This is a genomic window from Candidatus Cardinium sp. TP, from assembly GCF_025215055.1.
In the GTDB taxonomy this organism is placed as follows: Bacteria; Bacteroidota; Bacteroidia; order Cytophagales; family Amoebophilaceae; genus Cardinium.
On record NZ_JANAVR010000004.1, the window covers coordinates 1 to 57671 of the forward strand.

At 41.8% G+C, this 57671-nt stretch carries 40 protein-coding genes and 5 tRNA genes (1 of these 45 running past the window's edge); 12 read left to right on the top strand and 33 right to left on the bottom strand.

From position 1 onward, the window contains the following. Positions 1-167 precede the first annotated feature (167 nt). Both NLX65_RS01090 and NLX65_RS01095 read right to left on the bottom strand, forming a co-directional pair. Positions 168-515, bottom strand: coding sequence for a hypothetical protein (locus NLX65_RS01090; protein WP_260536258.1), 348 nt, complete (start codon positions 513-515; stop codon positions 168-170). Positions 516-687: 172 nt separating this feature from the next. Continuing rightward, positions 688-999: a hypothetical protein gene (locus NLX65_RS01095; protein WP_260536260.1), complete on the bottom strand. Its 312-nt coding sequence runs from the start codon at positions 997-999 to the stop codon at positions 688-690. 316 nt (positions 1000-1315) lie between these two features. On the opposite strand from NLX65_RS01095, the gene mtaB reads away from it, so the two are divergent. Further along, positions 1316-2620, top strand: coding sequence for a tRNA (N(6)-L-threonylcarbamoyladenosine(37)-C(2))-methylthiotransferase MtaB (mtaB, locus tag NLX65_RS01100; RefSeq protein ID WP_260536264.1), 1305 nt, complete (start codon positions 1316-1318; stop codon positions 2618-2620). Positions 2621-3025: 405 nt separating this feature from the next. On the opposite strand, the gene rsmG is transcribed toward mtaB, so the two are convergent. Then, a complete protein-coding gene (rsmG, locus tag NLX65_RS01105) occupies positions 3026-3658 on the bottom strand; it encodes a 16S rRNA (guanine(527)-N(7))-methyltransferase RsmG (RefSeq protein ID WP_260536266.1) in 633 nt (210 codons plus the stop codon). Between the two features lie 498 nt (positions 3659-4156). Further along, complete coding sequence (locus tag NLX65_RS01110; protein ID WP_260536268.1) at positions 4157-5377, bottom strand: dihydrolipoamide acetyltransferase family protein; 1221 nt, start codon at positions 5375-5377, stop codon at positions 4157-4159. Between the two features lie 209 nt (positions 5378-5586). Between NLX65_RS01110 and tilS the strand changes: the two genes are divergently transcribed. Next, positions 5587-6903, top strand: a complete 1317-nt coding sequence (gene tilS, locus NLX65_RS01115) for a tRNA lysidine(34) synthetase TilS (RefSeq protein WP_260536270.1) — start codon at positions 5587-5589, stop codon at positions 6901-6903. 57 nt (positions 6904-6960) lie between these two features. Here tilS and NLX65_RS01120 read toward each other — a convergent pair whose 3' ends face one another. From NLX65_RS01120 to NLX65_RS01160, 9 genes are all read right to left on the bottom strand, one after another. Beyond that, on the bottom strand, positions 6961-8811 hold the full coding sequence (locus NLX65_RS01120; protein WP_260536272.1) for an ABC transporter ATP-binding protein: 1851 nt from the start codon (positions 8809-8811) through the stop codon (positions 6961-6963). A 69-nt stretch (positions 8812-8880) separates the two neighbouring features. After that, positions 8881-9207, bottom strand: coding sequence for a thioredoxin (trxA, locus tag NLX65_RS01125; protein WP_260536274.1), 327 nt, complete (start codon positions 9205-9207; stop codon positions 8881-8883). Between the two features lie 323 nt (positions 9208-9530). Further along, on the bottom strand, positions 9531-12143 hold the full coding sequence (gene alaS, locus NLX65_RS01130; RefSeq protein ID WP_260536277.1) for an alanine--tRNA ligase: 2613 nt from the start codon (positions 12141-12143) through the stop codon (positions 9531-9533). After that, positions 12125-13276 (bottom strand): hypothetical protein, encoded by a 1152-nt coding sequence (locus NLX65_RS01135; protein ID WP_260536280.1) that lies wholly within the window; start codon positions 13274-13276, stop codon positions 12125-12127. The genes alaS and NLX65_RS01135 overlap by 19 nt, the downstream gene beginning before the upstream one ends. Positions 13277-13480: 204 nt before the next feature. Then, complete coding sequence (locus NLX65_RS01140; protein ID WP_260536282.1) at positions 13481-15655, bottom strand: hypothetical protein; 2175 nt, start codon at positions 15653-15655, stop codon at positions 13481-13483. Positions 15656-15880: 225 nt separating this feature from the next. After that, on the bottom strand, positions 15881-18679 hold the full coding sequence (gene uvrA, locus NLX65_RS01145; protein ID WP_260536284.1) for an excinuclease ABC subunit UvrA: 2799 nt from the start codon (positions 18677-18679) through the stop codon (positions 15881-15883). A gap of 15 nt (positions 18680-18694) precedes the next feature. Further along, positions 18695-19054 carry a large conductance mechanosensitive channel protein MscL gene (gene mscL, locus NLX65_RS01150; protein ID WP_260536286.1) on the bottom strand — a complete coding sequence of 120 codons (360 nt, stop codon included), beginning with the start codon at positions 19052-19054 and terminating at the stop codon, positions 18695-18697. 923 nt (positions 19055-19977) lie between these two features. After that, a complete protein-coding gene (gene ruvX / locus NLX65_RS01155; RefSeq protein WP_312025853.1) occupies positions 19978-20424 on the bottom strand; it encodes a Holliday junction resolvase RuvX in 447 nt (148 codons plus the stop codon). Beyond that, complete coding sequence (locus NLX65_RS01160; protein WP_260536288.1) at positions 20421-21614, bottom strand: lipid-A-disaccharide synthase; 1194 nt, start codon at positions 21612-21614, stop codon at positions 20421-20423. Before NLX65_RS01160 ends, ruvX begins: the two co-directional genes overlap by 4 nt. A 91-nt stretch (positions 21615-21705) precedes the next feature. Here NLX65_RS01160 and NLX65_RS01165 point away from each other — a divergent pair, with 91 nt between their 5' ends. The 5 genes from NLX65_RS01165 (at position 21706) to gltX (ending at position 29601) form a co-directional block, all read left to right on the top strand. Beyond that, on the top strand, positions 21706-22644 hold the full coding sequence (locus tag NLX65_RS01165) for a hypothetical protein (RefSeq protein ID WP_260536290.1): 939 nt from the start codon (positions 21706-21708) through the stop codon (positions 22642-22644). Beyond that, positions 22619-25330, top strand: coding sequence for a DNA polymerase I (gene polA, locus NLX65_RS01170; RefSeq protein ID WP_260536292.1), 2712 nt, complete (start codon positions 22619-22621; stop codon positions 25328-25330). The genes NLX65_RS01165 and polA overlap by 26 nt, the downstream gene beginning before the upstream one ends. A gap of 401 nt (positions 25331-25731) precedes the next feature. Next, positions 25732-26568 carry a phosphatidate cytidylyltransferase gene (locus NLX65_RS01175; protein ID WP_260536294.1) on the top strand — a complete coding sequence of 279 codons (837 nt, stop codon included), beginning with the start codon at positions 25732-25734 and terminating at the stop codon, positions 26566-26568. Positions 26569-26812: 244 nt separating this feature from the next. Continuing rightward, positions 26813-27469, top strand: a complete 657-nt coding sequence (locus tag NLX65_RS01180) for a phosphatidylserine decarboxylase family protein (protein WP_260536297.1) — start codon at positions 26813-26815, stop codon at positions 27467-27469. Between the two features lie 629 nt (positions 27470-28098). Beyond that, complete coding sequence (gene gltX / locus NLX65_RS01185; protein WP_260536299.1) at positions 28099-29601, top strand: glutamate--tRNA ligase; 1503 nt, start codon at positions 28099-28101, stop codon at positions 29599-29601. A 342-nt stretch (positions 29602-29943) separates the two neighbouring features. On the opposite strand, the gene NLX65_RS01190 is transcribed toward gltX, so the two are convergent. Next, positions 29944-30567, bottom strand: a complete 624-nt coding sequence (locus tag NLX65_RS01190) for an ankyrin repeat domain-containing protein (RefSeq protein WP_260536302.1) — start codon at positions 30565-30567, stop codon at positions 29944-29946. A 157-nt stretch (positions 30568-30724) separates the two neighbouring features. Further along, on the bottom strand, positions 30725-34309 hold the full coding sequence (locus NLX65_RS01195) for a sodium:solute symporter family transporter (RefSeq protein WP_260536305.1): 3585 nt from the start codon (positions 34307-34309) through the stop codon (positions 30725-30727). A gap of 457 nt (positions 34310-34766) precedes the next feature. On the opposite strand from NLX65_RS01195, the gene NLX65_RS01200 reads away from it, so the two are divergent. The 3 genes from NLX65_RS01200 to NLX65_RS01210 are packed head-to-tail and all read left to right on the top strand — an operon-like array spanning position 34767 to position 36996. After that, on the top strand, positions 34767-35546 hold the full coding sequence (locus NLX65_RS01200) for an FAD-binding oxidoreductase (RefSeq protein ID WP_260536308.1): 780 nt from the start codon (positions 34767-34769) through the stop codon (positions 35544-35546). Between the two features lie 54 nt (positions 35547-35600). Then, the gene (locus NLX65_RS01205) at positions 35601-36227 is read left to right on the top strand and encodes a metalloprotease (RefSeq protein WP_260536310.1); all 627 of its coding nucleotides are present in this window, start codon (positions 35601-35603) and stop codon (positions 36225-36227) included. Between the two features lie 4 nt (positions 36228-36231). After that, positions 36232-36996, top strand: a complete 765-nt coding sequence (locus NLX65_RS01210) for a hypothetical protein (RefSeq protein ID WP_260536313.1) — start codon at positions 36232-36234, stop codon at positions 36994-36996. Between the two features lie 579 nt (positions 36997-37575). Here NLX65_RS01210 and NLX65_RS01215 read toward each other — a convergent pair. Further along, positions 37576-39774 (bottom strand): ankyrin repeat domain-containing protein, encoded by a 2199-nt coding sequence (locus NLX65_RS01215; protein ID WP_260536315.1) that lies wholly within the window; start codon positions 39772-39774, stop codon positions 37576-37578. A 429-nt stretch (positions 39775-40203) separates the two neighbouring features. On the opposite strand from NLX65_RS01215, the gene NLX65_RS01220 reads away from it, so the two are divergent. Further along, positions 40204-40401, top strand: coding sequence for a histone H1 (locus tag NLX65_RS01220; protein ID WP_260536317.1), 198 nt, complete (start codon positions 40204-40206; stop codon positions 40399-40401). 455 nt (positions 40402-40856) lie between these two features. Here the strand turns inward: NLX65_RS01220 and NLX65_RS04070 are convergent, their stop codons facing one another. The 16 genes from NLX65_RS04070 to NLX65_RS01295 all read right to left on the bottom strand — a co-directional run bounded on the left by NLX65_RS04070 (position 40857) and on the right by NLX65_RS01295 (position 56416). Beyond that, positions 40857-41060 carry a DUF2278 family protein gene (locus NLX65_RS04070; RefSeq protein ID WP_445083368.1) on the bottom strand — a complete coding sequence of 68 codons (204 nt, stop codon included), beginning with the start codon at positions 41058-41060 and terminating at the stop codon, positions 40857-40859. Positions 41061-41232: 172 nt separating this feature from the next. After that, a complete protein-coding gene (locus NLX65_RS01225; RefSeq protein ID WP_260536318.1) occupies positions 41233-41523 on the bottom strand; it encodes a DUF2278 family protein in 291 nt (96 codons plus the stop codon). A gap of 450 nt (positions 41524-41973) precedes the next feature. Further along, on the bottom strand, positions 41974-46269 hold the full coding sequence (gene rpoC, locus NLX65_RS01230; protein ID WP_260536320.1) for a DNA-directed RNA polymerase subunit beta': 4296 nt from the start codon (positions 46267-46269) through the stop codon (positions 41974-41976). Positions 46270-46314: 45 nt separating this feature from the next. Next, a complete protein-coding gene (gene rpoB, locus NLX65_RS01235) occupies positions 46315-50154 on the bottom strand; it encodes a DNA-directed RNA polymerase subunit beta (protein ID WP_260536344.1) in 3840 nt (1279 codons plus the stop codon). A 53-nt stretch (positions 50155-50207) separates the two neighbouring features. Beyond that, positions 50208-50585 (bottom strand): 50S ribosomal protein L7/L12, encoded by a 378-nt coding sequence (gene rplL / locus NLX65_RS01240; RefSeq protein ID WP_260536321.1) that lies wholly within the window; start codon positions 50583-50585, stop codon positions 50208-50210. A 190-nt stretch (positions 50586-50775) separates the two neighbouring features. Next, on the bottom strand, positions 50776-51318 hold the full coding sequence (rplJ, locus tag NLX65_RS01245) for a 50S ribosomal protein L10 (RefSeq protein ID WP_260536322.1): 543 nt from the start codon (positions 51316-51318) through the stop codon (positions 50776-50778). Positions 51319-51322: 4 nt separating this feature from the next. Next, on the bottom strand, positions 51323-52009 hold the full coding sequence (gene rplA / locus NLX65_RS01250) for a 50S ribosomal protein L1 (RefSeq protein ID WP_260536323.1): 687 nt from the start codon (positions 52007-52009) through the stop codon (positions 51323-51325). A gap of 11 nt (positions 52010-52020) precedes the next feature. Beyond that, positions 52021-52464, bottom strand: coding sequence for a 50S ribosomal protein L11 (gene rplK, locus NLX65_RS01255; protein ID WP_260536326.1), 444 nt, complete (start codon positions 52462-52464; stop codon positions 52021-52023). A 194-nt stretch (positions 52465-52658) separates the two neighbouring features. Then, positions 52659-53213 (bottom strand): transcription termination/antitermination protein NusG, encoded by a 555-nt coding sequence (gene nusG / locus NLX65_RS01260; protein WP_260536327.1) that lies wholly within the window; start codon positions 53211-53213, stop codon positions 52659-52661. Between the two features lie 161 nt (positions 53214-53374). Beyond that, a complete protein-coding gene (gene secE, locus NLX65_RS01265) occupies positions 53375-53566 on the bottom strand; it encodes a preprotein translocase subunit SecE (RefSeq protein ID WP_114910404.1) in 192 nt (63 codons plus the stop codon). An 11-nt stretch (positions 53567-53577) separates the two neighbouring features. Further along, a tRNA-Trp gene (locus NLX65_RS01270) sits at positions 53578-53650 on the bottom strand. 82 nt (positions 53651-53732) lie between these two features. Continuing rightward, complete coding sequence (gene tuf / locus NLX65_RS01275; RefSeq protein ID WP_260536328.1) at positions 53733-54920, bottom strand: elongation factor Tu; 1188 nt, start codon at positions 54918-54920, stop codon at positions 53733-53735. A gap of 95 nt (positions 54921-55015) precedes the next feature. Continuing rightward, positions 55016-55090: transfer RNA gene (locus tag NLX65_RS01280), tRNA-Thr, on the bottom strand. Between the two features lie 16 nt (positions 55091-55106). After that, positions 55107-55179, bottom strand: a tRNA-Gly gene (locus tag NLX65_RS01285). 34 nt (positions 55180-55213) lie between these two features. After that, positions 55214-55294 (bottom strand) — tRNA-Tyr (locus tag NLX65_RS01290). Positions 55295-55594: 300 nt separating this feature from the next. Then, on the bottom strand, positions 55595-56416 hold the full coding sequence (locus NLX65_RS01295; protein ID WP_260536329.1) for a hypothetical protein: 822 nt from the start codon (positions 56414-56416) through the stop codon (positions 55595-55597). Between the two features lie 132 nt (positions 56417-56548). Here NLX65_RS01295 and NLX65_RS01300 point away from each other — a divergent pair. Next, positions 56549-56622 (top strand) — tRNA-Arg (locus NLX65_RS01300). A 106-nt stretch (positions 56623-56728) separates the two neighbouring features. Here the strand turns inward: NLX65_RS01300 and NLX65_RS01305 are convergent. Continuing rightward, positions 56729-57671, bottom strand: partial view of a DNA primase gene (locus NLX65_RS01305; RefSeq protein WP_260536331.1) — the final stretch only. It continues 1118 nt past the right edge of the window; the window shows 943 of its 2061 coding nt (coding positions 1119-2061); its start codon lies off the right edge, out of view; its stop codon occupies positions 56729-56731.

Here is a 57671-nt window from a genome sequence, read left to right on the forward strand (position 1 = left end):
AAATTAGTCTTTGAAAAAAATAATCAAATCGCTTATCTTAACAACCTAACTGACACATTTAACTTAACGGACAACTTTAATACTTAAATTTTTACTGCCTGTCAGATTAAATCTTGACTACTACACCGGATGTAAAGTTATTATTTGTTTTTTTACCCTTCTTTTTGTTATACTACTGAGTTGGACCCTTCTTCTGATGGTACCACTAGGTTGGATCCTCCTTCTCTCGACCCGAGTATCCTACGGATGCTTGCTCGGATGCTTTTTTGTCCTTGTTTGCCTCGTATAATCTGACGCGTTTCTTCCATCGAAAGAATGTTGCCCTTACATTCTAGGACATCTCCCAAAATTTTAAAACGATCATACGAGAGTTTACCTCGATTGTATAATACAACCAGTCCACCTTCAACCTTTTTCCAAAAATCTCCTTTGATTTTATTATTATTTTTTTCCCAATTTCCTTGTAGGAGTTCTGAAACTTTACTATTTACGAAACTCAAAAGAGACTGAAACATATGACAACTCTCTTTATTCAGCTTACTATGATACACAAAACCTTTCAAAGGTCCTGTGAAAGAACTAAATTTTCGATCCACACACGCAGCATCAAATACACTAAACCCATTTCCATCTTTTTCAAACAGATGGGCAATAACGTCCTCCAGATTTTTTATTTTTAATGTTGCATTAAGTTATTTCTTCCATCGGACTAAAGAGCTTATAATACCCAATTATATGCAATATATCCTGTTTTTGGTCATTCGTCTCTTGTAATGAATCCCATGACGGAGACTTCTTGAAGTCCTCTGCTATTGCAAGGCAATTTTTACTTTTATTTTTATTTTTATTACTTTCAGCTAATTTCATCATCGCAGAACATACTCCACTCTTTTGGCCCATACTGCAGCCAGTTAATTGTGCGGCAAACGGAAAGGCTAAGGCAGTAATCCCTTTTACCAAAAAACTAGATGATTTCGTTTTGACAGTATAGTCTTTCATATATATTATTGTTTTGTAATTGATTGTTCATTATATTATTCGCTTCCTCCTTAAGGGGATGGAAGCTTCGTTTAGTCTTTTGCAGAGATAGACAATTGTTTTTCAAAAACACTAGATTCTACGTCATATTGTACAATTCTAACCTAGCATAGGGCTTATACATTGGTATTTTAAGACATCTAGAAAATACCAGTAATGGCTAGATTGCCAATAAAATGATTAACTTAGCGCTTGTGTTGCTGGCTCTATGCTCCATACAAACGCGCCTTGGAAGGGATGGGCAAGCAGCATATAGATGCCTTATCTTAGAAATTGAATGAAAAAAGTTGCTTTTCATACCTTAGGTTGCAAATTGAATTTTTCTGAAACTTCGGCGATTGGTCGTTTGTTTACGGAGGCAGGGTTTGTAACGGTAACATTGGCACAACGGCCGCATGTGTTTGTCCTAAATACTTGCTCGGTAACGGAAAATGCAGACCATAAATGTGCTAAAATGGTTAGGGAAGCGCTAAGGGCTGCGCCAGCAGCTTTTGTGATCGTAATCGGCTGCTATGCTCAACTCAAGCCGAAAGAGATTGCGGCTATACCGGGCGTGGATGCGGTATTTGGTGCACATGAAAAGTTTAAACTGCTGGAGTGGATTACGGATTGGCATAAAAAACAACCAAACGAATCGGCAACGATACGGGTGAGCCCTATCCAAGAAAAGTTGACCTTCTCCCCTGCTTACTCAATAGGTGACCGCACCAGAACTTTTCTTAAAGTACAGGATGGCTGTAGCTATGCTTGCGCTTTCTGTACGATACCGCTGGCTAGAGGCCCGAGCAGAAGTGCTACAATTGAAGCAGTGGTCGAACAAGCTAAAGCGATCCAAGATGTAAAAGAAATCGTGCTGACTGGCGTAAATCTAGGGGATTTTGGTATCATAGATGCGCAACGACAAACTAATTTTTTTGCACTGATTCAAGCCTTAGATGAGGTAACAAGCATTGAACGCTTTCGCATCTCGTCTATTGAACCGAATCTGCTGAGCAAGGAGATTATAGATTTTGTAGCTACCTCTAAACGTTTTGTGCCGCACTTTCATATACCTCTACAATCTGGTTGCGATAAGATCTTAAAGCTGATGCGCCGGCGCTACTTAACGGGGCTCTATGCAGAACGTATCACACATATAAAAGCACAAATGCCGACTTGCTGCATAGGGGTAGATGTACTGGTGGGCTTTCCAGGGGAAACAGAAGCGGACTTCTTAACAACCTACCATTTTTTAAATGAATTGGCAATCGCTTATATCCATGTGTTTCCTTACTCAGAACGCGCAAACACAAAAGCAGCAGAGATGGCGGGGGTAGTACCGCAGCAAGAACGGGTCAAACGGGCTAGAATGCTGCGCATCCTTTCAGAAAAAAAGCTAAACGACTTTTATCGGCAACACTTGGGCCAAACGGCTACGGTTTTATTTGAATATGGCGCAGATGATGGCGTGATAGAGGGGTTTACAGAAAATTATATTCGTGTCCAACTGCCTTACCAAGCGGGACTGGCAAATAAACTCTATAAGGTGCGTCTCAAGGAGGTCAATCCGGAGGGAATGGTGGTGCCGGAGTTGTCTAGCTAAAATAATTGTATCTATTCAGCACTGTGGCAGAAATTTAATTTTCGGCCTGCTTTAGGCCTGCTTTTAAGACAATTTTTTGGTATGTGTTCAGCACAATGGCATCATATTAAGTTATATATTTTATTGATTTTCAAATAAAAATATCTATTCTCGCCATTGGTTCATAATGAGTTTTATCCCAGTTTTTTCTTGATAAAAAAGTGGACAAAAAAATCAAGCCCTCGGTAAAAAGCCATTGAAAGCGTCATCATACAGATGGAAAAACAGAAAGCGCCCCCTTTGGGGGCTTCCAAGGAAACTGTTTTTCCAAATCATCTGTATGATGCCACTTTCTACACCACGGCTTTTTACCGAGGCTTTGTTCTTTTTACATAAAAACCAGTGACTAGAACAGATACAAATGACTTATACCGAATAGGCATGGACTAGATATTTTTCTTTAAAAAAAGGCTGGGTAAAATAACGCTGAAGGGGATATAGATCCACAACTAAAGGCAAAGGCTCAAATGGGGCACCTTTTAAATAGAGTATGCCATTATGTAACTTGTTTTTTCTTGCTTCTGCTATTTTGTCTTTTACCCAACTATACAACAAGAGTAAGTTGGCCACACCCCTGCCGACTATAAAATCATACTGCCCTGTTAGGGCTTCTGCGCGTGCCCAGTCTACCGAAACATTCTTCAGGCCAAGGGCAGCGACAATGGCGACTACGGCTTCTATCTTTTTTGCGGTCGCATCGACTAAATGAAAATGGACTTCTGGAAAAAGAATAGCCAAAGGAATGCCAGGGAAACCGCCTCCGGTGCCTACATCTAAGATTTTAGTATGGGCTACAAAGATAGTAACCTGCGCAATGGCTAAGGAGTGCAGGATATGATGGAGGTAGAGATGGGCGATATCTTTACGCGAGATAAGGTTGAGCTTGCTATTCCAATGGGTATAGATGTCACCCAGACGACAAAAAAGTGTGATTTGGGCAGGTGATAACTCAGGGAAATAATGGGATACCACTGTATCCAGTTTTTGGAGTTGATCCATATTTGTATATTTTTTTCACGACAATCGTCAATAATGAACTTTTATCCTACTTGTATCTGTTGAAGTAACTGGTTCATAATGAATTTTAGTATCTGTTCACATTACTGATTAATAATGAATTTTATTCCACTTTTTTCTTGATAAAAAAGTGGGCAAAAAATCAAGCCCTCGGCAAAAAGGCACTGAAAGTGGCAGCTTACAGATGGAAAAACAGAAAGCGCCCCCTTTGGGGGCTTCAAAGGAAACTGTTTTTCCTAACATCTGCATGATGACACTTGCTACACCGCGCCTTTTTACAGGGGCGTTGTTCTTTTAATGCAAACAACCAGTGACTGAAACAGATACATGGGTATCCTTCAGCTGTATGGTCACGTTAGAACCAAAACACGAAAAAAGTGGAATAAAATTCATTATGAACCGTATCGTGAACTGAATACATACCCATACTTTAAGCTTATCACATCAGACTGTTTTTGAAAAGCTCATAACGTTACAAAATCATAGCAATAGAGGCAATGGTTTTTCCAATAAAGCTTTCAAGGTGGACAAAAACAAGGCCCCTACGGCGCCATCTACAACGCGATGGTCGCAAGACAAGGTAACCTGCAACATATGTGCAGGCACAACCTGATGGTCTTGCACAATAGGTAGCTGCTGTACCGCACCCACTGCCAAAGTACAAGCGGCTGGTGGATTGATAATGGCTGAAAAGGATTCGATGCCTAACATACCTAAATTGGAAATGGTAAAGGTAGCCCCTGTCGTGTCTTGAACAGCTAGTTTTTTCTCTTGTGCCTGCTTACTGAATAGCTTGACCTCTTTACTAATGGTGACGAGTGGCTTTTGATCTGCAAAAGAGACAACGGGCACGACTAAACCGTCTTCAACGGCTACGGCTACACCTATATGGGCATGGGCATAGGTTCTAATCTTATCGGTGAACCAGGCGGCATTTACTTTTGGGTGCTGAACCAGCGCTAAGGCAGTGGCTTTAATGATCAGGTCATTCATAGAGATTTTTGTAGCTGCATGGTGATTGAGCTCTGCACGCAACGCCATGACTGGATCCATATGGATGCGGACCGTTAAGTAGAAATGGGGGATATGGCTTTTGCTTTCTGTCAGGACCTTAGCTATGGTCTGACGCATAGCAGAAACCGGTAGGTCTTGATAGGCGGGCTGCGTGGAATGGCCCCCCATCCAAACTGGGCGTGAACGATCGGGAATAAATTGGACTACATCCTTTTTCACTACCCGCCCTGCCGTACCAGAACCCTGGATTTGTGTGAGGTCATACCCTTTCTCTTGGGCTAGCTTTTTAGCCAAGGGCGAAGCCAATAAACGATCGGAAGGCAACGCAGACTGCACATCACCAGCAGGCGGTGCCACCAGGCAGGCTACCACTGGATCAGAAGACGACACTACGCCGACAGCAGTCGCCCCCTCTGTAGCAACAGTAGCGGCCAGCAACGCATGAATATCTTCTCCAGGTTCCCCTATAATGGCAATAATAGTATTGACCTCTGCCACAGATTTTTCAGCTATATACAATAAGATACCATCGTCATAGGACTCCAACTCCATAGTAGCTTTATCGGTCTCTACCTCAGCCAATATATCACCCGCTGCTACCTTATCCCCTACCTGCTTGATCCAACGGCTGATGGTGCCTTGTTGCATGGTATCACTCATCTTAGGCATCCTAATGCACTGTGCCATATGCTTCGAATTAAAATAATTTAATACGCCCTAAAAAAGAAGGGGTAGGCTTACTTTTTGCTTGATAAAAAAGTCGCCTACCGATTCTTTTTTCCCTAACTTTAAATTTACATATAATTTAGCAACTATATTGCTTGATTGATCGCTTTCTTTAGCTTACAGGAGGCAACAACCTATGGTTAATTGGTTAGGTATTCAATTTTACATCTATGTTGGCAACTTTTTTAGACTTTCTACAACGCGAACAGTTGATGGGGTCTACGCTTGTAGCGGTCAGTGGGGGGGTGGATTCTGTCGTGCTTGCGCACTTGTTTAAACAGGCTAACCTGCCTTTTGCTATAGCCCATTGCAATTTTAACTTACGTGGCGCAGAGGCAGCGACTGAAACGGCCTTTGTACAAGCGTTAGCTGAATCGTATCAGGTGCCTTTTTATAGCACACAATTTGATACCACTACTTTTGCACGCGACCACAAGGTTTCGATACAAATGGCGGCTAGAAGCTTACGTTACAGATTTTTTCACCAGTTGCGGCAGCAGCATAGCTGGCATCAACTCGCTACGGCACACCACTGGGATGATGCGGTGGAAACCATCTTATTAAACTTTATCAAAGGGACAGGTATCAAGGGGCTGTATGGTATGCAGCCTATAGATGGCGCCATCATACGCCCTCTGCTTTTTGCTAGAAAACAGGAAATCATAGCTTACGCAAAAGCAGCAAAACTCCATTGGCACGAAGATAGCTCGAATAGCAGCAATTACTATCAAAGGAATTTTATCCGCAATAAAGTGATTCCTCTTTTGCACAAGTTGAATCCAAATTTTGAGGCAACCATGCAAGCAACTGCTAGCAAGCTACGGGATATAGGCAACTGCTTTGACGACCATCTGATGCAAATTAAAAAAGAGATCAGTACCTATAAATCGGGCATCTATTACCTAGCCATAGACTCAATCATCCATCAGCCATGGGCAGCTACGGTGGCATTCGAGCTATTGCGCCCTTACGGTTTTACCTTCACCCAAATCAAAAAGCTGATCACTGGTCGCATGACCAGTGGCAAACGGATCGATGCAACGGACTATACGCTATATGTAGATAGAAAAGAATGGTTGATAACGAAAAAAAAACCATTGTTACTACAACAAGCAGCAATTGCTGATGCTACAGATGCCATAGCCTATGGCGGTTATAGGTTACACTGTCAAGTCTACGCCAACGCCGACTATATGCTTAAAAAAACAGCCACTATTGCCGCATTGGACTACCATAAGTTGCAATTTCCTCTAATGGTACGCCCATGGCAAGCGGGAGATTGGTTCTATCCCCTTGGTATGCAAGGCGGTAAAAAGGTAAGTGATCTATTGATTGACCTTAAAATCCCTATGGTGATCAAAGCGCAGGTCTTGGTGATCACCAGCAGTGAGCAGATTGTATGGGTAGTGGGTCATCGCATAGATGAACGCTTTAAAGTACAACGGGATACAAAAATGGTATTTGAAATAATAGTGGCTGAAATGTAAGTGCAAATGGATTGTATCCCACATTTTTCTTGATAAAACATCAAAAACAAAAATCGCTTACTGCAGCGAATGCATGCCTTCCAACTGTAGCCTACACATATTGGCATAGATGGCATTGGTTCTTAAAAGCGTTTCATGGGATCCATTGGCAATGATGTTGCCATTATTAAATACCAACACCCGATCCATTGCGGCCAAAACCGTTAACCTATGGGCAATCACAATCGTGGTTTTTCCTGCCATAACCGTAGTTAGGTTTTGTTGGATTTCGGTTTCAGTAACGGCATCTAGTGCAGAGGTAGCCTCATCTAATATTAAAATGGGAGCATCTTTTAATATGGCGCGCGCAATAGCGATGCGTTGACGCTGACCACCTGAAAGCTTGGAACCTCTCTCACCGACCAATGTGTCGTATCCTTCTGAAAGGCTCATAATAAAATGATGGCATTTTGCTTTTTCAGCAGCAGCGATGACTTCCTCATCGGTTGCTTCCTTGCGCCCATAGCGAATATTTTCTAAAATGCTATCATGAAAAAGCGTCGTATCTTGCGGTATCAGCGCAATAGCCGCACGCAAAGATTCTTGCGTAACGGTGGATATATCTTGCCCATCAATGGTAATGACTCCTTTATTCAAATCAAAAAATCTAAGCAACAGGTTAATAAAAGTGGTTTTACCGCTACCAGATAAGCCCACCAAGCCTACTTTTTCACCTGCTGCGATAGCAATGTTTTGATGTTCAAATATAGGCTTACCAGGCACATAAGCAAAAGAGACATCCTTAAAGGCAATAGCAGCGGATGTACAGGTCAACACAGTAGCATCTGGTGCATCTAGTACGGTATGTTCTTTTTGTAATAACTTTAAGGCTTGCTTACAATAACCCATTTCTTCAAAAAAATCAGGAAACTCAGCTACAGAAACCCAAACCAAATTACAAATGTTATTCCCTGCGTAAAAAATATAGGTGACTTCAGAAATAGACAGCTTACCCAGCTGCCAATAATAGATCATATAAGCCAGCATGCCCACGCCCATAAAGCCAATGGAAAGGCCACTAATGATCAGATGGAGCTGCATAATAAGCTTCAAAGCCTTTTCATGTGCGCATTTTTCTGTGGCTTGTGGCGCCAACAAATGGGTGGTGGCTTGATTGTTGCGCGCAAAAAGCTTAATGCTTAAGATATTGGTAAACCCATCTACAATGCTGCCGGATAAACGGCTGCCTTTCTCTGCATGTAGCGCTACACTATGCCCACACTTTTTGGAATAAAAAAGATAGGTGGCGGTATGTAACACCAGCCAAGCCATCAACAGGGCACCAAAGGTGGGCTGGATATAGGCAAAAGAAAAGACCCCTGCCAACATGGTGCAAAAGGTGGGCAAAAAGGATGAAATCACAATCATCATCAGTTGGCTGATGCCATCTGTTAAATCGTTGACGCGCTTTACCAAGTCACCAGAAAAATGCTCGGTAAAAAATTGATAGGAATGGCCCTGTAAATAGCGTACAATCCAGATGCGTATCTTGGCCTCAAAAGCAGGAATGGTCCTGATCTTCATATAGTCAAATAGACGAAATAAAACCTCTATAAGGACGATAACACCTAGTAAAGACATGAGCGGAACGCCGAGCTTGATCCAAGCACCTGCTCTATTAGGGGCTATTTCTGTTAGACGGGTGACGAGTACCTTAAAGACATAGGGAACGACTAAATTATCCAGTACAAAACACATCCGGAAACAAGCCATGGCCATAAAATGCCATTTGTATTGACTTACAAAGTGTAAAATAAAAGTTTTTAGACTTTTGGTAATGGGTTGCATGCGTGGAAAGGTGTAAAAAGGAATACTACTCCTGCTTGTTTCTTGATAAGCAAATAGAAAAATAGGTAAACCTGAGGCCAAAAGTTGCCCAAAAACTACCCTTTAAGAGGGTAGGCAAATCGGTTGTATAAGGCGATAGCATCTTGCCCATTAAGGCAAATATTTATCTAATGCTTCCTGAATTTGAGCAATCGGTAGATTCCCAACCAAACGGTCTACTTGTTGACCTTGGTAAAAAAACAACATAGTAGGTATGGTGCTAATAGCATACCTAGAAGGGGTTTTGCTATTTTCACTGATATTAAGTTTGGTAATATACGCCTTCCCTATATACATAGCAGCGACCTCTTTTAACACAGGCGCCAGCTTTAAACAAGGTCCACACCAAGGCGCCCAAAAATCTACTAAAACAAGTTTATGTTGGCTAATAACCTCATCAAACTGCGCATCTGTAATTTCTAGAATATTTTGGTCCATAAGTTAAAATAGTTTTATAACGGAGACTGCTCGAATATTTTACCTAAAAGAAGAAGTTAAACAATTCCGGCTCAGTATACAAAGATATAAAAGATCTAGCAGGCATTTTTATTTTTACTTTTTTCTTGATAAGAAAGTAAACAAAAAATCAAGCCCTCGGTAAAAAGGCGCTGAAAGTGGCATTTTACAGGGGCGTTATTCTTTTAATGTAAAAACCAGTGACTGGAACAGATACGAATTGTTGTGTCTATTCACGACACTATTTTAGTAAGGCAATTTTATCCCACTTTTTTCTTGATAAAAAAGTGGGATAAAATTCATTATTAATCAGTAATATGAGCAGATACACATAGACGCCTTATGGCTTGTAAGGCATCGGGTATGCCTGCGGGGTTATCGCCTCTAGCGGTGGCCAAAAGGGGTTGCCCGCCGCCTTTACCGCCAATAAGGGGAGCGATGGATTGCATAAGCGTATGGGCATTATAGGATGGCGCTAATGCTTCTGATACCACCATCATCAGGTGTGCCTGCTGGTCAAAGGTAGCGGCTAAAAGGACAACCGATTTTTTATATTGGTTTGCATAGCGCGAGGCTAGCTGCTGCAAGGCATCGGGATGGGGTAGTTGCACAGCTTGCAACAAGAGGTAGACCGCACCAATTTGTTCGAATGACAGCTGTATTTGTTGTACCGTTTGGGTTTGGTAGGCGGTCAACTGTTTCTGAAGTTGTTTTTTTTCACGGAGGAGTTTTTCTACTGTCTGCACCAACGCTTTAGGGTGTTTGAGCAGCGCTGCTATAGCGTTTAACGTAGCCGCTTGTTGGGTAACAAACTCCTGGGCTTTACAAGCAGTTAGGGCTTCTATTCTGCGTATACCGCTTGCTACAGCAGTTTCACGGATGATTTTAAAAAACCCAATTTGGCTTGTATAAGGCAGATGGGTACCGCCACAAAGCTCTATAGAATAGGCGGGGTCAAAAGCAATCACACGTACCTCGGCGCCATATTTTTCACCAAATAGCGCTTGCACACCCATAGCCTTAGCGGTTTCAAGAGGCACAGCGCGTTGCTCGACACAAGCGATATTCGCCCTAATCTTTTGGTTGACCATCGCTTCTATCGCTTCTATTTGCGCACCAGACAACTTAGTAGAATGGGCAAAATCAAACCGCAAGAGCGCAGGCGTTACTAAAGAGCCTTTTTGGACCACATGGTCCCCTACTACTGCTTTTAACGCCGCCTGTAACAAATGGGTGGCAGTATGGTTACCAGCCACTAAGGTGCGTTGGATGGGATCTACACGGGCTTCTATAGGTTGCTCCATACTGTTGAGCAGCTGGTCAACAGTATGGAGGATTAAGCCATGCTCTTTTTGTACATCCAACACAGGAATGGATTGTTGACCAGAGATTATAACCCCTACATCAGCTACTTGCCCGCCGCCCTCTGGATAGAAAGGAGTAGCTGCCAATACCAATTGGTAGGCAACGCCTTGTTTGTTCCTAATGGTTCGCCATTGTACAATAGAAGTAGTTACGACCAACGCATCATAGCCTACAAATCGAGGCTGAACAGCCCTTTGGATTACTTGCCAATCCCCTTGGCTGCTAGCGGCATCTTTTTGCGAGCGTTTTTTTTGTTCTTGGAGCGCCTGTTGGAAACCGGCTACATCTACGGTGAGGCCTTTTTCCTTGGCCATCAGTAGGGTCAGGTCTAAGGGGAATCCATAGGTATCATAAAGTGTAAAAGCAACACGGCCCTCTATGGTACCTTGATGGATATCTCGGGCATCTAACTGGTTAAAAAGCTGTAAGCCAGTAGCTAATGTCTTTAAAAAGGCAGTTTCTTCTGCTTGAATGCATTGGGTGATATAGTCCTGTTGGGCGATTAGATTGGGGTATATCCCTTCCATTTGCGCCACTAAGACAGCTACCAATTGATAGATAAAGGGCGTTTGGATCCCCAAGTGGCTATAGCCATAGCGAATGGCCCTACGTAAGATACGCCGTATCACATAACCTGCCTTAGTAGGTGCAGGCGCTTGACCATCAGCAATAGCAAAGGCCACAGCACGGAGGTGATCTGCAATCACCCGCATGGCCACTGCCATGGTGTCGCTGTAGGGCTTGCCAGCAAGCTGTTGGATCTTTGCGATCAGTGGCGTAAAGATATCGGTATCATAGGTAGACGTTTTCCCTTGCAACACCATCGCCAACCGTTCAAAGCCCATACCCGTATCGATATGTTTATGCGGGAGGTCCACGAGTCTACCAGAAGCTTGCCGGTTGTATTGCATAAACACCAGATTCCAAATCTCTATAACCTGAGGGTGGCCTTGGTTTACCAACTGCGCAGCAGGTAAAGTTTTACGTTCAGCTTCAGGGCGAATATCTATATGGATTTCAGAAGAAGGCCCACAGGGACCTTGCTCACCCATTTCCCAGAAGTTAGCTTCTTTTCCACAGGAGAGGATATGTTCTGGAGGGAGGTATTGGGCCCAGATGGCAGCAGCTTCCTGGTCTTTGGGCAGTCCATCTTGCGGGTCTCCGGCAAATATGGTTACATAGATGTGTTCTTTAGGAAGGTGGTATACTTCGGTAAGCAGTTCCCATGCCCAGGCGATAGCTGCTTCTTTAAAGTAATCTCCAAAGGACCAGTTGCCTAGCATCTCAAAAAGGGTATGGTGGTAGGTATCCACCCCTACTTCTTCCAGGTCATTGTGTTTACCAGACACACGCAAACAAGGCTGCACAGTAACCACACGCGGAGCAATAATAGGTTGGTTACCTAAAATAATCTCCTTAAAGGGATTCATACCCGCGTTGACAAATAGCAAGGAAGGGTCATCTTTTCCTATGATAGGCACAGCAGGCTGGTGTTGGTGCCCTTTCTGTATAAAAAACTCAAGAAATTTTTCCCTTATAAGTTTGGATTGCATGGTTTGGATTGGTTCACTTTATGGTAAAATAAAACCCGCGCTTGTCTAGATGCCTGTATAGCATCGGTATAGGCAATAGGCATTACGATTTCATCACTCACCCCATACCACTGCCCCTTCCGTTCTACAAAAGCAATGGCATGATCTGGCTTAGGGCCTGTTGTAGGAACAGCTACTATAAATGCCGCTAGCCTAAAACGGATCACATAGGGCGATGTAGTTTGATGAATAGCTATTACCTCCGCACCACTTAAATCGCTATGATCATATGTGGTGCTCCATTTACTACCAGGCCTAGCAAAGGAAACCGCTAGTTTATTAGGCAAGTCGGCATAAGCATATTGCATAATCATTGGTTTAACAGCACCTTCAGGACTACTTAACCAGTGTTGATGTTTTAAGACAAAAGGAGGTAGATCAACGTCATTCAATTTATCTTCATAGCTGAACAGCGGCCCATTATAATATAGATCAGCAAGCCATGCATCATCAAGGACTACTGCTTCTTGATTAGATCGTATCAAGTTAGTGAGGTCATTAACAATAGGTCTTTCCATTCGAAATCCCCGATCCAAGGGCGGATAGAGCAATATAAAGGGCATAGGGAGCTTGCAAGCATAGCTTTTAATGGTCCCTTTTTCCTGCCTAAAAAAACGCATAACATGAACAATTTCCGGTAAAAAAGGGGAAACCCTGTCCAATGCATTTAAAAACTGCACCACATCACCTCCACGATGCGATGCGTTTTTATACATTTCTGGCAGACTATCTATAAACAGCTGAATCTCATCTTTAGCAATAGATGCATGAGGGCTACAATTAATTTTTTCTACAACCGTACGCAATGCATTGCTTCCACAAGCCATCACTTCCTCCCAATAAAAAGCCGCTATCACTTGCAGTATTGCATTGATATAACAAGTCCCATCTCTATTAGGAATACCAGCAGGCCTTTGATGGCTTAGCAGAAGTATAGGCTTAGCGTCCGAAACGAAACCACTAGGATGGATCAACTTACCTGTTTGAACAGGTTTATTCTTCTTACAAGTGCCAGCGATCCATATAAATACCCCGCACCATAATAGAAACCTATAGCTAATGAGCCTTTTCTGCATAAGATGGAGACACACCATATAAAAGCACTTTTTATTTACTTATTACTCAACTCGATAATCATAAGATAAATAAAAAGAGACCATTTAGAAGTAAGATGCCCCAAGCATTACAATATTTATTTTTCTTTTTCAGAAGTAAAATATAAACATATATAAAAAAAGTGAGGGGCTAGCTCATGCCAGCGCCTCACCTATGAATCAATGATTCACATAAAATCAAATTTAAATTCCCCTACCTGATTTGGTTGAACTCTTAGTTAATTTATCTTTATAATCATCCTTGATCTCATTAAGCTCATCATATTTTTGAGGCAAGATCCATCCAGCTGCCTTAAAATCAGACTTCTCTATCTTTTTGTCCATAGACAGAGCAGAAGGAATATCCAATCTAGAAATGGAACTAACCTTTTGAAAATACTCCAGGGTGGACTTACACATATTGCCTATATCAAAGGATTTTTTTGTATCGTCTGGACCAGGCTGCTTGCTTAGAAAATCATGTAGGATTTTATTATAACCAATCTCTAAATTATCCCTTTTCTTAGCTAATTTTTTACGAACTTCCATTAAATGACCTCGAAGTTCACGAGAAGCCCGTGTGTGCTCATATTCCCCAGACAAACCTTTGAAAACAAGAACTGATTCCAACATATCTTCTAGATAACTAGAAACAATTTTTTCAAGTTGTTCCCGTGTTTTATATTCTTGCGATGCACCACTAACCCATTTCGATTTATATTCAAATAGTTTTTTTGCCAGACCAATATAAACCCTTTGTTCAAACGTTACATCTGACTCATTATAGGAATCGTGGCTCTCTATTTCAGCTATTTTGCCGAGGGATTCAAATATTAGATCCATATTAGGAACTGATAGAAGAAGTCCTTCATAAATATTCTTACATATTACATAAAGTGGAACATTCTCCTTAGAAAGCTTCAGCCCTGCATCTACGATCTGAAGACCACCTTGTTCATCGGAAATAGAACCGTCCAAAGATAGTTTGCTGAGAAGATCCCTATAATCAGGAACAATAATACGATCCTTAAGAGACGTATCCTCTATGTGTTTACCCAATGCCTGAGCAAACTGCTTATCATTGCCACAAAGCTTCAACAATTTTTCGAAGCGAGATTGATTCATCTTGACCGAAACTGTGCCCTTATTGTGTGAGGTAATAGTAAGAAAATCAAGACATGACTCCTTAGAATGATTATTACCATTATCATTAAACAATAACAACATTAATGAACCAAATGTTAATTTCTTATTATTGCCACCATCTTGATAATCGGATAATATAGCAGCATCTGAGTTATATTGATATTCAGAATGATCTAATATTGGAAACATGGCAGCATCTGCGATGTCAATACCAAGATACCCGCCATTTTCGTCCAAAACAAAATGTTCGATATAAAATTTCTTCACCACACGATCATTATACAGCCTGGTAATTTCGGGCATATTAACATTCCCCACCTTCCATGATCCACTAATGCCAACACCCCTTTTATCTAGGTTCTCATAAGGGTTTTTATGATAATCCAAACTATCTTTACAATAATTTTTAATCCATATCGAATATTCCTTCTGCAATAGATTTGGCATCCCATATGCATGCCCTTTACCTTGCTTGTTTGGCCCCTTATCTTCACCTTTATTATTCACATCCCTCATAAACCTAGCCCACTTCTCACCTTCCAGCCACATAATCCTTTCTGTACCTGGGCACTTATTCGGAAATTTTTGCTTGCCAACATAAGTTTCATCAACTTGATTCAACTTCAACAATAGAGGCTTTATATGATCATCCCTGAATTTGTCGTATTGCTCTAAAGGCGCACCCTTACTATCCAAATCCTTCATTAAAAATAAAACACGAGACATTTCTTTATATAGGCAAACAAAAGCATTAAAAGCGTTTGCCGCTGCAAAAGGCTTTTCCATCTTATCCAGATAACTTGCAAGGAGACCCCATGCCTCACGATCTTTCTTCATCGCACTAGGATAAAGACCATCAGAATCAGAAGAGGCAAAGTGTTGTAATACCTGCCTAAAGATCAACTTAAATTCTTTATCTGAACTATTGAAAGCCTCGACTGGCACGATTAGATACTGCTTATGGTCTTTCATCAAAGGATTCAAACCTGCAAACTCAATAATTTTGTCCCGCATAGCGACTACCGCGCTAGATAACAACTTATCATTATGGACAGGGATGCCTTGTTGAGGACCAAGGTTGTTACCTTTTACAATCTCCTCATTTTCACCCATAGCTGGTTCTTTTGCTTTATTACCAGCACCCTCCCCATCCTGACAACCAGCCAACAACACCCCAGCCAAGAGCAGACTGGATAAAGACGGAATTGTATTTCGAATTTTTTTATAAACCATTGTTATTCAATTTATTGATTATGAATTATTTAATTTAATGAACTATTTTTAAGCGCTGGAACACTTAACGATTATAATGGGCTTTGATACAAAAATAACATATAACCAAATACCATCCAAATATACCACCTTAGCTGCGGTTAAGAAGCACCCTATACAGCTTTGTAGAAAGCCCTTCAATTTTCTACAATGATAATATAAAAAAAGATACGATGCAAGTATTTTCTACATTATTTGCTTTAAATAATGGGCCGTATGGCTCTGACTTTGCTGGATCATGGTTTCTGGTGTACCGGTAAATACTACTTGCCCGCCTTGCTGGCCGCCTTCGGGGCCTAAGTCAATCAGCCAATCTGCACTTTTTATGATGTCAAGATGGTGCTCAATGACGATAACCGTATGGCCTTGATCGATCAAGGCATGAAAGGCCTTGACCAATTGGGCTACGTCATGCATATGGAGGCCGGTTGTGGGCTCATCAAATATAAATAATATGGGCTGGTCTGGTAGTTCTTTTTCTAAATAATAGGCTAACTTCAACCGCTGGGCTTCTCCGCCACTTAATGCACTGGAAGATTGCCCGAGTTGGATGTACCCTAAGCCGACTTTTTGTAATACCTTTAGCTTATGGGCAATGGAAGGGTGATCGGCAAAAAAGAGCAGGGCTTCTGCTACGGTCATGCGGAGTACTTGGGCCACGTTTTTGCCACAATAGGTTATATCGGCTATCTCGGGCTTAAAACGACTCCCCTTACAGGAGGTACAGGGGAGGTAAATATCTGCCATAAATTGCATCTCTATTTTTTGATGGCCCTCGCCACGACAGGTGGGACATTGGCCTTTCTCGGAATTAAAGGAAAAATGGCCTGCTTGGTAACGACGGGAACGGGCTAAAGCGGTTTGGGAAAAAAGGTCTCGAATGGCGTCGTAAATGGCTAAATAGGTGGCTGGATTCGAACGGGAGGATTTGCCCAATGGATGCTGGTGGATCAACTCTACGGCTTGGAGAGAAGCCCAATCACCTGATAATAGGGCAGAAGGCCTTGAAAGGGAGGTGGGCTGGTGCAAACGGGCGACTAAAGCGGGATAAAGGACTTCTTTAATCAACGTGGATTTGCCTGACCCACTGACGCCTGTTACTACGGTGCATACATTCAGGGGAATGGAAACGGTTACATCCTGGAGGTTGTGGAGGTTCGCTGCTTGAATCAATAGGCTATTGCGCCAAGGACGCCTGCGCGGGGGCAAAGGGATGGTGGCAGCGCCATTGAGGTAGTTTGCGGTATGGGTGGTGGCTTGCATCAAGGCTGAAAAGGTGCCTTGAAAAACCAAGCTGCCGCCATGGGCGCCTGCTTCAGGGCCTATCTCCACAATGGTATCGGCAGCACGCATGACCAAGGCTTCATGCTCTACTACAATGACTGTATTGCCTTGGTTTCTTAAGTCTACCAACAACTGTACCAACCGATCGGTATCACGGGGATGTAGCCCAATGGTGGGCTCGTCTAAAATATAAATGGCGCCAAATAGGGGACTGCCTAAGGCAGTGGCTAGTTTAATGCGCTGCTGCTCGCCGCCAGATAGGGTGGCCATAGGCCTGCTGAGGGTTAAATAGGCTAAGCCTACTTGGGCTAGGTAACGGAGCCTGTTTTTAATTTCTACGACGACTCTTTGGACCATAGTGGCCTCCCGTGGGGTAAGGGATAACTGATCGAAAAAAGCAATTAAGTCGTGAATCGGCATCAATAATAGATCGATGATGGATTGGTGCGCGATTTTAACACAATCGGCATCTGCACGTACCCGGCTGCCTTTACAGACGGTACAGGGGGTTTTGCCGCGGTAACGGGACAACAACACGGAGTATTGGATTTTATGGGTTTGGGTGGCGCAAAAATCAAAAAATTGATTTAGACCTACAAAATCGCCCCTGCCCTGCCATACAAGGGTTTGCTGATCGGGGGTTAAACTACTATAAGGGGCATAAATCGGGAAACGCAGCGCTTCATGTGCAGCCAAAAGGGGCGCCAACCATTTAGACATCGTGGGGCTATGCCAAGGGGCAATGGCGCCTTCTACTAGGGAAAGGGCTGGATTGGGTATCACCTTATGGGGGTCTATGCCCGTAATCTGCCCTAAGCCTGAACAGGCTTTACAGGCCCCATGGGGGGTGTTAAAACTAAAAAAGGAAACAGTCGGCAGGGAAAATGTAAGGCCATCTAGCTCAAACCGATCTGAAAAAGCTTGCTGGCCTAACCCAACCAGTGCCACAACGGCATGGCCCATCCCCTCAAAAAAGGCGACTTGAACAGAGTCTGCTATTCTATATTGGTTGTCTTGGTCCGCTTTGTTCACTACAATGCGGTCTACCAACCCATAAATGGGCTGGTCTAAGGATAATAGCTCCTTGCCTGCTAGTAATGCCTCTATATAAAACAGGTGATCACCTTGCATGACTCTGGTAAACCCTTTGCCCTGCTCGACTTTTAACTTCTGCACCAACGCGGGTTGATCGGCTACTGCAATAGGATATAGGATCAATACTTTAGTGCCATCTGCGTGTTGTTGAATGTAATCTACTACATCAGAGACGCTGTCTTTTTTTACTTTTTGCCCGCTGATGGGGGAATAGGTAGTACCGATACGGGCATAGAGTAGGTAAAGGTAGTCACAAAGCTCTGTAAGAGTGCCTACGGTGGAACGGGGGTTTTTATTGGCTACATTCTGCTGAATGGCAATAGCTGGTGAAAGGCCTTGAATGGCATCCACCATAGGCTTGGCCAGCTTACCGAGAAACTGCCGCGCATAGGCACTCACGCTCTCTACATACATGCGCTGGGCCTCTACAAAAAGGGTGTCCAAAATCAAAGAGGACTTGCCAGAACCAGATAACCCAGTGACTACAACAAGCTGGTTGCGGGGAATAGCTACACTGATATTCTTCAGGTTGTGCATGCGCGCACCCCTGATGATAATAAAATCTTTTGGACTAAGCGTGTCTAAGTCTACTAAATGAAGATGCATGAATGGTATACCGAACTATTTTTTTAATGCATCCCTGATTTCAATTAAAAGCTTTTCTGTAGCGGTAGGACCAGCTACTTGCTCTTCCGATTTTTTTACCGTATGCATCAGCTTGATCACAGCAAATATAACCAAACTAATCACTAAAAAGTTAAGCACGGAAGCAATAAAATGACCAATCTTAATACCAGGACCGACTTCTATCGACTGCCAATTGCGATCGGTTACCAATAATGGATTGACCATAGGCATAAATAAATCTTCTATAAGAGCAGTAACAATTTTACCAAATGCACTGCCCATAATCATCCCAACTGATAAACCAATAACATTGCCTCTAAGGGCAAATTTTTTAAATTCTTGTATAAAACGCATGGTAACAATGGGTTAATGAACTTGCCTGGAATATAATGGTATAGAACGATAGATGCAATAGATTTTTTTATAAGTTAAAAGCAAACTGGCTTTTATACATTTTTACACATCATGCCATGAACAGCTATATAACACACGCGTATAAGGGTATTTTATTTTGTTTGGCTATGGTCATGGGTACGCATTGTACGACTGGCCTTTATTGTATTACGCCATATGCGGCACCGATTAAAAATAATCCACTCAGGAGATACAAGGAAACACTATCCTCAGTCTGGGGTTTCACAGGTTAGGAAATTGGGGAAATGGTTTACTAGCTACACCGAACAACCCGGATCGATGGACATCAGCCAACGAATAAAGGAAAAGCGTCTACCCATTGGCCAGAAAATAGAATAGAAAAGATACGGGCATGGCATTTTTTGCATGGAGCAGTATGCCCCCACGATTATCAGGTATGTTTTTAAGGCAGGCAATTTGATTGTTTTTTCAAAGACTAACTTTTTACTATCCTCGCAAGTTTGTATAGGTGTTTTACCAAAACAGAGATAGAAATAGCTCATACGTATACGCCACTGCTCATGTCCGCCAACTTTTTTTATCGGCGGACATATGCGCCTTAACTTGACGAAATAGCAGCAAATATATCTATTCAATTCACTGGTTTTTACATTAAAAGAAAAACGCCCCTGTAAAAAGGCGCGGTATAGAAAGTGGGATCATACAGATGATTTGGAAAAACAGCTTACTTTCAAGCCCCGAAAGGGGGCGCTTTCTGTTTTTCCATCTGTAAGATGACACTTTCAGCGCCTTTTTACCGAGGGCTTGATTTTTTGTCCACTTCTTTATCAAGAAAAAAGTGGGATAAAATGCATTATGAACCAGTAGCGTTGTACCTAATAACGTAACTCTAACCATGGAACTCATTCTGCAGGTGATGGCATTGCATGCCCCATGCTACGTAAAAAGGATTGGAGGATAATCGCCGCACTGACTTGATCGATAGAGCTGGCTCTATCTTTTTTGGAATAGCCTGCTTGACAGAGCCCCTGCATAGCCAACTTAGAGGTAAAACGCTCGTCCTGATAATAAAAACGTTGCGCTGGAAATTGCTGCTGTAAGCGCACACTGACCTGTTCTACTACACTACTCATGGTAGAAGGCCGGCCATTTAAACCTTTGGGCATGCCCATTACAAAGGTGGCCACATTTTCTTTTTCTAAATAGTCCTTCAAAAAAAGGAATAAAGTAGGCGTGGCAATCGTCTGCAAAGGGGTGGCAATAATCTGTAAGGGATCGGTTACGGCAATACCGACGCGCTTGAGGCCATAGTCTATGGCCATAATCCTACCTAATCGTTTTTCCATCATGATACAGATCGATTTTTTGCGCTGGCTACTATACCTTTTGCGGCTTCTACAGCGGCATGACGGTCCCCCAACAACTGACGAATGGTCTGATAGGCCTCTTTTTGAGTGACCACCCCACTACCAGATAAAAGAGCCTGTAAAGTGGTATGGAGCTTGTCACGGGTACATTGATATTGAATGAGTTCTGGAACTACCGCTTGGCCTATCAAAAGGTTTACCAAAGAGATATAAGGTACCGTAGCGATGCTTTTGTAAAAAAAATAAGCCAATGGATGGGTTTTATAGATGACTACCTGTAATAAATTAAACAAAGCAGCTTCTAAACTAGCGGTTCCAGAAGCAATGATCCCCACACGGGCAAAGGCCATGAGGTCATAGGTTTGGTCATAGACTACTTGAACGGTAGGTGGACACGCTTGATACAAATGGCGAGGTATATGACTTAATGCAGCTACTACCCATTGATAAGTAGAAGCACCCTGCGCAACCATAAGCGGCAAAATGCGCCGAATCTCATCCAATCTACTGCCAGGTAGCAAAGCAATAATCGGCCGATGATCCAACTTATTATCTGCTCTAAAAGCGGGATTGATGCGATGGTCAGCCACCCGCTGCACCAATGGATGGCCTACATAATCGATGGTGGGGTATCCACGATCTTGGTAATAGGCTGCTTCAAAGGGTAAAATGGACCATACTTGATCTACATCCCGCTTGATTTTTTCAATTCTTCGTGGACCATGGGCCCAAATCTTGGACGGTATATAGTAATGAACGAGAAAACCATTGCGCTTGGCAAATGCGGCAAGACGCATATTGAAACCACTGTAGTCGATTAAAATGACTACATGGGGTCGGTAGTGGATCAAACCTTGTCGGCACAATTGTAACCACTGCCATAGGGTATAGGACTTTTTGAAAAAATCTATCCCCATATAGGCCATATTGGTACCTGCTACCTGGCAAGGTTTACCAATGGCTGCTGCCATCGCCCCCCCCCCACAAGACCAAAAATCGGCATGGGGATCTATGCTTTTGATCTGCGTAATCAAATCAGCACCATGGATATCTCCAGAATGCTCACCCGCAATAACATAATAGCGCATGGATAGGTTCTTTTTAGATGCTGCGCAAGCCATGACCAACGCAATACCCCGCCCTAGGCTTAACGATGGATGCCGCGCAACCAATGGGCCAAATTAGGAAATAAAGGTAAAAAAATCTAATTTTAACTTCCTAATCATAGTTTACTAAACCGGTTACCATTAAACCTTTCATCCTTTGAAGTGCTTTTTATCCTTCTTGCTGTGGCTTGCTCCATTGGTTGCATTAGGGGCTACAAACGACTCCTTTTGGAGCCGGATTCAGCTACAAAGCGCTTTTTCTATCCAAGTGGATCGATATAAAGTCCACATTAAGGGCATGCACCCTGGTAGCCAAACGGGTGAAATGGCAATCAATCGCACAACGGCACAAGCCTATCTGATCCGCTGGCACCATGCGCCTTCTATTCACTTTGAGAAAAATGACGCTGGAATAGGTGATAGTAAGGCTATAGGTGGTAGCAACGCTAAAGGCATCTTTGGCTTCACGGGAACAGGTATGACCCTGGCTGCACAACTTTTGGTGGCTATGGACTTTCAACAGCTGCGCATCGGTAGTGGTGTGGGTCTACGCTGCTCTTTTTTCAAAAAAATGGCGGGGCAATGGGTCGATAATATACCATCAAATGATACGCAAAATGAGGCAGGTAACACTTTATCCTATCTACCTGAACGGAGCTATTACTTTACTTGGACGCCTTTGGTTCGATTAGGGTTTAAGTTAATTGAAAATCAGAATTATACTTTATTAATAGATGGTACTTGGGCACCGCGCATCTACAACCATTCTGAATTAGATAAGGCCTATTATTGGATCTACGAGCGCAGCTTCGACTTGGGGGGCACATGGGAAAAAAAGATTACACGTTATCTGCATGGGCAGCTTCGGGTGGCTTATGGGTTTTGCTGCAACAATGAACTGGTGCAAACATATGAAAGATCCAACTCGAATCGGCCCATACCGAACGAGCTGATTAGTGTGAGCCATGCTATAGGTAGTATCATAGTCCAAGTGGGCATGAGCATGCGCCTACCAGGGCTAAGCAAATGTCCCATCAGGGGATGTGTTACCACACTAGACCATACCCATTATGGCAACCATTATAGAGGGGCATAACTGGTTACCGGCTCATAAGCTAAATGATAAGGCCTATATAGATCAAATGATACCAAAGAAGCTGTTTCTATTAGATGGGATGTCGCTCATCTACCGGGCGTATTTTGCTCTTGGTAAAGCGGTCACGGTGACCAGACAGGGCATTCAAACAGGGGCCATACTGGGCTTTGTCAACACTTTGGTAGAGGTGTTGCAAAAAGAAAAACCTACCCACCTGATTGTTGCCTTTGATGACAAAGCAAAAACTTTTCGACATGAACTATTTCCAGCCTATAAATCCCATCGACCCGCACAACCGGAAGAGATCTCTATAGCGATTCCTTATATCCAAGCGATCCTAGATGGGTTTGGGATTCTATCGGTGACGTGTAGCGGCTATGAGGCGGATGACCTGCTGGGCACATTGGCCAAAAAAGCGGTGGGCGCTACCACCTATATCGTCTCGACAGATAAAGACCTGGCACAGGTAGTAACGGATGGTATCTACCTCTATAAACCGAATAGCCATGGCCAAAAGGCAACGATACTTGGCAAAAAGGAAATCTTGGCGGAATGGGAGATCGTTAGACCAGAACAGGTAAGGGATATTCTAGCATTAGCAGGCGACCCTTCTGACTTTATTCCAGGTATTCCCTCTATTGGTAAAAAAACAGCGCGCAAACTGATCAAAGCGTTTGACCACTTAGAAAATGTACTGGCGCACAGCCACACGCTAAAGGGTCGGTTAAAAGCCAACCTCATTGAATATGCTGACCAGGGCCTACTCTCTAAACAGCTGGCCACTATTTGTACAGATGTGCCCATTGCGCTGGATTGGGAAGCATGCCGTTACCAGGGGCCCAATAGAACCAAATTGGAGTCGCTGTTTACCTCGCTGGAGTTTAAACAGCTTCAACAACGGTTATTTGGCGGGGCAACAGCTGATTTGTTTCAAACAACTGAAAGGGTTGCCGCTACGCTTACACAGCCAGACTGTGCCACATTGATGCAAAAACTGCAGCATATAGCGGTATGGGCTTTTGATATTGCTACTACCCACATCGATCCACACCGCGCGGACTTGCTAGGTATTGCTTTTTCCTACCAAACGGGACAAATAGATTATCTAATGATACCTACTGATCCAGCCGCAGCCGAACCATTGCTTGCACTGCTGCAGCCGCTCTTTAACCGTAGGGATATATGTAAAGTAGGCCACAATATAAAGGATGCACTGATCGTATTGCAACGCTATGGACTCCATGTAGCCCCTCCCCTATTTGATACAATGATCGCCCATGCGTTGGTGGCGCCTGATGGACGCCATACCTTCGCCGCCTTATCAGAACAATACCTAGACTACACACCAAACGATAGGGAAACCGTAGCACCCGAAGCACACAAAGGGTATCTCAACGAACAGGCAGCACTTACTTTGCAAGTATACCCAAAGCTTGTGCAAGCCCTAATGGATGAAGCGATGGAAAGGTTATTTTACGAGGTTGAAATGCCATTGGTGCCTGTACTAGCCGCAATTGAAATAGAGGGTGTTGCGATTGACTTAACCCTACTCAAGCAGCTAGGGGAAGAGATGGAACGCACCACCCATGATCTAAAAGAAAAGATTTATACATTGGCCGAAACCAACTTCAATATCGACTCTCCCAAACAGCTGGGGAAGGTATTATTTGAAAAATTAAAACTGCATGAAAAGCCTATTCAAACCAAAGGAGGTCAATATGCAACGGGAGAATCGGTATTGGCCAAACTCACCAAAGTGCATCCTATTGTGCCCATCATCATGGAACACCGGGCCTGGCAAAAACTCCGCTCTACCTATGTGGATGCACTCCCTACCATGGTCCACCCCATAGACCAACGGCTCCATGCCGCTTATCACCAAACTGTGGCCACAACGGGTCGGCTGAGTGCTACAGGACCTAATTTGCAAAACATACCGATTAAAGCCACCATAGGGCTCCGCAAAGCTTTTATTCCACACCGCCAAGGAGACTGTCTATTTTCTGCCGACTATTCGCAAATAGAACTACGGATTATGGCAGCCTATGCACAAGATGCAACGATGATCAGCGCCTTTCAAGCAGACAAAGACATTCATCAGATCACGGCGCGCAAACTGTTTAAAACAGAAGAGGTAGATCAGGAAATGCGACGAAAGGCTAAAATAGCCAACTTTGGCATCATATATGGCATTTCGGCTTTTGGCCTTGCGGAACGCATGGGTAATGTATCTAGAAAAGAGGCAGCTGAGTTGATCGCTGCCTACTTTGAAGAATTTCCAGGTATCAAAAACCATATGGAGCACGCTATAGCCCAGGCCAAACAAAAGGGATATGCTACTACCCTATTGGGTAGAAAACGTTGGTTGCCTGATATACACGCACGCAATAGTGCGCTACGCAGCTTTGCAGAACGCAATGCAATTAACACACCTATTCAAGGCAGTGCAGCAGAAATGATTAAATTGGCAATGATCCAGATTCACCACTGGCTAACCAGCCATAAGCTGAAAAGCAAACTGATTATACAGGTTCACGATGAACTGGTTTTTAATGTGCCAACAGAAGAAGTAGCGGAAATACAGCACCATATTCCACTGCTTATGGCACAAGCTTTGCCACTGGCAAATGTGCCGATTAAAGTAAATGGGCATATAGGCGCCAATTGGCTGGAAGCACATGGGTAATAACCTCAGATCAAAGCCACCCCTAGGTAAGATGTTTTGCCACTCTTGGTAAATTTTATATCATTGTAACAATCTATGGGCTTGGAATGAGAAGCTATGCAAACGATGCATCATTGATGCAAAAAAAATGTCTCTGTTCCAGTCACTGGTTTTTTGCGTTAAAAGAAAAACGCCCCTGTAAAAAGTCGCGGTGTAGCAAGTGTTATCTGACAGATGATGTAAAAAAACAGTTTCCTTTGAATCCCCCGAAGGGGGCACTTCCTGTTTTCCCATCTGCAAGATGACACTTTCAGCGCCTTTTTACCGAGGGCTTGATTTTTGTCCACTTTTTTATCAAGAAAAAAGTGGGATAAAAGTCATTATTAACCAGTATCGTGAACAGATACAAAAAATTTACACTTATGCTCAAAAAACAAAACAATTTTGTACAGCGGTTTTTTTCGACTGTCTTCTTTGCACCTGTCATTATTTTTGCCATTTTCTGGTCTGCATGGACCTATTTTTTTCTTTTTTTTTATGTAGCCATGTTGGCTATGTTAGAGTTTTATAAGTTGCTGAAGCAAGCCAATGTGGCACCCATGCGCGGCTACGGCATTTGCTTAGGACTACTCTTGTATACCATAGCCTTTTCTTACTACCTCCAAGGTAATTTTTTACCTATATTAAGTTATAGCTGTATTCCCTTAACGGTTTTAATATATATCGTTGCGCTCTATAGTCACAAGCCCTCTAATCCCTTTTTAGATATCGCGGCTACTTTTTTAGGAATCTTATATGTTGCCATTCCTTGTGGCATGCTGCACTATCTAGCCTTTTTTAAAGGCATCTATTCCAACCAGCTGATCCTGGGTTTATTGGCTATTGTTTGGAGTCAGGATACGGGGGCCTACCTAGTGGGTTCTACCATAGGACGAGCCAAACTCTTTAAACGGATCTCTCCTCAAAAAACATGGGAGGGTTTGGTGGCTGGTGCCTTATTTGCAGTTATGGCTGGTTATGGGACCGCCTATTTTTTTAATATTTTACCCTTATGGCAGTGGCTTTCGATCTCAGTGATTACCATTTTTACCGGTACCTATGGAGATTTGGTTGCTTCATTGCTGAAAAGAAGTGTAGATGCAAAAAACACTAGTGAAATGATTCCAGGTCATGGAGGACTCTTGGATAGAGTGGATAGTTTATTGTTAACCATTCCTACTATAGTGGCATTCTTAAAAATCACTTTGCTCTGTGGGTAAAAGGCATTATATAGGCTATGTGGAGCTTGATAAAAAACTAAACACATGTTTGTTTTGTTGAAAAACAGATGTTTGTATTATTTTTACTGTGTACCAATTTTTTTATCAATTTCCCTAAACGGCTGCGCATACCAACGGTCTATAGGCACAACTGAAACCAAACCTATTTTCGTTGCCCTTATGGGCAAAAGGGCTACCCATTGGATGACGGTTACAATAGTGCTGGATTTTAATTTTTCAAGTAATGAAAATACATAAAGAAGGAAAAGAAATTTTGTTATGGACGCCTGTGCTGCTGTTGCTGATCTATTATGGCATGCATAAAAAAGTGGTATTTAGTTACCATCAATCGATAGGGTTTGCAGTAGTAAGTGGTGCTTTGTATTTTTGGTTAATCTATTTTTTTAGAGATCCATACCGTATCATCCATACGCAAGATCAATATATACTAGGGCCAGCAGATGGTAAAGTTATTAATATTCAAAACGTATATGAGGAGGAGTACTTACAGGAAGAGTGCATCAAAATAAGTATATTTATGTCTCCCTTTAATGTACACGTGAATCGATTTCCGATGTCTGGTAGGATTGTCTTTTTTAAATACCACCCAGGTAAGTACTTGGTGGCTTTTCATCCTAAAGCTAGTACGCATAATGAAAGGACTTCCATCGTAATTGAAAATGAGAATGGTCAGCAAATTCTTTTTAGACAAATAGCCGGTTTTATGGCACGTCGCATCAAGTTTTATTTTAAAGAAGGGGAAGAGGTGCAACAGGGTGAAAAATGTGGTTTTATTAAGTTTGGTTCAAGAGCAGAGGTCTATTTGCCTCTGGATGCCGATATCCAGGTAGCTGTAGGTGATAAAATAAAAGGAGGGGTTACGGTTTTGGCCAAAATATAGTTTATGCCTACTTAAGGCTGTGCTGGCGCAGCCATGGTAGGGAAGTTGAGGCATACGATTTTGTGCTTGTTTTTAGTAGGTGTTCAGCCAATGGCGTTAACTTAAGGATTATTTTTGTTAATTTTCAAATAAAAATATCTATTCTTACCATTGGTTAATAATGGATTTTATCCCACTTTTTTCTTGATAAAAAGTGGACAAAAAATTAAGCCCTCGGCAAAAAGTCGCTGAAAGTATCATCTTACAGATGGGAAAACAGGAAGCGCCCCCAAAGGGGGCTTCAAAGGAAACTGTTTTTCCTAATCATCTGTAAAATGCCACTTTCTACACCGCGACTTTTTACAGGGGCGTTGTTCTTTTTACATAAAAACCAGTAAATTGAATAGATATATTTGCTGCCATTTCGTCAAGTTAAGGCGATTATGTCCGCCGATAAAAAAACTTGGCGGACATGAGCAGCGGCGTATACACATTAGCCATTTCTATCGCTGTGTTAGAATAGATATTCCTTAAGTTGACGCCATTGGGTGTTCAGCGCAGTGGTTGTTATTAGGTATTTGTTCAAGTCACTGCTTTTAGGCGATGTGGCCAATAGACTGATGTTTTTAGCTGTTTTTTTAGATTAAGATATGACGGTGCATGTGCGCTTTGCTCCTAGTCCAACAGGGGCCTTACATATTGGTAGTGTGAGAACCATTTTGTACAATTACCTTTTGGCCCAAAAAGCGGACGGACGGTTTATATTGCGTGTGGAAGATACAGATCAAAAGCGCTTGGTGGCAAGCGCAGAAGCGTATATTCTAGAAAGTTTACGTTGGCTGGGGATTGTGCCAGATGAAGGCCCTGAACAAGGGGGACCATTTGGGCCCTATAGACAATCTGAACGGATAGCCCTCTATCGGCAATACATCCAACCCTTATTGGATGGTGGCCACGCCTATTATGCATTTGACACACCCGAAGAGATCGAAACGATGCGGGAGCGGCTTAAAGCAGCAAAGGTAGACCACCCCCCCTACAACGCCATAAGCCGTGAATGGATGCGCAATGGGCTCACCATGCCTGCAGAACAGGTGCAGGAATGGATCGCAGCTGGAAAGCCTTACGTGATTCGACTGAAAGTACCGCATAAGGAACTCATACGCTTTAAAGATGGCGTCCGCGGCTGGGTAAAAGTAGATACGGCTACCTTGGACGATAAAGTGTTAATGAAGTCAGATAGCTGGCCTACTTACCACTTTGCTAGTGTAGTGGATGATCACCTGATGCAAATTACCCATGTGATCCGTGGCGAAGAGTGGTTACCATCTACGCCTATTCATATATTGTTATATCGTTACTTAGGGTGGGCGGATCAAATGCCTCAATTTATACATCTTCCCTTGCTATTAGCACCCAATGGTACGGGCAAGCTAAGCAAACGCCATGCGGATCAATATGGATTCCCAGCATTCCCAATCACTTGGAGTAGCCCAGACCTTACAGTGGAAAAGTCGTTTAGAGAAGCAGGCTATTTACCAGAGGCATTGTGGAACTTTTTGGCTTTATTGGGATGGAACCCAGGTACGCACCAAGAAATCTTTACCAAACAAGGTTTAATAGAGGCTTTTTCTCTGGAACGGCTAGGCAAATCAGGGGTTAAGTTTGATATCGCTAAAGCGAAATGGTTTAACCAACAGCATATTAAAAAACAAGGCCCAACGGCTTGGGCCAACTACTTTATCACAGAAGCAACGAAAGAAAATATAACTTGCAGCCAACAGGAGGCAATGGCCATTTGTAACCTTGTAAAGGATAGAATTACCTTCCCAAACGATTTCTGGCAGGAAGGCAGGTTTTTCTTCTTTGATCCTGTGGATTATGATGCTGAACTGATCCAGAAAAAGTGGAAACAGCAAACCAAAGAGGAGCTGGTGGCTTTTACCCAAAGGCTTACGGACTTAGCAACATGGGATGTGCATGCGATCAAAGAGGTGTTACAAACAATGCCTGGTATCAGGCCCGTCCTGCGTATGGCTCTGACAGGGGGTGTAGCAGGCCCAGACCTTACAGAAACCATAGCCTTATTGGGCAGGGCTAAAACGCATAAAAGAATAGAGGCATTTATGCTGAATGGGTACCGTGATGCTTAGTATCTGTTCACATTACTGGTTAATGATAAACTTTATCCCACTTTTTTCTTGTATTTGTTCACGTTACTGGTTCATAATAAATTTTATTCCACTTTTTTCTTAATAAAAAAGTGGACAAAAAATCAAGCCCTCGGAAAAAAGTCACTGAAAGTGTCATCTTACAGATGGAAAAACAGAAAGCGCCCCCAAAGGGGGCTTCAAAGGAAACTGTTTTTCCTAATCATCTGTAAAATGCCACTTTCTAAATCGCGACTTTTTTTCAAGGGCGGGTTTTTTGACGCAAAAAACCAGTGACTGGAACAGATACCTAATAACAACCACTGTGCTAAACACATACGATGCTTAGTCGTCTTTTTTATGCACGGCATGGTACAACAGATCTAGGCACTCCGAATGGCTAGCTCTATTGGCTGCATCAAGTGGCGTGTAACCATACTTATTTTTTACCATTAGCTCAATGTCTGTAGCCGCTACTAATGTTTGCACCGCCTCTACATGACCTTGCCATGCGGCATAATATAATGGGGTGTTTGCATGCTGATTTTTGCTATTCACATCAATCAACCTGCTAGACAACAATACCTTAAGCGCTGCTACATGTCCTACAAATGCGGCATAATGCAAAGGGGTGTTTGCATATTTATCCATGATGTTCACATTAATATTTACATTATCCAACAATACTTGGATCATTTTCACATGACCTGTGTATGACGCATAATGGAGCGGGACATAGGTATCTTGATCTACTGCATTGACATCCACGCCTGTAGATGGTGCAAGCAGTACTTGAAGTACCTCTACCTGTTCCTGCGCAACGGCATAATGTATGGGCGTATCGTCGTAGTTATTTCTTGCATTTACATCGATTGCTTTGTCTTGCAATAATACCTTGACTTGTTGCGCGTCACCTTTAAAGGCTGCCACATGTAGGAGCGTGTCACCATATCTATTCCTCTCAGCCATATTAATTGTTGTATGTGGTGCTCGCATATCCTCTAAAAGATGCCTCCTTGCGTGCACTAGAAAAATAACTTTAGGTTTAAATCTAAGCAACTTCTATAAGAAATCCTTCAACGCTTTACCACCTCCACTTAGATTGGGTTAGGCGGATACAAGCAACCTAGCGGACGGCTTTTTGATGGTAGATCTCCAATGCCTGTTTAGCTGCTTGTGCCAAGGCTTCTGCTATTTCACTACCCAAATATTGCTTGGCCAGCGCCACATCTACGATCAGGGTTTCATAAGCCATATATTTTACATCCTCTAATAGGGTATACCCAAAGGCATGACGTAGGTCATACAGCCGTTCGGCCAATTTAATAAAAAGTACAGAAAGCTGTACGTGATCTTCTTTAATGGCTTCCTTTAATCGATTCTGAACATAAAGCAAAGAAGGATGATCTAAGGTTTGGCGCTTATCTACCCCTACCACATTCAACACAAAGGCATAGACCCCTAAATTATAATGTTCCTTAACATAAGAAAGCGGCAAACAGGTATGACGCACCAACTCATAAAGCAAAGCAGCATAAATTACCTTAGGTGAATGAAACGCCCATTCTAGCACCAATTCGGCAATACCTATCACACGTACATAAAATAATTGGCCCGAGGCATGGCGCTTCAAGCCAAAGTGTTGCCTGAGTAATAAAAGTAGATTGGAAATCGTACCTACATCAATAGGATCTACTTTATAAGAGGACCTACAGACATAATCATGGAACTGCATTAAGGCCATCATTGCATCCGCCTGTTCCTTAGGTGTAACAGGGGCTGCTGAGGTCAAGCAATCTATAGGTAGCCTAAACATCATCCTATCACGAATTTCTGTGACATCAATAGGCAGTACCAGTAGCATAGTGCATGGTTTGCCATCAGCAGGATATTCTAAATATCCATAGTGGGCACAAACGATACTGGCTATAGTCTCTTGCTGTAGATCGATAGATGGATGCACTGCCTGCTTCCCTTCTGACCCCATAGTGCCCACCTGATCACTATACAAAGGCTTTACCTTCGGCAACGCCTCAGAAGAAATGGAAACGTTACGTACTACCCACCCAATAGCCTGAAAAAGCATCCAATGAGGCACGCTACTATCTATAGCATCTGCGCGTTTAAATTGCAAAGCCGTGGCATGCAGTTGGATGCTGACGATTGGTGGGGTAGGGCCATCTAATCTACCACTCACTCGTAAAACCGCCTGTACCAATGAATAGACTACTTGATGGACATCACATACCATATGGGAAGCTAACACACCACTAGGATCGACCGTTTGTTCTACCAATAACCTAGGCGGATCAGCTACCTCCTGGGATAGGGTACACTCTAGTTTGTAAATCAACTGGTCTAAGCTAATCTTAGCAGGCTGTAACAAAGCATGCGCTTTGGCTTGCTCATGCTTGCTGAAATAAGCCACCCAATCATAGAGCTTATTGATAATACTCTGGAAATCTTGCTTATAAATGGGAATATTGCCATCTAAAAAGGAGATAGCTTCCTCCATTTTATGGACTGCTTTTCCTAAAATAGAACCATACCTCTTAGGCAGACCCAAGCCAATAGAAGGGGCCATAGCTGCGTCATAAAGCGCTTCCTTGTGTTTTTGGGATGCACGCATCTGTACGCTATCTTTTAAATAACCTACTTGGTCAAAGTAAGCCTTGATTTTAGCTTTCAGGTAAATAAAAATACCCAAAATAAGTAACCCAAATCCCAAACAAAGCAGCAACAACAACGCTACACCTAAGGGTGATAGCATCAATAGGAGTGGCTTGGTACAGTAGATGGCGCTACAATAGAAGATTGTCATACACAGCGTAACCATTACAAAACTGACACCAAGATATAAAGGAAACACCAACAAGGTAACCGCTAAGTGGGCCAACGACAAACCCACATTCAACAAAAGTGGGGAACCCTGCCACCAATGCCAAATTACATTGATAGGCAAGCAAAAAGATAAGCCTATAACCCAGATCAAACCCAATACCCAATCAGGAATAAATTTTGGTGTTGTGGACAGAAATGTTTTATACCCTAAGAAGCAAGCGCCTACTAAAAGTTGTGCCATAAGCCAACCGACATGATCGACAATAGAGGCTATACAATAGAACAACAAATTAGTGATGACGATATAAATCCCCGAATAGGTTAATGCCGCATGGCTGGGTTGAAGCTTCGCTAAGGTAGCTTTGATATCTATCAAACCATTTTTAATCGCTTCTTTTTGCGCGCGCTGCTTACGCACATGCACTTGTTGCATTTGTATACATGTACGATCTGGGCCTATCCAACCTGTATTTTCCGGCTGCTTGAATAAATAGTGGGCCGCCATCATGGCTAGACCATTGGCTACCATACAAATAAAAGAACCATTGATAGCCGTTTTGGGTTCAATCCAGTGGTCCCAAGCTACAATAGATACGATGCCTGTACCCATACCAATCAAAGCGGTACGAGCAGTACCCCGAAAACCCAACACAGCCAAGATAAAAGGAGCAGTAGCAATCGGAAGCGAAAAGTCTAGACTTAATTTGAGCAAATTCAATAGATCGTTGCAATAAAAAGTCAATACCATAGCCAATATACCTATGCCTATACTCATCCACATGGCCAACCGGAGCTGGTGCGCATAAGGTGCCTTCTCTGGACTTCGTATACTCTGCAACATATCATGACTAATCATCACCGCACAGGCGTTTAGCTTAGAATCAGCTGTGGACATCGCCATAGCCAACAAACTGATACAAACCATGCCTTTAAAAACAGGAGGAACATGCGCCATGATATACCCCCAAATAGCCGTCACGGGTAAGTCGGGTGCAGCTACAAAAACAAATAGGCCAATCAGCATGATCAATAAGGTGATGACAAAACTGAAAAGTGTGGCATATAAAAACACCTTACCAGCTTGTATCGAACTAGAAGACATATAGACGCGCTGTAGGGTTGGAGGCTCTATGTAACCCATTAAAAAACTTAACAAAAGCAAACACATCGCTACTAGGTTCATATCAAAATGCAATACCGTACGCAATTGAAATTTTTCCTGACTTTGTAAAAAAGGAATGATTTCTGTAACGGATTTACCGGTACTTTTAAGCATAAACCATGCTAAAATAGGAATAATGATGGCAAAAGTGATAAATTGCAATACATCTGTAAAAGCAACCGCACGAATGCCTCCAAAACTAGAATAGCAAATCAAGATTACAGTCACTACAACCGTAATCGCCTTGGGATGTACGGAATCTAAACAGAGACTAATGGCTAAAGACATGGCACTGATTTGCATCGCAATCATAGCAATCGCATCGCAAATACCAGATAACGCTGTAATGATTCGGGCATATTTACCATATACGCTACCTATCGTTTCTGGCATAGAAAGATGACCCATAAATCGACCCATATATAAAGCCAACTTACTGATAATATAGAGATCAAACCCAGCCAAAAGATCCAAGATGATCCAGTAAAGGCCAAGTTGATGCACCTGCTGTACATTGCGTATCAAACCTCCTCCTCCATAAGCGGTAGCCAATACAGTGGCCACCAAAGTAGCAGTAGCAAACTGTCTATTACCTACAGCATATTGCTGAAAGGAAGTAATCTTTCGACTAAAATAAATACCAACCACTAAAGTCAATAATAGAAAAGAAACCACCATAAAAAGGGGTATATCTAAGAAGGGTGCCATAGCTAAATACGTCAATTAATTACAAATTAGTACACTGAAATAAGTTATATACAAATTATAAGGACTAATTTGTATCCATACAAGAATTTGTACATTTTTGATAAAAAAAGAAACAAAAAATTCTTTTATGCAATATAACATCTACCGTATGGTATAAAAAATGTGTATTAATGGCCTAAACAAAGGCTATTCATATAGGTTGACAAAAAAGATACCAATTCGATTTTGTATGGAACATTACACAGCCATTTCGTTATGGCTTTTTATAAAAAATTTCGATTCATGCTTAGTTTTTTTTAGATTTGGGTTCAAGTACCGAATAGGAATGTCCATAAAATGTTTTAGTCTGTTTGTAGGACGTGTGGTTCGCACACAGAACGGATGTAAGCTTTACGTTGGGAACAGGTACAGGAAACAGATACGAACTTAAAGCACAAGAGTAGATACAACATGGCGCATGTGGTCATTGATAGACCACGCGCAAGCAGACATAGCAGTAATGGAACTCAATCAATTTAAGGTTAAGCATATAGGCTCTACCATGCTTACACCTAGCGTAGCAGAGCTAACTTTTATACGTTCTGATCAACTGCCTTTTGGCTTTATACCGGGCCAATTTATTACTTTTTTGTTGCCGCATGCGTCTGGTAAAACCATCCCGCGTAGCTATAGCCTAGCCAATAGTCCAGGGGATAGATTAGACATCGCCATTGCACCTGTTGCGGGTGGATTCGCTACGAACATCCTTTTTAATTTAAAAATCGGAGATGAGTTGCGCTGTGTGGGGCCTAGAGGTAGGCTCATCCTGCAAACAGTAGAAAGTCCCTCCCAGTATATATTGGTAGCGACTGGAACAGGTGTAGCCCCCTATCGTTCTATGTTGCCTGCCCTTGCCCAACGACTAGAAGCAGATGACAAGCTAAAGGTAACGTTGCTATTGGGTGTACGTTATGCCAACGACCTACTTTATGCAGAAGATTTTATTGCTTTTGCGCAAAAATATGAAAGGTTTCATTTTCGTGGCTATCTCAGTAGAGCAGATGTATTGACCACACCTTATCACTATGCTGGATATGTGCAATCGGCCTTTGAGACACTTGACTTAAACCCAATGACTGATTTGGTATACCTCTGCGGCAACCCATATATGATTGATGATAGTATTGAAAAATTGGAAACAATGGGGTTTAACCCACAACGTATCAAACGTGAAAAATATATTTCTCGTGGTGTGTAAAGAAATAGCATCTATTCCATCTGTAGGTTGAGGACCTAAAACTATAGTACCGTGTTGCGTTTTAGATTTTTAAAAGTTTCAGTAACGATTGATCTGAGTTATTGGATCTTTTTATTGTTGGTAATGGGTAGTGTAGACGGACCATATACGCAAGGCTTACTATGGTCTAGTATCTTCACTTTTAGTATACTTATACATGAATATGGCCATGCATTAACTGCTCTTTTTTTTGGTGCGACACCTACTGTTGTACTGCAAGCTTTGGGTGGAAGAACCATCTTTAATGAATCACAGCTAACGGACAAACAAAAATTTTTCATTACCCTTGCAGGACCGCTGTTTCAAGGATTACTGACATTAGTGGCTTATCTATTGCTGCAATGTAATATGGTCAGTGGCTACTTATTGAACTATTTGCTCTCCGTGACGATGTATATCAATAGTAGATGGTTGTTATTGAATTTAATACCTATTGCACCACTGGATGGTGGCTGGCTGGTGCGTTATATTCTAGAAAAAAAATTTGGTCATAAAGGGTATGTAGCTAGTCTGATCATCGGGCTGGCCGCTGCTGCTATTGCGATTCCTTGCTTTTACCTTCAAGGATACCATTGGTTCTTTATCATGCAGCTCTTTATATGTGGATGGCATTACTGTAAACGCTTGGAACAAGAGTGGTAACACCATGAAATCTTATCGTATGAAATGGAAATTTGGTTTATTGTGCAAAGGGCAACTAACATGGATAGTCCTGGTACTGATGGTAATGGCTTGCAAAAGAAAGGCACCTAGACATGAGCCAAAGCTTCCTGGAGGTCAGGAAAATATAGCCAACTCCATAATGAAAGCAAGTTGGACCCAGGGACCTAAAAGTAGACCCAAAGACGCGCAACCAGCAGATGAGGATTGGTATACGATATTTAAAAGCAGACCAGAGGGAAAAATGCTGTTAAAGCATAGTAGGGATCAGGACCTCAAGCCCTTATATATAGCGCCAGATGAAGATCCAGATGCACAAAATGATTGGTATACACGCATAGAAACCAGCCTAACGACAGCAAACCATAAAGATAGCCACCCATTGCGTAACCTGCCTGATGCATTACTGGTTTATTTTCCAAGAGTGCAAGCAGATGGTTCTTGGGAGAAACGTATGTTAATGGACATAGCCTTTATAACCATTAGCGCTAACCCAGTAGTACCCAACTCAGAAAGACATACTTTTGCTTTAACCGCATTTGTAGCACAGATGCAACAAAATGCTGATATAAAGCCTCTAATTGTTTACGTAAAAAAGGATCAAGAATGGTTTTTTTACAAACATAATGATCCGCAAGCTGGGCATGCTACTTGCAAGCAAGATAGCAATACAAAGCATCTTTCTACTATAAACGCGATGCGTTGCGCATCAGGGGCAGGTATCATCTTTTTGTACCAAAAAATTAGATAGTATCTGTTCACATTACTGGTTAATAATGAACTTTATCCCACTTTTTTCTTGATAAAAAAACGGACAAAAAATCAAGCCCTCGGTAAAGTGCCACTTTCTAAACCGCAACTTTTTACAGGGGCAGGTTTTTTTTGACGCAAAAAACCACTGCGATGAACAGATACGAAAATAAATTAAAATACTTTTGTCCGACTTTTTCAGGCCACTATAGATATATATTATTCCATATCAATGTTTTTTTATATTTTTTATATACGCTCATAAACTGTCGCATTCTTTTCTGTTGGCTATTGAGTTATTTTTACTTTTTATTGATAAAAAAGCTTTTTACAGAGGCATTTTTCTGTATGTGTTCAGTGCAGTGTTTTTTTTGTCCACTTTCTTATCAAGAAAAAAATGGGATAAAGTTCATTATTAACCAGTAATATGAACAGATACGTTTCTCTTTTAACACAAAAAATCAACGACTTGAACGTACGACAGATACAAAAAGTTAAACGATACATTTAGGCTTTATCTAGTAGTTAAATTTTACCTATTACCCCCCTTAAGCCCCTAAGCATCCTACCAAACGGGTTCCTATTGTTCTTGCTGTGCGAAGTAGATGTTCAACAATTTATAACACTTTACATGACCATTCTGTAACGCCAAATAAGCAGGTACCTTATTAAATCTGTTCTGCTGCGATAAAGCCCCTGCTCGTATGAGTTCTTGCACCACTTTGATATGGCCATTTTGAGCCGCAAGGTGCAGCGGTGTATTTTTATAATGGTCTACTACATTGATTGCTGCTTTTGCACCTAAAATAGCCCTTACACAAACTTCACAGCCCTTTTGAGCAGCGAGATGCAAAAGGGTTTCTCCTCTTTTGTTCCTGACATTTACCCTGGCACCATGACGTATAAGCATCAAAACACAATCGACATGTCCATGCTTAACTGCAGCATATAAGGGTGTCTCATTCAATTGATTAACCATATCTAACTTAGGTTTGCTTTTCATAACCTTAGCCAGAAGTGGTTGATCTTTAACTTTGCCTTTAAGCTTTTTAGTGATAGAATGCTGATTTTGATCGGCTGCAATCAAGGCCTCTACACAATCTAAATGGCCATTAGCAGCTGCCAGGTAGAGTGGTGTTTCTTTTACCCGGTTGTAGACCCTCACCTGGGCACCTGCTTGTATCAATGCCTTCAAACAAGCTGTGTAGCCTCTTTTTGCCACCACATGCAACGCCGTAGCACCTGACTTTTTTGCCATATTCACCTTAGACTTTGCTTCAATAAGTGCTTGCAAAGCAGCCAAATCCCCTAGTTTCGCAGCTATATGTAGGGGCATGACTCCCCACTGATTGGCTATATTCACTGGTGCACCAGCTTGTATAAGTGCTACACTAGCATCGATATTTTGGAATGCAACAGATAAATGCAGTGGAGTATTTTGAAACCTATCGACAATAGAGAGCCGCACACCAGCCTCTATCAGTGCTTGTAAACACCTTATATTCCTACTTTTAGCAGCCATATGTAAAGGTGTAAAGCCTATATGGGTAGTGGCGTGAGGATTGGCACCCGCTTTTAACAACTTATCTAGACAACTATCGTGTCCATAGAAAGCAGTGAGATGAAGGGGAGTTTTATTGTGAAAATCTGAAGCATCTATAACAGCCCCTGCCTCAATAAGCTGCTCGACACAAATACAATGCCCTGATCGAGCGGCCCAATGTAAAGGGGTGCGCTGCTTTTCACCTATTAGGTGTATATATGCTTCGTTAATAGCAATCAATGCTTTTAAACAATCATGCTTACCATATCGAGCGGCTAAATGCAAAGGGGTATTTTGTTCTTTATTGCGAACCGATGGATTCCCACCTGCCTTTAATAATAGATTTAAACAATCCAAATGGCCAGCTAAGGCAGCAGCATGTAAGGGTGTATTGAGGCCGTCTGCTGCATGAATATCTGCCTTATGCGCTAATAGCTCCCTTAACACAGCGAGTTTGCCATGTTGAGCCGCTATATAAAGGGGTGAAATGCCACTAGGCGTAACCGAATTTACGTTAGCATGGTTATGGATTAATAACTGTATGGAGGCAACATTACCACTTTGTGCAGCCGCATGCAACGGCGTAAACTTATGGTGCTTCGTAAATACCTGCACTTTTGCACCTGCCTTTATTAAAGTTTGAACAGATAAAAATGAACCGGATAAAGCAGCATAATGTAAAGGGGTTAGATCATCATTATCAAACCCATCGACATGTGCGCTCTTTTGTATTAAATAGTTCATACATGCCACCTGACCAGCTTGCGCCGCAACATGAATCGGCGTTCTACCTAGGCAATCGGTAAGCTGAATGGTAGCACCAACTGCAATGAGCTCACGCATAATGGATAGATGCCCATGCTGGGCAGCAAAATAGAGTGGTGTTCTACCTAGGTAATCCACTATATTAACTTTAGTCCCTACATTGATAAGCTCTTGGACACAAAGTAAATGACCTCTAGCAGCAGCAATATGCAATGGACTCATCTTGTTTCGGTCCAATACCTGTACATTTTTGCCAGCAGCGATTAAAGAACGGATATGGGCTACATCCCCCTTGGCAGCTGCTAAGTGTATCTCTATAGGCGCTATATGCTTTTCTACAGGTAGCGATTGAGCAATTGTAACCTGATCAGATGGGTTGACCAGCTGTTGCGTACTCCCATAGGTAGAATATATAGCATGGATATAGGACCCAATAGAGACGCCAAACAGTAAGATTTTCTTGTTAAACATATTATTTTGTTTTTATGCATGGCTAGATTATAGCCAATATATAAAAAAAAGAAAGTGTATAAAACGCAAATCAAACCATAACAGCTGATTGTTGAAGCGTAGCTTCTATTTACCCAGTTATCGAACTTCGCTTTCTGATCATATTTTTTTATAATGGGCATTTTTTTTGCAACATAACCCTAACGCTGCATGGACCTATCATAGGGTAAACAAGGGGAGTATTAAGTCAAAAATTTCAATACAGATCAGAACAATTTGATAAAAATTGATTAGATTCATAAAATAGTAAAGACCACCAGGTGGCCATCTTATGAAAGGATTGCCTTTGGACATGAACTATTTCGTACCAGGTGCAGCACAGTAGGCCATTTTATAGCCTCAAAGAGACCATCTAGTAAGGTTCCTATAAACACCATTAATTATTATATCATGAATCGATTTGAAGAATTAAAAACATTAGTACTTTCCTTAGAAGATGAGTTTCATAAATTCTACGAGAAAGACAACAAAGCTGCTGGAACCAGGGTTCGCAAAGGCATGCAAACGTTAAAAAAAATTGCGCAAGAAATCCGCACACATATATCGGCATCCAAGGCCTCTATGGAAGAGCTAAAGGGAGATAAATAAGTTGCATAAATACACTTAGCAGCTACAAATGGTGGCGTATACGAACGATCCATTTACGCCTCTGTACTAGCATAGATTTACCTGAAGCTGATGCTATGGCCTGTTCAGATCGGTGGTAAAAAGACATCTATACTACACTTTTGACTTGTCTAAAAGTGTCCAAAAAAAAATCAAGCGACCGGCAAAAAATTGCTAAAAGTGTCATCTTAGGTCTCTATTCAGGACTATGGCAAGTCAGATTGTATCTGTTCACGATACTGCTTAATAATGACTTTTATCTCACTTTTTTCTTGATAAAAAAGTGGACAAAAAAACCAGTGACTGGAACAGATACCTAATAAAAACCATTGCGCTGAACACATACAAATTTCATGGGAGCATCTAAGTATTTACACAATATTTAGAAAGACCCTGACCACACGGATGTATCTTTCCTTGGGGCGAATGGAGAGAATTTATTTCTGTTCAACAGGGTTGCCATTTGGATCCGTTTTTAAAGACTGTTCTTTAAACATAAAGAAAAAAGCTTTTACTGGATTATCCAAGTTTTTAACAAATAGAGCGCCATCCTGGTAAATACCGTTAGTTTTATGTCGCTTCATCGATAGAGGAGTTCCTTGATTTAAATGTACGTCATGTACCCTGGGACGGTAAATAATTGTATATTCTTCTTAGTTTTAATCCATGAGGAAGATTATCTTCTTCTTGTTCCTGGTCTTCACTGTAAAACCCTCCCATTACATATATATAACACCCTGGCTTAATATATTGATCTAAAAGCATTGATAATACTTTCGTAAGCTTTGGTTCTAGTGATATGAGTTGACCGATCTATACCACATTACTTCTTAAATAATCAAGTTTATAATCTTGAGACAGTTCGTTTAAATTAAACAATCCTTCATCTGTTAGTTTTCCTATATTTTCTAATAATGGATGATTAAACGCATCATTGAAATATACCTTTACATTAGGGTACGCATCAGATTGAATATCTATATTAACCTGATATTCTTTGTTATTGTACTTTACAATAAGATTGTGATGTGTGAATGTATTTTTTGTATGGTCCTCTAAATCTTTTTCAACCATACCTTTTAATAAATAGTAATTTTTTAACACAGACTTAGTTTGTAATTATACCCTTATATACGTGTTATATGGCTCTAGTGCTGATTATAGCACCTAGTAAGGTGATAAATTATCTGAATTTCTACAAAATTAGCTATAGTTATTCAGATAACTACTTAGAGTAAAGATGATGTGTAAGGAAACCTTAGATCGCTTGTATAACCCAAAATAATATATTACATATGCAGACAGGCCTGTTGTCTGACCATTCAGATTTTTCCGTTCCTAGTAAAAAATTACTAAACTATAATGGGGTTGATTTATTCAGACAAATGGTTATCGTTATATGCACTTAATGTATCTGTTCAAGTCACTGGTTTTTTGTATGTGTTCAGCACGATGGTTTTTTTGTCCACTTTTTTATCAAGAAAAAAGTGGGATAAAGTTCATTATTAATAAGTATCGTGAACAGATGCTTTTTTTATATATATCACTACGTACCTACCCCGCTGCTGCACCCGCTTTAGCAGCTACCAAAGCCTCAAATTCACTTTTAGAGTTGACAACCAACTTTTCATAACGGCGCATACCCGTTCCGGCAGGAATTAAATGACCTACAATAATATTTTCTTTCAATCCTTTTAGCCTATCATACTTGGCACTAATACCTGCATCACTCAACACCTTAGCTGTTTCTTGGAAAGAAGCTGCAGATAAGAAACTTTCTGTCGCCAAGGAGATTTGGGTAATACCTTGCAACTTTGGTTGCGCAACGGCTAATTCTACTGGCTTGGCTTCAACAACCACTAACCCCTGCTGTTTTAGTTTATCGTTCTCTTGTTGCAACCTACTAGAAGAGACAAATTGCCCCTGCTTAAATAATTTAGAATCACCAGGATTAAGCACAATGGACTGATCACGAACCCTATCATTCTCTTCAAAGAACTTAACCTTATCAATCACTTGCCCATGCAATAGGGTTGTATCACCTGGATCAAGTACCTCTACTTTACGCATCATTTGTTTAATGATGATTTCAATGTGTTTATTATTGATTTTCTCACCTTGTAAACGATATACGTTTTGTAACTCATTCATAATGTATTCCTGTGCAACGAGTGGACCTTTTGTAACCAAAAGATCAGCAGCAGCTACCGCACCATCTGTAATCACCTCTCCTACTTTTACATAGTCGTTGTCTTGGACCAAGATATGCTTAGACAATGGGATCATATACTTGACCTGTATGCCTTCTTTAGATTCAATAAAAATTTCTCTATTGCCTCTTTTAATGCCCCCATAGGTTACCACGCCACTTAACTCACTAATAAAAGCTGTATTGGCAGGCTTTCTAGCCTCAAAAAGCTCGACTACACGAGGTAAACCACCTGTAATGTCTCGAGATTGATTGATGATACGAGGCACCCGAGCAAGCACCTCTCCTTTATGAACCTTGTCACCTACTTCTACGGCTAACTGCGCTTTCACAGGAAGGGTATACGAAGCAATGGTTACGCCTGCCTCATCACATAAGACTACACTTGGATGTTTGGTTTTATCCCTAGACTCAATCATGACCTTTGCTTTCCGGCCAGTTTGTTCATCAAATTCTTCTTGATAGGTAATCCCTTCTTCAAGGCCTAGGAAGTTCACTACGCCATCCTGGGTAGCCAATAATACCACATTATAAGGATCCCAATGGTAGAGCTCTTGATCATAGCTTACCGCTTGATTGTTTTTGACTTTAAGATGTGAACCATAGGGTAAATGGGTACTGGTTAAGACTTTTCTTGTATCTGCATCCAAAATTTGCAGCTCCGAAGAGCGGCTCATAACAACTTCTACGCCCATTCCATTTGCATCTATATAACTGGTCACCATCAGGTCTTCAAAATTGACAACCCCTGCATACTTGACTTTAACCTTCGCATCAACGGTCACATTAGACGCAATACCTCCGACGTGGAAGGTTCTCATGGTAAGCTGTGTACCAGGCTGCCCAATAGATTGTGCCGCAATGACCCCAACTGCCTCGCCCACAGATACCATATTACCTGTAGCTAAATTGCGCCCATAACATTTTACACAAACCCCTTGCGGTAAATCACAGGTCAAGACAGAACGTACCAAAACGGCCTCTAGGCCAGCGGCCTCTATGCGCGCAGCCATTTGTTCACCAATGCCGTTGCCACGTGCAACGAGCAAAACGCCCGTTTGAGGATCCAAAATATCTTCGACTACTACACGCCCGAGAATACGTTCTGCAAGTGATTCAACCACCCTATTCTCTACTTTCACAGCGGTTACGTGAATGCCTTTAAGGGTACCACAATCCTCTTCCACAACGGTTAAGTCTTGTGCTACATCGACCAACCTTCTCGTTAGATAACCTGCATCTGCTGTTTTTAAAGCGGTATCCGCCAACCCCTTTCTCGCGCCATGCGTAGCAATAAAATACTCAATCACATTCAACCCCTCTTGGAAGTTAGAAATAATAGGGTGTTCAATAATTTCTCCTACTGCCCCTTGGGTACTTTTTTGAGGCCTACCAATTAAGCCTTTCATACCGCCTAACTGACGCACCTGCTCACGAGAACCCCTTGCACCGGAAATCATCATCATATAAACGGAGTTAAAGGCATCTTGATCTTGCTCTAACTGTTCCATGAGCTGATTGGTAATACGGGTATTGGTTCTGGTCCATACATCAATTACTTGATTATACCTCTCATTATCGGTGATCAAACCCAACATATAATTCCCCCAAATAGATTCCACTTCTGCAGTAGCTTGGGCAATGAGTTCATTTTTATTAGCCGGTATCTTTACATCATCAAGACCAATGGTCATTCCTGCCTTGAATGCAGTATTAAAACCTAAAGCTTTAATGTTATCTAAAAACGCAACGGTAACGACTGTACCAAATTGACTGTACATGTCGGTTACAATGCGCTGCATGTTGCGGACATTAAGTGTCTCATTGACAAAGGCCATACCGGCTGGACAATATTCGTTGAAGAATACCCTACCAACCGTGGTCTCTATAGAATGATAGGCAACACTGCCATCTGCATGCGTAATAGGCAGACGTAATTTGATATAGGCATGCTTTGAAACTTTTTCATGGGCTAAGGCCATTAATACCTCCTCAGGTGCATAAAAAGACATACCCTCTCCTAGTACCACATCACCGGACCTACTACGCCTTCCTTTAGTGAGGTAATGTAAGCCTAAAATCATGTCACGGGAGGGAATGGTAATAGGAATACCATTGGAAGGATTCAACACGTTATAAGATGCCAACATCAGCAATGAAGCTTCGGCAATGGCTTCCTGGCCAAGGGGAACATGGACGGCCATTTGATCCCCATCAAAGTCGGCATTGAAAGCGGTACAAACCAAAGGATGCAATTGAATGGCTTTACCTTCAATTAATTTAGGTTGAAAGGCTTGGATACCCAATCGATGGAGGGTAGGCGCACGGTTCAATAATACAGGATGGCCTTTCAATACATTCTCTAATACATCCCAAATAACAGGGTCTTTTTCCTCTATTAATCTTTTGGCAACTTTTACAGTTTCTGCTACACCACGCTCTATAAGCCTGCGTATGATAAAAGGCATAAATAACTCAACGGCCATCTCTTTAGGTAGCCCACACTCATGCAACCGTAATTCAGGCCCTACCACAATAACCGATCTGCCGGAATAATCCACACGCTTACCAAGCAAGTTCTGCCTAAAACGACCTTGCTTCCCTTTCAACATATCTGAAAGGGACTTTAGTGGTCGAATACCCTCTGAAGCAACAGAATTTACCTTACGGGAATTATCAAATAAAGAATCAACGGCTTCCTGCAACATACGCATTTCATTGCGTATAATGATCTGAGGGGCCTTAATATCCAATAACCGCTTGAGTCTGTTATTCCTAATAATCACCCTTCTATAGAGATCATTCAAATCAGAAGTAGCGAATTTACCACCGCCTAATGAAAAAAGAGGACGTAACTCAGGAGGAATGACTGGCAAGATACGCATCACCATCCACTCTGGACGGTTTTCTACTTTTTTATGGACATCCCTAAAACCTTCTACAATTTTTAGCCTTTTGACAATTTCAATGCGGCGCTGCTGTGAGGCATCGGTCAATAGCTGCTCGCGCAAATCAACGGAAAGCTTTTCTAAGTCAAGCCCCTTGAGCACCGCTTCAATCGCTTCTGAACCAATTAGGGCGATAAACTTATTAGGATCTGAGTTGCTCAGTAATTGGTTTTCTAGAGGAAGCTGATCTAAAATATTGAGGTACTCATCCTCAGATAACAGATCCATAGCGGCTACCCCCTCGTCTTTTTTGATACCAGGTTGAATCACTACATAACGCTCGTAGTATACAATCTGTTCCACTTTTTTAGTAGGTATACCAAGCAAATAGCTAATCTTACTAGGAAGGACTCTAAAATACCAGATATGGGTGACCGGAACCACTAACTCAATGTGGCCCACCCGTTGTCTACGTTGCTTTTTTTCTGTAATCTCAACGCCACATCGATCACATACAATGCCTTTATAGCGAATACCTTTGTACTTGCCACAATGACATTCCCAATCTTTTACAGGGCCAAATATACGCTCACAAAACAACCCTTTCGTTTCAGGTTTATGTGTTCTATAATTAATGGTTTCTGGCAGCGTCACTTCTCCTGATGAACGCGACAAAATAACCTCTGGAGAGGAAAGACTGGCAATAATGCCAGAAAATTGAGTGGATTGTGCCCTATTTCTTTTAAACTTCATACGGTTAAAAGCGATGTTAAATATGGAATGTCAAACTGACTAGTATCATACAAGTGTAATTTCAAGTCCTAGGCCTCTTAGTTCATGAATCAATACATTAAATGATTCGGATAAATTGGGTTTTGGAATATTATTACCTTTCACAATGGATTCATAGGCTTTAGATCTTCCGACTACATCATCTGATTTGGTATTGAGCATTTCTTGTAATGTATAGGCAGCGCCATAGGCTTCCAATGCCCATACTTCCATTTCACCAAATCTTTGTCCACCAAATTGGGCTTTACCACCTAATGGTTGCTGGGTAATCAAAGAATAAGGCCCTGTAGAGCGTGCATGCATTTTATCGTCTACCAAATGGGCCAACTTGAGCAGGTAGACTACGCCAACGGTAACTTTTTGACTAAATGGCATACCCGTCCCACCATCATAAACGGTTGTTTTACCAAAAGCAGGTAAGCCAGCTTGATCTAACTCACTGGAAATCTGATCTAAGGTCATCCCCTCAAAAATAGGATTGATATACCGTTTACCTAACTGATCACCGGCCCATCCTAATACGGTTTCATATAACTGACCTAAGTTCATACGGGAAGGTAAGCCCAGTGGACTTAATACAACGTCTACCGGCGTACCGTCTGCTAAGAAAGGCATATCCTCTTGAGGCACTATTTTACAAACAATACCTTTATTACCATGCCTTCCGGACATCTTATCACCCACCTTAAGCTTTCTCTTTTCTGCAATATAGACCTTCGCTACTTTTACCACTCCCTTGGGCAACCCATCACCCGCTTCTAGTGTAAATCGGTCACGTTTAAAACGCACAATAGAGGCAACACACTTTTTAACATAGTTGCTTGCAATACGCTGCACCAACTCATTTTTAGATGGATCAGCTGTCCAATTACTCCATACAAGATCCCCAAGTAAATTGGCTTCTGCAGGCACATTGTAAAGAGATTCATCACGATAGATATTTTTAGAAGGGAAAAGTTTTTCAGCAATTAATAAGGAGGTGAGTTTGGTACCCTCTGCGATAATCCCATCGCCAAATTGGTGATAAATACCACTAGTAACGATGCCATCTAACACAACAGACAACTTTTTAATGGCTATATCACGTAGTTTGAGCAAATGCTTGGTATGTGCTTTTTTTAATAATTCCAGTTCTTTTTTAACTTTTTCTTTACTTTCCTTACTTCTTTCAGGGCTAGAAAAAATTTTCGTATCGATGACAATACCTTCCATACCAGATGGAACACGCAAAGAGGTGTTCTTGACATCGCCTGCTTTATCACCAAAAATAGCTTTCAAAAGCCTGGCTTCTGGGGTAACATCTATCTCTCCTTTTGGGGTAATTTTACCAATTAATATATCCCCTTCTTTGACTTCTGTACCTACCTTTACAATACCATCCAGATCCAATTTGGCAATCGCTTCTTCACTTACATTTGGAATTTCATTGGTCAACTCTTCTGCACCAAACTTGGTATCTTTTACCTCGAGAATAAATTCTTTGATATGGATAGAGGTAAAGACATCATCCCGCACAATACGTTCAGAAATGACAATACCATCTTCAAAGGTATATCCCTTCCAGGATAAAAAGGCTACTTTTAAATTTTTACCCAATGCCAACTCGGCGTTTTTAGTCGCATAACCTTCACAAAGCACCTGACCTTTTTCTACACGGCTTCCCTTAGAAACAATGGGCGATAAGTTAATGCAAGTACTTCGATTGGTACCTCTAAACTTATCCATGGAATAGGTCACCGAAGCTTCATCAAATGCAACGAGTGCTTCTTCTGCTGAGCGGTCATATTCCACTACAATTTTTCTACTGTCTACGTAAGTAACCCTACCACTACCTTCTGCAATAGGCAAACCCCTAAACTCTTTTGCCACTCTTTTTTCTACACCGGTGCATACAATCGGTACATCTGGGCGGATCAAAGGAACGGCCTGACGTTGCATGTTAGAACCCATCAATGCACGGCTGGCGTCATTGTGCTCCAAAAATGGAATCAAAGAGGCAGCCACTGAAGCAATCTGACTACTGGAAACATCCATATAATTCACTTGCTCTGGTTTTACCAACGGATATTCATCTCCATTGCGGACCTTTACACGGTTATCTAGCATAACGCCATCTCCATCCAGCCTTACATTAGCTGGAGCAAAATTGCCATGCTCTTCTTCTGCTGCATTCAGGTAACAAATGTCACCGCTTAAATCTACTTTACCATCCGCTACCCGGCGATAAGGTGTTTCAATAAAACCCATACTGTTGACACGTGCATACATACAGAGAGAGGAAATCAAACCAATGTTCATACCCTCTGGGGTTTCAATGGTACACAACCTGCCATAATGGGAATAGTGCACGTCACGGACCTCAAAACCGGCGCGGTCCCTAGAAAGTCCACCAGGTCCTAACGCAGATACACGACGCTTATGGGTAATCTCCGCCAGTGGGTTGACTTGATCAATCAACTGGGACAGCGGATTGATACCAAAGAAAGAATTGATGACAGAAGAAAGGGTACGTGCGTTAATGAGATCTGCAGGTTTAAACAGCTCATTATCTCTAATATTAATGCGCTCCCGAATGGTTCTAGCCAAACGAGAAAATCCTACGCCAAATTGGGTAAAAAGTTGCTCACCAACTGAACGAACCCGACGATTGCTTAAGTGATCAATATCATCTACTTCTGCTTTACCATTGACCACTTTGATGAGGTAGTGAATAATTTGTACGATATCTTCTTGTGTTAAGACACAGGTCTTGATTGGAATGTCCAGGTTTAATTTTTTATTGATCCTATAACGACCTACCTCACCCAGGGTGTACCGCTTACTGCTAAAAAAAAGGCTTTCTACCACTTCACGCGCCGTTTGCTCATCCGGTGCCTCCGCATTACGCAACTGACGGTAAATTTGCTCTATAGCCTCCTTGGTATCATTGGTACTATCTTTCCCAAATGAATTATAAACCAGGTGGTAGTCTGCATATACTGCTTCTGATTTATGCAAAATAATAGAAGCAACTTGAGCAGATAAGATTACCTCTATAACTGCTTCATCCAATACCGTATTGCGCTCTACAAGGACTTCATGGGTGGTGCGTACATATTCTTCACCAGTTTCTTCATCTACATAACACTCCTCACAACTTTTTAGAACCCGAGCAGCTAACTTACGACCCATCTCTTTTTCTAGCACGGCTCTAGTCGCCTTTACTTCATCGGCAAGGCCAAAGATATCTAAAATATCTTTATCGCTACTATACCCAATGGCACGCAACATGGTGGTAATGGGAATCTTCTTTTTCCTATCTAGGTAGATATACATCACCGAATTGATGTCAACCGAAAATTCAATCCAAACCCCCTTGGCAGGCACCACTTTAGCAGAGTAAACATTTGACCCACTAATGTGCTTATTCTGAAAAAAGAAAATACCAGAAGACTTATGCACCTGAGAAACCACCACACGCTCCACACCACTTAAAATAAACGAACCCTGATCAGTCATATAGGGTACATTACCTAAAAAAACCTCTTGCTCCACACCTTCATACTTTCCAGTATGCTCATCATTTTGCAATAAGCGTAATTTTGCTTTCAAAGGAACATCATAGGTCAACCCACGCTCAATACACTCCCGAGGCGTATATTGGGGCAGCTCTAGATTGTAATCAATAAACTCCAGAATATAGTTCCGCTTAGCGTCTTCAATAGGAAAATGCTCCATAAAAACCTTATAGAGCCCTTCATTGATTCTATTCTCTGGACTAACACCCAGTTGAAAAAAGTCTCTAAACGACTTTAACTGGATTTCAAGCAAATCAGTATAGTTTGCAGGGGTATCAGCAGAAGGCATATGGCAATTTTGTTTACTAGATGTTTTTTTTTCTTCACAAAGGTGTAACAAGGTTACTTTAACTCAACCTCTGCACCAGCCTCTTCTAATTTTCGTTTCATCGTCTCTGCCTCTTCTTTAGGCAGGTTTTCCTTCATCGTACCTGGCACGCCATCCACAAACTCTTTTGCTTCTTTCAGCGTCAATCCTGTAATTTCTTTTACCAGTTTAACCACCGCTAGCTTAGCAGCACCCCCTGATTTTACAACCACATCAAAGGTTGTTTTTGCTGGCGCTGCTTCAACTGCAGCAGCAGGACCAGCTGCCATCATCATAGGAGCAGCAGCAACAGGCTCAATACCATAGTCATTTTTCAAAATATGAGCTAGCTCATTTGCCTCTTTAATCGTTAAATTAATCAGTTGTTCGGCTAAAACTTTTAACTCGGCCATAATTTATAAAGGTTTATACAATTTAGATAGATAAAAAATACAGCAACACTCCTTAGACGTCTTTCGAGACGCTCCTGGCCTTTTGCACGTCGATCCGGTGCTTAAACCCTCACGTATAGCTCATACGCTTCGGTTTTATGCGCCGTGTCTCCTACACATTTCCGCATAAGCGGGTTACGCAAGCAGCCGCTTATGAAGCAGATGCTTTCGATAAAGTTTCTACTACGCCCATTAAACGTCTTTCTCCAGATTGAATCGCAGTCACAACATTTAAGATAGGTGCTTTCAAAAGTGTGATTATATCGCCCAAAATCTCTTCTTTGGATTTTAGGTTACTCAATGCATCTAAGTGTGCTGCGCCAATAAATAGATCACCGTGAACAGCCGCACCTTTCAACACCGGAAAACTTAATTTTTCAACTTCCAAAAAAGCTTTTAACATTTTTCCGGGCGCACGCCCGCTGTCACGGCTAAACAAAATACCAGAAAAACCTTTCAACACACCTGAAAAAGCGCCCACATAGGCGGCACATTTTTCAGATCGTTCCAGCGCTTTCTGGATCAATGTATTCTTAGCTACTTGATAAACTATATTTTGATCCGCACAATTTTTTCTAAACTTGTTTACCTGCTCTACGGTGAGACCCATAGCGTCTATCACATAAAAACAGTCAAAAGTGGAAAATTTTTCTGCTAGACCTTCGATAACCTGTAATTTTTCTTCTCGTTTCATTTTTCTAAAGCCCAACGGCAATGCTCCTATCTACGACAACGCCTCTACTCATCGTGCTAGAAAGGCTAATACTATTTACATAAAGCCCTTTTGAGGAAGCAGGCTTTAACTTAACAATTGCTCGTAACAGCTCCATCACATTCTCTACGATCTTTTCTTGGGAGAAAGATACACGACCTACACTACTATGTACAATGCCATACTTATCCACCTTAAAACTGACCTTTCCGCTCTTGACCTCTTGGACCATCTTTGCGACATCCATAGTTACCGTGCCAACCTTAGGATTAGGCATTAGGCCACGCGGGCCTAATATTTTACCCAACTTGCCCAGTTTAATCATAACAGTTGGCATAGTGATAATCACATCTACATCCGTCCACCCCGCAGCTATCTTTTCTATATAGTCATCTAACCCTACATAGTCAGCACCAGCCTGTTTGGCTTCCTGCTCTTTATCAGCTGTACAGAGTACTAAAATTCTGCAAGATTTACCCGTTCCATATGGCAACAATACCGTTCCCCGGACCATTTGATCAGATTTTTTAGGATCTACACCTAAACGAACTGCAACATCCATGGAGGCATCAAACTTTGTAAAAGTATTTTTTTGCACCAACTGAACAGCCTCGCTTAAACTATAGGCTTCTTTGGAAGCAACCGTACGTTTATCTCTTTTTTGAATGGCCATTTTCCTATCTTTTATTTAACCCAAGGCGCAGTACCTTGTACCGTAACACCCATACTTCTTGCTGTTCCAGCGATCATGCGCATAGCCGCATCTACATTTAAGGTATTTAAATCTGGAAGTTTATCCGTTGCAATTTGCCTAATCTGCTCCCAGCTAATCGTAGCCACCTTACGCCTATTAGATTCAGGGGAACCTTTTGTGATGCCCGAAAGCTTCATAATAGAAACAACAGCAGGGGATGTTTTAATGATGAAGTCAAAAGACTTATCTTGATAAACGGTAATGATGACAGGTACAATTTCTCCTTGTTGATCCTTTGTTCTGGCATTAAACTGCTTACAGAACTCCATGATATTGATACCCTTACTACCCAATGCTGGACCTACTGGTGGAGATGGATTGGCTGAACCACCCTTAACCCGCAACCTTACATAACCTAAAACTGGCTTAGACATACTATATGCATTTTATAAAAATCATTAGCGCAGATGCGCCCCTTTGACTAGATTGCTTGCACAATGCACTTATACAGAGGGACTTGCAGAAGAAACGACGCAGAAAAGCACAACGTAAGCACTATACGTGAGGGCTTAAGCACCGGGTCAACGTGCAAATGACCAAGCAGAAGGCACATTGCCAACATAGTCTACTAAAAAGTCTTTTTAACCTGCGTGTAACTTAACTCTACAGGTGTACTCCGCTCATCAAAAATTTTAACCACTACATTGAGCGTTTTCTTTTCTTCAAAAATCTCTTGCACTTTGCCAGAAAAACCGGAAAAAGGGCCGTCTATGATTTCAACTACCTCCCCTAGCGCAAAAATAGCATGCAATTTTAGATCGCTAGGTTCAATACTATTGGTTTTACCTATAATACGGTCTACTTCCGCCTGATTCAATGGAACAGGCGTACCACGCCATCCTCTAACCCCTAAGAAACCTAAAGCACCCGTTATACTTTTCAGCAACTGTACCAGAAGCCCATTGGATAAATCTGCTTGCAAGAAGATATATCCAGGAAACAAATGTCTATTTTTTACATATTTTTTCCCAGCACGTACTTCATATACCTTTTCATAAGGTATGAATAACTCACCAACAACAGGCTGCAAATTATTTTTTACAAGCTCTGCCTGCAGATTAGCCTTTATTTTTTCTTCTTGCTTAGCAACTACTTTAAGCACATACCATTCTAACGCATTCATTCAACTCGTCCATTTGACCTCTTTCATAATCTATTTCTAATGGCAATTTTGGTAACAAAGCTGATCTATACTCCTCAAATACATCTAGTATTCTTCGGTGCACGACTGACCTTCTCCTAAAAATTGCGCATTACAAATAGATTATGAAAGAGGTCCATTGTTTAAAAAGCATTATAAAACCAGACAAAAGCTTTTTTTAAAGACCAATCCATGAGCCCAATAAGAAGCGCAAATATAAAGGAGGCTACAAGCACAAGCACCGCACTATTTTGCAACCTATGGTAGGGAGGCCAAGTAATCTTATACCTTACTTCCTGTATCAGATTCTGTATAAATATCTTTGCTTTTGACATATTATTTGATGCACGGGTGGAGAGACTCGAACTCCCAGCCTATGGTTTTGGAGACCATCACTCTACCAGTTGAGCTACACCCGTATTGTTTATACCATGAAATTAAAAGCAAAACGAAACCAGCTCTTACTAGGATAAACAGGCAACTAGAAAGTAGGCAAATGGATTACTCAACAATCTCAGTCACCCTTCCAGCGCCAACCGTTCTACCGCCTTCACGAATCGCAAAACGCAACCCTACCTCCATAGCAATGCTGTGGATAAGCGTAATTTCTAGGTTCACATTATCACCTGGCATAACCATTTCAACGCCTTCAGGCAGTTTTACTTCACCCGTAACATCTGTTGTCCTAAAGTAACACTGCGGCCTATATTTGTTAAAGAATGGGGTATGACGCCCTCCTTCTTGTTTTGTTAATACATATACCTCAGCTTTAAACTTACTATGTGGCTTCACACTGACTGGCTTACAAATGACCATACCACGTTGAATAGAAGACTTATCAACCCCACGCAACAGTAGGCCAACATTGTCACCAGCCTCACCCCTATCCAAGTTTTTACGGAACATTTCAACACCCGTAACTATAGAAGTCAACTTTTCCGCCCCCATACCAATAATCTCAACAGGACTACCTGTTGTAATCACACCTTTTTCAATTCTACCGGTTACAACGGTTCCACGACCTGTAATGGTACATACCCCTTCTACAGGCATCAAGAAATCTTGATCTACCAATCGTACCGGAAGCGGAATATAGGTATCTACCGCCTCCATCAACTCCTCTACTTTAGCTTCCCACTGTGGCTCTCCATTCAAAGCACCCAGCGCAGAACCGCGAACAATAGGGGTATTATCGCCATCAAATTTATAGGTATTCAAGAGTTCTCTAATCTCTAGCTCCACCAATTCAAGCATTTCAGGATCTTCTACCAGATCGACTTTATTCAAAAATACGACGATACGTGGCACACCAATTTGACTGGCCAAAAGAATATGCTCCCTGGTTTGAGGCATCGCACCATCTGTAGCTGCTACTAAGAGAACCGCACCATCCATTTGCGCAGCACCCGTAATCATATTTTTAACATAATCCTTATGGCCTGGACAATCCACATGGGCATAATGCCTATTTTTGGTTTGGTATTCTACGTGCGCAGTATTAATGGTAATACCTCGCTCTTTTTCCTCTGGAGCCGCATCAATAGCTGAAAACTCTTTTTTCTCTGCCAACCCTGCTTTAGCTAAAACAGTGGTAATAGCAGCCGTAAGCGTGGTTTTTCCATGGTCAACGTGCCCAATGGTACCAATGTTCACATGGGGCTTTAACCGATTAAATGTCTCCTTTGCCATAGTTTATAATTCTTTAGATTTTCAATAAAAAACGCACTTATTCAATATTTTTTGAATCTACCTAATACCAACCCCCCCTCAATCCTACTCCAAAATGGAGCCAATGACGGGACTTGAACCCGTGACCTCTTCCTTACCAAGGAAGCACTCTACCACTGAGCTACACCGGCCCTATAGAAACCAAAGAGCGGGAGACGAGGATCGAACTCGCGACCTGAAGCTTGGAAGGCTGCCGCTCTACCAACTGAGCTACTCCCGCTTGATTATACCCGCACTGCCCCTACTGACACTAGTGGGGAGAGAAGGATTCGAACCTTCGAAGCTTACGCAACGGATTTACAGTCCGCCCCAATTGGCCGCTCTGGCATCTCCCCAATTGCAGTAAAAAAGATAGAGAAAATATAGTATAGTAACCAACCAAAGAGGTCAAGCAAATCTACAAAAAATATCCCTCTCTTACAATAGAAATAAATGCATCTGTTCACATTACTGGCTAATGATGAACTTTATCCCACTTTTTTCTTGATAAAAAAGTGGACAAAAAAATCAGTGACGTGAACAGATACCTAATAAAAACCACTACGCTGAACACATACAAATAAATTACAGGCAAAAAAACGCCTATGTTCAATATTTATTATAAAGCCATCAGATAGTCCTACACCTAAGCTAGGCTATATAAGATCTACATACATACCGAAAGAAAAAGGCCTAAGCGAATTGGCATGATCAGGACCCTGGTTTTTCTCAAAAAGGGGCGTTAAGTGAAAACCACCTGTTACACCAAAACGGCTATACCCGATTCCAACTTGGAAACCGAAAGCATATTTCTTTAGATTAAAATAAGCATGTTCAACCAAGGAAGCCCCTGAATCACTATATTCTTTATAATCAATCAACATCGAAGCACGTCGACGGAAACCAAGCCTCACCCCCAACCAAGTATGAAAGCCTGCCTTAGGGTCATCTAAAACACTATTGAACCGTAATCTAAACAAGAAATCAATAAAAGGAATCTTAAGTGCAGTACCTAATATAGTCTTACCCTGCTTATGCTCCATTTCTTCACACAATGTACGCGATTCCGACCTCCTTATCAGCCTTGGATAAACCGGCTTACCGTCACGATCTTGACCTTCTGTACCGGCAAAAGCATAATGCAACGTACTCCAACCTAGCCCTGCACAAAAAGCAAAACGAGATTGATTGAGGCGTATAGCATACAACATAGCGCCATTGCCACGCAATAAACCAGACCAATTGAATTTTTTCATGCTATGAAACGGTATAGATTGATTCGAATCTAAATTGTATAAATAATCCATCCGCAACAGCTCCAGCATAAAGCTGGGATAATTTTGTACAAGTGGCAGATAAGCATCAGATGGATTTTCTAGGCTATCCACAGCAACATGCGCTGGCTCATCGGGAGCAACTGCATGGGTAACATGAGCAAAAATAAAAAACAATAACAAAGGAAGGAGCTTCTTTTTCATGTAAATAATGATATTATAGTGTATTATAGTGCATAAATATTACCTAACAAAGGTACTTTTTTTTTTAAATATGTCAAAACATTACTTTGAAATAAATTTTTGTTTGTTAAATTTGCATAACAGTTTAAGGATGGACTTGTAGCTCAACTGGATAGAGCACTGCACTACGGATGCAGCGGTTAGGGGTTCGAATCCCTTCAAGTCCACAAGATCACGCATCCAACGGCGCCAACTTTAAGGTTTTTTTATCCCACTTTTTAAAAAAAATTCATTAAGTTGACGCCATTGGCTGAACACATACTAAAAATGCCTTTATTGCACCACCACTGTACCAAGTTGTTTGGCAATGCTGCACTCAGAATCTTTAAGCAATTGGTGGACTTTGAGTAGTTCCATTTCTTCATCTGCAGGCAATGCTTGTGTAAGAGCTGCTCTATTTTCTTCAATAAGCTCTTGTACCAAGCGAATCTTTAACCGAAGGATAACCTCTAAACTCAGTCTTTGTGCATTTTGCCCTTCTTCCATCGTATAAATTCCATATTTTTTGACCCAAGCTTCACTAATATCATGAGGAGAGGCGGTTAAATCAATGGCTATTTTTCTAATGGCGGCTTCCTTACTATCTAAACAGCACTGCATATCTACCAAACCACCTTGCTGAGCGACCGCTTTACAATAATCAAAAAGTACTTTGCACTCAGTAGATCTAAAGGCTACATCCGCTAACTCCAAGAAAATATAGGTATACAATGGTTTGTCTTCCGCTACTTTTGTTGCACCATAAGCCAATAGAATGCGCATAATTTCTCGTTCATAGGCTTCAATGCTTGCCGTAAGCTTACTGGTTAAAGGAAGGTTTTTGGGGTCTACATATGGGTTGGTTATGGGTCTCCCATGAGGCGTAGCAAATGTTTTTTTTTGCCGCCACACTGGCATAGATTTATGCAGTAATGCACGATAGGTCGTTACAAGTACCTCTTCTTCTATAGCAAAGAGCTTGCTGCATTTTTTCAAAAATAGGGTGCGCGCTATTTCATCTGGAATGGCAACAATGCTTTGCACGATCTCCCGTATCGCTTTTGCTTGTGCCACTGGACTCTGTTCAACAGAAAGTAAAAACCCAGCTTTAAAGGTAATAAAGTCTTGAGCAGAACAATGGATATAATGGTTAAAAGCATCTACACCTACTTTACGGAGATAACTATCTGGATCCTCCCCGGAGGGCAACAATATAACCTTTACCTCAAGACCCTTG

What these genes read in the sequence shown, in the direction of transcription:
- NLX65_RS01190 (WP_260536302.1), bottom strand. Translation starts at nt 30,567, where the DNA reads ATGGCTGAGAGGAATAGATATGGTGACACGCTCCTACATGTGGCAGCC.
- NLX65_RS01110 (WP_260536268.1), bottom strand. Translation starts at nt 5,377, where the DNA reads ATGGCACAGTGCATTAGGATGCCTAAGATGAGTGATACCATGCAACAA.
- nusG (WP_260536327.1), bottom strand. Translation starts at nt 53,213, where the DNA reads ATGAATGCGTTAGAATGGTATGTGCTTAAAGTAGTTGCTAAGCAAGAA.
- tuf (WP_260536328.1), bottom strand. Translation starts at nt 54,920, where the DNA reads ATGGCAAAGGAGACATTTAATCGGTTAAAGCCCCATGTGAACATTGGT.
- NLX65_RS01195 (WP_260536305.1), bottom strand. Translation starts at nt 34,309, where the DNA reads ATGGCACCCTTCTTAGATATACCCCTTTTTATGGTGGTTTCTTTTCTA.
- polA (WP_260536292.1), top strand. Translation starts at nt 22,619, where the DNA reads ATGGCAACCATTATAGAGGGGCATAACTGGTTACCGGCTCATAAGCTA.
- ruvX (WP_312025853.1), bottom strand. Translation starts at nt 20,424, where the DNA reads ATGATGGAAAAACGATTAGGTAGGATTATGGCCATAGACTATGGCCTC.
- secE (WP_114910404.1), bottom strand. Translation starts at nt 53,566, where the DNA reads ATGTCAAAAGCAAAGATATTTATACAGAATCTGATACAGGAAGTAAGG.
- NLX65_RS01175 (WP_260536294.1), top strand. Translation starts at nt 25,732, where the DNA reads ATGCTCAAAAAACAAAACAATTTTGTACAGCGGTTTTTTTCGACTGTC.
- rplJ (WP_260536322.1), bottom strand. Translation starts at nt 51,318, where the DNA reads ATGAAACGAGAAGAAAAATTACAGGTTATCGAAGGTCTAGCAGAAAAA.
- rpoC (WP_260536320.1), bottom strand. Translation starts at nt 46,269, where the DNA reads ATGAAGTTTAAAAGAAATAGGGCACAATCCACTCAATTTTCTGGCATT.
- rplK (WP_260536326.1), bottom strand. Translation starts at nt 52,464, where the DNA reads ATGTCTAAGCCAGTTTTAGGTTATGTAAGGTTGCGGGTTAAGGGTGGT.
- gltX (WP_260536299.1), top strand. Translation starts at nt 28,099, where the DNA reads ATGACGGTGCATGTGCGCTTTGCTCCTAGTCCAACAGGGGCCTTACAT.
- rsmG (WP_260536266.1), bottom strand. Translation starts at nt 3,658, where the DNA reads ATGGATCAACTCCAAAAACTGGATACAGTGGTATCCCATTATTTCCCT.
- NLX65_RS01180 (WP_260536297.1), top strand. Translation starts at nt 26,813, where the DNA reads ATGAAAATACATAAAGAAGGAAAAGAAATTTTGTTATGGACGCCTGTG.
- NLX65_RS01135 (WP_260536280.1), bottom strand. Translation starts at nt 13,276, where the DNA reads ATGGTGTGTCTCCATCTTATGCAGAAAAGGCTCATTAGCTATAGGTTT.
- mscL (WP_260536286.1), bottom strand. Translation starts at nt 19,054, where the DNA reads ATGCGTTTTATACAAGAATTTAAAAAATTTGCCCTTAGAGGCAATGTT.
- NLX65_RS01090 (WP_260536258.1), bottom strand. Translation starts at nt 515, where the DNA reads ATGTTTCAGTCTCTTTTGAGTTTCGTAAATAGTAAAGTTTCAGAACTC.
- uvrA (WP_260536284.1), bottom strand. Translation starts at nt 18,679, where the DNA reads ATGCATCTTCATTTAGTAGACTTAGACACGCTTAGTCCAAAAGATTTT.
- NLX65_RS01215 (WP_260536315.1), bottom strand. Translation starts at nt 39,774, where the DNA reads ATGTTTAACAAGAAAATCTTACTGTTTGGCGTCTCTATTGGGTCCTAT.
- trxA (WP_260536274.1), bottom strand. Translation starts at nt 9,207, where the DNA reads ATGGACCAAAATATTCTAGAAATTACAGATGCGCAGTTTGATGAGGTT.
- NLX65_RS01140 (WP_260536282.1), bottom strand. Translation starts at nt 15,655, where the DNA reads ATGGTTTATAAAAAAATTCGAAATACAATTCCGTCTTTATCCAGTCTG.
- NLX65_RS01095 (WP_260536260.1), bottom strand. Translation starts at nt 999, where the DNA reads ATGAAAGACTATACTGTCAAAACGAAATCATCTAGTTTTTTGGTAAAA.
- mtaB (WP_260536264.1), top strand. Translation starts at nt 1,316, where the DNA reads ATGAAAAAAGTTGCTTTTCATACCTTAGGTTGCAAATTGAATTTTTCT.
- rplA (WP_260536323.1), bottom strand. Translation starts at nt 52,009, where the DNA reads ATGGCCATTCAAAAAAGAGATAAACGTACGGTTGCTTCCAAAGAAGCC.
- NLX65_RS01200 (WP_260536308.1), top strand. Translation starts at nt 34,767, where the DNA reads ATGTGGTCATTGATAGACCACGCGCAAGCAGACATAGCAGTAATGGAA.
- rplL (WP_260536321.1), bottom strand. Translation starts at nt 50,585, where the DNA reads ATGGCCGAGTTAAAAGTTTTAGCCGAACAACTGATTAATTTAACGATT.
- rpoB (WP_260536344.1), bottom strand. Translation starts at nt 50,154, where the DNA reads ATGCCTTCTGCTGATACCCCTGCAAACTATACTGATTTGCTTGAAATC.
- alaS (WP_260536277.1), bottom strand. Translation starts at nt 12,143, where the DNA reads ATGCAATCCAAACTTATAAGGGAAAAATTTCTTGAGTTTTTTATACAG.
- tilS (WP_260536270.1), top strand. Translation starts at nt 5,587, where the DNA reads ATGTTGGCAACTTTTTTAGACTTTCTACAACGCGAACAGTTGATGGGG.
- NLX65_RS01295 (WP_260536329.1), bottom strand. Translation starts at nt 56,416, where the DNA reads ATGAAAAAGAAGCTCCTTCCTTTGTTATTGTTTTTTATTTTTGCTCAT.
- NLX65_RS01220 (WP_260536317.1), top strand. Translation starts at nt 40,204, where the DNA reads ATGAATCGATTTGAAGAATTAAAAACATTAGTACTTTCCTTAGAAGAT.
- NLX65_RS01210 (WP_260536313.1), top strand. Translation starts at nt 36,232, where the DNA reads ATGAAATCTTATCGTATGAAATGGAAATTTGGTTTATTGTGCAAAGGG.